This is a genomic window from Pseudomonas sp. SWRI68, from assembly GCF_014269165.1.
Taxonomy (GTDB): domain Bacteria; phylum Pseudomonadota; class Gammaproteobacteria; order Pseudomonadales; family Pseudomonadaceae; genus Aquipseudomonas; species Aquipseudomonas capeferrum.
This window is the reverse complement of the sequence record NZ_JABWRU010000003.1, coordinates 112,227-168,904: the sequence shown is the minus strand read 5'-3', so window position 1 is coordinate 168,904 and position 56,678 is coordinate 112,227. Positions and strand designations below refer to the sequence as shown.

General features: G+C 61.6%; 53 protein-coding genes, 1 other RNA gene and 1 pseudogene (2 of these 55 cut by a window edge). 18 read left to right on the top strand and 37 right to left on the bottom strand.

Features of this window, described 5'->3' with window-relative positions:
• From murG to rsmI, 12 genes are all read right to left on the bottom strand, one after another.
• Positions 1 to 1,028, bottom strand: the 5' portion of a protein-coding gene (gene murG / locus HU770_RS06955) for an undecaprenyldiphospho-muramoylpentapeptide beta-N-acetylglucosaminyltransferase (protein WP_033702834.1). Its footprint begins 52 nt before the window's first position; only the first 1,028 of its 1,080 coding nucleotides appear in the window; it begins with the start codon at positions 1,026 to 1,028; its stop codon lies beyond the left edge, outside the window.
• On the bottom strand, positions 1,018 to 2,229 hold the full coding sequence (gene ftsW, locus HU770_RS06950) for a putative lipid II flippase FtsW (RefSeq protein ID WP_177326488.1): 1,212 nt from the start codon (positions 2,227 to 2,229) through the stop codon (positions 1,018 to 1,020). Before ftsW ends, murG begins: the two co-directional genes overlap by 11 nt.
• A complete protein-coding gene (gene murD / locus HU770_RS06945) occupies positions 2,229 to 3,575 on the bottom strand; it encodes a UDP-N-acetylmuramoyl-L-alanine--D-glutamate ligase (RefSeq protein WP_186659701.1) in 1,347 nt (448 codons plus the stop codon). The genes ftsW and murD overlap by 1 nt, the downstream gene beginning before the upstream one ends.
• A 6-nt stretch (positions 3,576 to 3,581) precedes the next feature.
• Entirely contained in the window at positions 3,582 to 4,664 is a 1,083-nt protein-coding gene (gene mraY, locus HU770_RS06940; protein WP_033702836.1) for a phospho-N-acetylmuramoyl-pentapeptide-transferase, read from the bottom strand.
• A complete protein-coding gene (murF, locus tag HU770_RS06935; protein WP_186663373.1) occupies positions 4,664 to 6,031 on the bottom strand; it encodes a UDP-N-acetylmuramoyl-tripeptide--D-alanyl-D-alanine ligase in 1,368 nt (455 codons plus the stop codon). The genes mraY and murF overlap by 1 nt, the downstream gene beginning before the upstream one ends.
• Entirely contained in the window at positions 6,024 to 7,514 is a 1,491-nt protein-coding gene (locus tag HU770_RS06930; protein ID WP_186659704.1) for a UDP-N-acetylmuramoyl-L-alanyl-D-glutamate--2,6-diaminopimelate ligase, read from the bottom strand. The genes murF and HU770_RS06930 overlap by 8 nt, the downstream gene beginning before the upstream one ends.
• Positions 7,511 to 9,247 carry a penicillin-binding protein 2 gene (locus HU770_RS06925; protein WP_162181164.1) on the bottom strand — a complete coding sequence of 579 codons (1,737 nt, stop codon included), beginning with the start codon at positions 9,245 to 9,247 and terminating at the stop codon, positions 7,511 to 7,513. Before HU770_RS06925 ends, HU770_RS06930 begins: the two co-directional genes overlap by 4 nt.
• Positions 9,247 to 9,540, bottom strand: coding sequence for a cell division protein FtsL (gene ftsL / locus HU770_RS06920; RefSeq protein WP_033702839.1), 294 nt, complete (start codon positions 9,538 to 9,540; stop codon positions 9,247 to 9,249). The genes HU770_RS06925 and ftsL overlap by 1 nt, the downstream gene beginning before the upstream one ends.
• Positions 9,537 to 10,478 (bottom strand): 16S rRNA (cytosine(1402)-N(4))-methyltransferase RsmH, encoded by a 942-nt coding sequence (gene rsmH / locus HU770_RS06915; RefSeq protein ID WP_177326487.1) that lies wholly within the window; start codon positions 10,476 to 10,478, stop codon positions 9,537 to 9,539. Before rsmH ends, ftsL begins: the two co-directional genes overlap by 4 nt.
• A gap of 2 nt (positions 10,479 to 10,480) precedes the next feature.
• Positions 10,481 to 10,936, bottom strand: a complete 456-nt coding sequence (gene mraZ, locus HU770_RS06910; protein ID WP_019439042.1) for a division/cell wall cluster transcriptional repressor MraZ — start codon at positions 10,934 to 10,936, stop codon at positions 10,481 to 10,483.
• A gap of 308 nt (positions 10,937 to 11,244) precedes the next feature.
• An RNA gene (gene rnpB / locus HU770_RS06905) (RNase P RNA component class A) lies at positions 11,245 to 11,618 on the bottom strand.
• 67 nt (positions 11,619 to 11,685) lie between these two features.
• A complete protein-coding gene (gene rsmI / locus HU770_RS06900; protein WP_186663371.1) occupies positions 11,686 to 12,561 on the bottom strand; it encodes a 16S rRNA (cytidine(1402)-2'-O)-methyltransferase in 876 nt (291 codons plus the stop codon).
• Between the two features lie 187 nt (positions 12,562 to 12,748).
• On the opposite strand from rsmI, the gene HU770_RS06895 reads away from it, so the two are divergent.
• The 5 genes from HU770_RS06895 (at position 12,749) to HU770_RS06875 (ending at position 16,512) form a co-directional block, all read left to right on the top strand.
• The gene (locus HU770_RS06895; RefSeq protein ID WP_186659708.1) at positions 12,749 to 14,566 is read left to right on the top strand and encodes a penicillin-binding protein activator; all 1,818 of its coding nucleotides are present in this window, start codon (positions 12,749 to 12,751) and stop codon (positions 14,564 to 14,566) included.
• On the top strand, positions 14,566 to 14,937 hold the full coding sequence (locus HU770_RS06890) for a YraN family protein (RefSeq protein ID WP_033702843.1): 372 nt from the start codon (positions 14,566 to 14,568) through the stop codon (positions 14,935 to 14,937). Before HU770_RS06895 ends, HU770_RS06890 begins: the two co-directional genes overlap by 1 nt.
• An 86-nt stretch (positions 14,938 to 15,023) precedes the next feature.
• Complete coding sequence (locus tag HU770_RS06885; protein ID WP_012274070.1) at positions 15,024 to 15,617, top strand: phosphoheptose isomerase; 594 nt, start codon at positions 15,024 to 15,026, stop codon at positions 15,615 to 15,617.
• Positions 15,614 to 16,192 carry a BON domain-containing protein gene (locus HU770_RS06880; protein WP_186659710.1) on the top strand — a complete coding sequence of 193 codons (579 nt, stop codon included), beginning with the start codon at positions 15,614 to 15,616 and terminating at the stop codon, positions 16,190 to 16,192. Before HU770_RS06885 ends, HU770_RS06880 begins: the two co-directional genes overlap by 4 nt.
• 101 nt (positions 16,193 to 16,293) lie before the next feature.
• Positions 16,294 to 16,512 carry a YgdI/YgdR family lipoprotein gene (locus HU770_RS06875; protein WP_047582670.1) on the top strand — a complete coding sequence of 73 codons (219 nt, stop codon included), beginning with the start codon at positions 16,294 to 16,296 and terminating at the stop codon, positions 16,510 to 16,512.
• Between the two features lie 51 nt (positions 16,513 to 16,563).
• Here HU770_RS06875 and HU770_RS06870 read toward each other — a convergent pair whose 3' ends face one another.
• The 7 genes from HU770_RS06870 to rplM form a co-directional block, all read right to left on the bottom strand.
• Positions 16,564 to 16,995, bottom strand: a complete 432-nt coding sequence (locus HU770_RS06870; protein ID WP_033702846.1) for a ClpXP protease specificity-enhancing factor — start codon at positions 16,993 to 16,995, stop codon at positions 16,564 to 16,566.
• Positions 16,996 to 17,005: 10 nt separating this feature from the next.
• Positions 17,006 to 17,629 (bottom strand): glutathione S-transferase N-terminal domain-containing protein, encoded by a 624-nt coding sequence (locus HU770_RS06865; RefSeq protein ID WP_047582668.1) that lies wholly within the window; start codon positions 17,627 to 17,629, stop codon positions 17,006 to 17,008.
• Between the two features lie 117 nt (positions 17,630 to 17,746).
• Positions 17,747 to 18,526, bottom strand: coding sequence for a cytochrome c1 (locus tag HU770_RS06860; RefSeq protein ID WP_186663369.1), 780 nt, complete (start codon positions 18,524 to 18,526; stop codon positions 17,747 to 17,749).
• Positions 18,526 to 19,737, bottom strand: coding sequence for a cytochrome bc complex cytochrome b subunit (locus HU770_RS06855; protein WP_033702849.1), 1,212 nt, complete (start codon positions 19,735 to 19,737; stop codon positions 18,526 to 18,528). Before HU770_RS06855 ends, HU770_RS06860 begins: the two co-directional genes overlap by 1 nt.
• Positions 19,737 to 20,330 (bottom strand): ubiquinol-cytochrome c reductase iron-sulfur subunit, encoded by a 594-nt coding sequence (petA, locus tag HU770_RS06850; protein ID WP_027593998.1) that lies wholly within the window; start codon positions 20,328 to 20,330, stop codon positions 19,737 to 19,739. Before petA ends, HU770_RS06855 begins: the two co-directional genes overlap by 1 nt.
• Positions 20,331 to 20,592: 262 nt before the next feature.
• Positions 20,593 to 20,985, bottom strand: a complete 393-nt coding sequence (rpsI, locus tag HU770_RS06845; protein ID WP_033702850.1) for a 30S ribosomal protein S9 — start codon at positions 20,983 to 20,985, stop codon at positions 20,593 to 20,595.
• 14 nt (positions 20,986 to 20,999) lie between these two features.
• The gene (gene rplM / locus HU770_RS06840) at positions 21,000 to 21,428 is read right to left on the bottom strand and encodes a 50S ribosomal protein L13 (protein ID WP_008097538.1); all 429 of its coding nucleotides are present in this window, start codon (positions 21,426 to 21,428) and stop codon (positions 21,000 to 21,002) included.
• 257 nt (positions 21,429 to 21,685) lie between these two features.
• Here rplM and HU770_RS06835 point away from each other — a divergent pair, with 257 nt between their 5' ends.
• Positions 21,686 to 22,726: an NADP(H)-dependent aldo-keto reductase gene (locus HU770_RS06835; protein ID WP_186661751.1), complete on the top strand. Its 1,041-nt coding sequence runs from the start codon at positions 21,686 to 21,688 to the stop codon at positions 22,724 to 22,726.
• A gap of 235 nt (positions 22,727 to 22,961) precedes the next feature.
• Positions 22,962 to 23,882 (top strand): GlxA family transcriptional regulator, encoded by a 921-nt coding sequence (locus tag HU770_RS06830; protein WP_077068765.1) that lies wholly within the window; start codon positions 22,962 to 22,964, stop codon positions 23,880 to 23,882.
• A 113-nt stretch (positions 23,883 to 23,995) separates the two neighbouring features.
• Here the strand turns inward: HU770_RS06830 and zapE are convergent, their stop codons facing one another.
• The 3 genes from zapE to HU770_RS06815 form a co-directional block, all read right to left on the bottom strand.
• A complete protein-coding gene (zapE, locus tag HU770_RS06825; protein ID WP_033702852.1) occupies positions 23,996 to 25,090 on the bottom strand; it encodes a cell division protein ZapE in 1,095 nt (364 codons plus the stop codon).
• 124 nt (positions 25,091 to 25,214) lie between these two features.
• Positions 25,215 to 26,564, bottom strand: coding sequence for a tryptophan--tRNA ligase (locus HU770_RS06820; protein WP_186663367.1), 1,350 nt, complete (start codon positions 26,562 to 26,564; stop codon positions 25,215 to 25,217).
• A gap of 25 nt (positions 26,565 to 26,589) precedes the next feature.
• Entirely contained in the window at positions 26,590 to 27,225 is a 636-nt protein-coding gene (locus tag HU770_RS06815) for an alpha/beta fold hydrolase (RefSeq protein WP_186663365.1), read from the bottom strand.
• Positions 27,226 to 27,360: 135 nt separating this feature from the next.
• Here HU770_RS06815 and HU770_RS06810 point away from each other — a divergent pair, with 135 nt between their 5' ends.
• On the top strand, positions 27,361 to 27,798 hold the full coding sequence (locus HU770_RS06810) for a DUF1043 family protein (RefSeq protein WP_027593992.1): 438 nt from the start codon (positions 27,361 to 27,363) through the stop codon (positions 27,796 to 27,798).
• Between the two features lie 288 nt (positions 27,799 to 28,086).
• Here the strand turns inward: HU770_RS06810 and HU770_RS06805 are convergent, their stop codons facing one another.
• Positions 28,087 to 29,292 (bottom strand): methionine gamma-lyase, encoded by a 1,206-nt coding sequence (locus HU770_RS06805; protein WP_033702855.1) that lies wholly within the window; start codon positions 29,290 to 29,292, stop codon positions 28,087 to 28,089.
• Positions 29,293 to 29,419: 127 nt separating this feature from the next.
• Between HU770_RS06805 and HU770_RS06800 the strand changes: the two genes are divergently transcribed.
• Positions 29,420 to 29,899, top strand: coding sequence for an Lrp/AsnC family transcriptional regulator (locus tag HU770_RS06800; RefSeq protein ID WP_027595326.1), 480 nt, complete (start codon positions 29,420 to 29,422; stop codon positions 29,897 to 29,899).
• A 1,929-nt stretch (positions 29,900 to 31,828) separates the two neighbouring features.
• Here the strand turns inward: HU770_RS06800 and HU770_RS06795 are convergent.
• From HU770_RS06795 to HU770_RS06775, 5 genes and pseudogenes are all read right to left on the bottom strand, one after another.
• Entirely contained in the window at positions 31,829 to 32,467 is a 639-nt protein-coding gene (locus HU770_RS06795) for a hypothetical protein (protein ID WP_186658762.1), read from the bottom strand.
• A 148-nt stretch (positions 32,468 to 32,615) separates the two neighbouring features.
• Positions 32,616 to 34,517, bottom strand: coding sequence for a sulfate adenylyltransferase subunit CysN (gene cysN, locus HU770_RS06790; protein ID WP_033702857.1), 1,902 nt, complete (start codon positions 34,515 to 34,517; stop codon positions 32,616 to 32,618).
• Between the two features lie 53 nt (positions 34,518 to 34,570).
• Positions 34,571 to 34,857: pseudogene (locus HU770_RS06785) on the bottom strand (four helix bundle protein).
• Between the two features lie 157 nt (positions 34,858 to 35,014).
• Positions 35,015 to 35,932 (bottom strand): sulfate adenylyltransferase subunit CysD, encoded by a 918-nt coding sequence (cysD, locus tag HU770_RS06780; protein WP_095064192.1) that lies wholly within the window; start codon positions 35,930 to 35,932, stop codon positions 35,015 to 35,017.
• Positions 35,933 to 36,106: 174 nt separating this feature from the next.
• Positions 36,107 to 36,865 (bottom strand): Nif3-like dinuclear metal center hexameric protein, encoded by a 759-nt coding sequence (locus HU770_RS06775; protein ID WP_047582657.1) that lies wholly within the window; start codon positions 36,863 to 36,865, stop codon positions 36,107 to 36,109.
• A 214-nt stretch (positions 36,866 to 37,079) separates the two neighbouring features.
• Here HU770_RS06775 and algW point away from each other — a divergent pair, with 214 nt between their 5' ends.
• Positions 37,080 to 38,240, top strand: a complete 1,161-nt coding sequence (algW, locus tag HU770_RS06770) for a Do family serine endopeptidase AlgW (RefSeq protein WP_033702860.1) — start codon at positions 37,080 to 37,082, stop codon at positions 38,238 to 38,240.
• Between the two features lie 42 nt (positions 38,241 to 38,282).
• Here algW and HU770_RS06765 read toward each other — a convergent pair whose 3' ends face one another.
• The 4 genes from HU770_RS06765 to HU770_RS06750 all read right to left on the bottom strand — a co-directional run bounded on the left by HU770_RS06765 (position 38,283) and on the right by HU770_RS06750 (position 42,440).
• Complete coding sequence (locus HU770_RS06765) at positions 38,283 to 39,047, bottom strand: amino acid ABC transporter ATP-binding protein (protein ID WP_033702861.1); 765 nt, start codon at positions 39,045 to 39,047, stop codon at positions 38,283 to 38,285.
• A 10-nt stretch (positions 39,048 to 39,057) separates the two neighbouring features.
• Positions 39,058 to 40,155, bottom strand: coding sequence for an amino acid ABC transporter permease (locus HU770_RS06760; RefSeq protein ID WP_033702862.1), 1,098 nt, complete (start codon positions 40,153 to 40,155; stop codon positions 39,058 to 39,060).
• A 10-nt stretch (positions 40,156 to 40,165) separates the two neighbouring features.
• On the bottom strand, positions 40,166 to 41,344 hold the full coding sequence (locus HU770_RS06755) for an amino acid ABC transporter permease (protein WP_186663363.1): 1,179 nt from the start codon (positions 41,342 to 41,344) through the stop codon (positions 40,166 to 40,168).
• Positions 41,345 to 41,411: 67 nt separating this feature from the next.
• The gene (locus HU770_RS06750; RefSeq protein WP_186663361.1) at positions 41,412 to 42,440 is read right to left on the bottom strand and encodes an amino acid ABC transporter substrate-binding protein; all 1,029 of its coding nucleotides are present in this window, start codon (positions 42,438 to 42,440) and stop codon (positions 41,412 to 41,414) included.
• Between the two features lie 332 nt (positions 42,441 to 42,772).
• Between HU770_RS06750 and HU770_RS06745 the strand changes: the two genes are divergently transcribed.
• Positions 42,773 to 43,429 (top strand): alpha/beta fold hydrolase, encoded by a 657-nt coding sequence (locus HU770_RS06745; protein WP_186658771.1) that lies wholly within the window; start codon positions 42,773 to 42,775, stop codon positions 43,427 to 43,429.
• A 100-nt stretch (positions 43,430 to 43,529) separates the two neighbouring features.
• Positions 43,530 to 44,999: an ATP-dependent RNA helicase RhlB gene (rhlB, locus tag HU770_RS06740; protein ID WP_186658774.1), complete on the top strand. Its 1,470-nt coding sequence runs from the start codon at positions 43,530 to 43,532 to the stop codon at positions 44,997 to 44,999.
• A gap of 161 nt (positions 45,000 to 45,160) precedes the next feature.
• Here the strand turns inward: rhlB and moaE are convergent, their stop codons facing one another.
• From moaE to HU770_RS06715, 5 genes are all read right to left on the bottom strand, one after another.
• Positions 45,161 to 45,607, bottom strand: a complete 447-nt coding sequence (gene moaE, locus HU770_RS06735; RefSeq protein WP_033702867.1) for a molybdopterin synthase catalytic subunit MoaE — start codon at positions 45,605 to 45,607, stop codon at positions 45,161 to 45,163.
• Between the two features lie 2 nt (positions 45,608 to 45,609).
• The gene (moaD, locus tag HU770_RS06730; RefSeq protein WP_033703011.1) at positions 45,610 to 45,855 is read right to left on the bottom strand and encodes a molybdopterin converting factor subunit 1; all 246 of its coding nucleotides are present in this window, start codon (positions 45,853 to 45,855) and stop codon (positions 45,610 to 45,612) included.
• Entirely contained in the window at positions 45,855 to 46,325 is a 471-nt protein-coding gene (gene moaC, locus HU770_RS06725) for a cyclic pyranopterin monophosphate synthase MoaC (protein ID WP_033702868.1), read from the bottom strand. Before moaC ends, moaD begins: the two co-directional genes overlap by 1 nt.
• Positions 46,326 to 46,506: 181 nt before the next feature.
• Complete coding sequence (locus HU770_RS06720) at positions 46,507 to 47,901, bottom strand: PhoH family protein (protein ID WP_033702869.1); 1,395 nt, start codon at positions 47,899 to 47,901, stop codon at positions 46,507 to 46,509.
• Positions 47,902 to 48,167: 266 nt separating this feature from the next.
• A complete protein-coding gene (locus HU770_RS06715; protein WP_162525110.1) occupies positions 48,168 to 49,304 on the bottom strand; it encodes a polysaccharide deacetylase family protein in 1,137 nt (378 codons plus the stop codon).
• 135 nt (positions 49,305 to 49,439) lie between these two features.
• Between HU770_RS06715 and yaaA the strand changes: the two genes are divergently transcribed.
• From yaaA to HU770_RS06685, 6 genes are all read left to right on the top strand, one after another.
• On the top strand, positions 49,440 to 50,219 hold the full coding sequence (gene yaaA, locus HU770_RS06710; protein ID WP_033702871.1) for a peroxide stress protein YaaA: 780 nt from the start codon (positions 49,440 to 49,442) through the stop codon (positions 50,217 to 50,219).
• An 800-nt stretch (positions 50,220 to 51,019) separates the two neighbouring features.
• Positions 51,020 to 52,336: a UDP-glucose/GDP-mannose dehydrogenase family protein gene (locus tag HU770_RS06705; protein ID WP_095064190.1), complete on the top strand. Its 1,317-nt coding sequence runs from the start codon at positions 51,020 to 51,022 to the stop codon at positions 52,334 to 52,336.
• Between the two features lie 81 nt (positions 52,337 to 52,417).
• Entirely contained in the window at positions 52,418 to 53,899 is a 1,482-nt protein-coding gene (locus tag HU770_RS06700; RefSeq protein WP_177326484.1) for a glycosyltransferase family 2 protein, read from the top strand.
• Positions 53,900 to 53,935: 36 nt separating this feature from the next.
• Positions 53,936 to 55,102 carry an alginate biosynthesis protein Alg44 gene (locus tag HU770_RS06695; protein ID WP_033702874.1) on the top strand — a complete coding sequence of 389 codons (1,167 nt, stop codon included), beginning with the start codon at positions 53,936 to 53,938 and terminating at the stop codon, positions 55,100 to 55,102.
• Positions 55,103 to 55,114: 12 nt separating this feature from the next.
• The gene (gene algK, locus HU770_RS06690) at positions 55,115 to 56,542 is read left to right on the top strand and encodes an alginate biosynthesis TPR repeat lipoprotein AlgK (protein WP_186663359.1); all 1,428 of its coding nucleotides are present in this window, start codon (positions 55,115 to 55,117) and stop codon (positions 56,540 to 56,542) included.
• Positions 56,539 to 56,678, top strand: partial view of an alginate export family protein gene (locus HU770_RS06685; RefSeq protein ID WP_186663357.1) — the 5' end (the start) only. It continues 1,339 nt past the right edge of the window; 140 of the gene's 1,479 nt are visible here — the first part of the coding sequence; its start codon is at positions 56,539 to 56,541; the stop codon falls past the right edge of the window. Before algK ends, HU770_RS06685 begins: the two co-directional genes overlap by 4 nt.

The window sequence follows — 56,678 nt, the reverse complement described above, 5'->3', positions numbered from 1 at the left end:
GGTTTGGCCAGGCGCCGTGCGGTGCCAGCCATGGTATTGAGTTTCTCGGGTTGCATCAGCACCTCGTTCAGGCGTTCAGCGAGCTGCGCTGCGCCAGTTGTCGCTTGTGGCATCAGGAAGGCCGCGCCCTCCCGAGCCAGATATTGGGCGTTGTAGGTCTGGTGGTCGTCGATCGCATGGGGCAACGGCACCAGCATCGAAGGCAGGCCCGCCGCCGCGAGTTCGCTGACGGTCAGGGCACCGGCCCGGCATACCACCATGTCGGCCCAGCCATAGGCTTGGGCCATGTCCGTGATGAAAGGCTCTACCTGAGCCTCGACGCCGACCTCGTGATAACGCTCGGCGGTGATCGGCGCGTGTTGCTTGCCAGCCTGGTGGAACACCTCTGGCCGCAGCGCCGCAGACACTTCGGACAGGGCCTTAGGCAACAATTTGTTCAATGGTTCCGCACCCAGGCTGCCGCCCATTACCAACAGGCGAGCACGGCGCTCGGAAAGGGGCGCACGTTGTGCATCCATGAACAACTCTGTGCGTACCGGATTGCCGGTGGTACGCAGCTTGTCATTGGCCTGGAACGTGCCCGGGAAAGCTTCGCAGACCCGCGCCGAGAGTGGCACCAGCAGCCGATTGGCGGTACCCGCACGGGCGTTCTGCTCGTGGATCACCAGCGGCACACCGCACAGCCGCGCGGCCACACCGCCGGGCCCGGTCACATAGCCGCCGAAGCCCAGCACACACACCGGCTTGAGCTGACGAATGATGCGCCGTGCCTGCAGCACGGCCTTGACCAGGGTGAACGGCGCCTTGAGCAACGACAGCTTGCCCTTGCCGCGCAGGCCGCTGACCTGGATCAGGTGCAACGGCAGACCGGCCTGGGGCACCAGTTCGTTCTCGATGCCTTTCGGCGTGCCCAGCCAGTGCACGCTGTAACCGCGTGCCTGGAACTCGCGAGCGCAGGCCAGGGCCGGGAACACGTGGCCCCCGGTGCCGCCTGCCATGATCAGTACGTTCTTGCCATCAGCGGCCATGACTGGTCTCCTCGGCAAAATCGCTTTCGTTGAATTCGTGTTCCTCGCTGCCCAGGTGCGTGCGGCTCTCCCACTCGATACGCAGCAGCAACCCCACGCAGGCACAGCAGATCACCAGCGAGCTGCCCCCGTAGCTGAGGAACGGCAAGGTCAGGCCCTTGGTCGGCAGCAGGCCGACGTTCACCCCGATGTTGATCAGGAACTGGCCGATCCACAGGAAGGCCAGGCCGAACGCCATGTAGGCGGCAAAGAACTGCTTGGCTTTTTCGGCCCACAGGCCGATGTAAAGAGCACGCACGGTGACGAAGACGAACAGCGCGATGGTGACCAGCGAGCCGACCACGCCGAGCTCTTCGGCCAGCACCGAGAACACGAAGTCGGTGTGCGCCTCGGGCAGGTAGAACTGCTTCTGCACGCTGTTGCCCAAGCCAACGCCCAGCCACTCACCGCGACCAAAGGCAATCAGCGCCTGGGTCAGCTGGTAGCCCGAACCGAACTGGTCGGACCAGGGGTCGGTAAAGGTGATCAGGCGCGCCATTCGATACGGCTGCGCCTGCACCAGGACAAACACCGCGACCACCGCCAGCACCACCATCAGGCTGAAGCGGAACAACCCCACACCGCCGAGAAACAGCATGGCCGCCGCAGCGCCCATCATCACCACGGTGGCGCCGAAGTCTGGCTCCATCAGCAGCAGGCCGGCCATTGGCAGCAGCACGATGAACGGTTTGAAGAAACCCATCCAGCTCTCGCGCACCTCGGTCTGCCGGCGCACCAGGTAGCCGGCCAGGTAGATGACCACGAAGACCTTGGCAATTTCCGAAGGCTGGACGTTGAAGAAGCTGAAGCCGATCCAGCGCATGGAACCGTTCACTTCGCGGCCGATGCCGGGCACCAGCACCAGCACCAGCAAGCCGAAGGCGCCCAGCAGCATCATGAAGCCCATGCGCTGCCAGGTGGCGATCGGTACCAGCATGGTGGCGCCGCAGGCGAACAGGCCGATGGCCACGTACACCAGGTGGCGGAACATGTGGTAAAGCGGGTTGCCCGACTGCACCGCAGCCACTTCCGAAGAGGCCGAGGTGATCATCACCAGGCCCAGGCCCAGCAATGCCAGGCAACCGGCGAGCATCGCGAAGTCGAGGTCGATGCCACGGCCGCTGATCAGCGGCGACGGGTACGGCTTGAAGATGCCCAGGATCATGCCAGCCCTCCCGCCGCTTGGGCGAACAGCCGCCCGCGTTCTTCAAAGTTCTTGAACATGTCGAGGCTGGCGCAGGCTGGCGACAACAGCACCGCATCGCCCGGCTGAGCCAAGGCGGCGCATTGCTCGACGGCCTCATCCAGGGTCTTGACCCGGACCTGCTGCACACCCTCACCCAGTGCTTCGGCCAGGCGCTCGGCATCACGGCCCAGCAGCACCACTGCACGGCAGAAGCGCGCCACCGGTGCACGCAGCGCTGCGAAATCGGCACCTTTGCCGTCGCCGCCGGCAATCAGCACCAGCTTGCCGGTGATGTCCGCGCCCAGGCCCTCGATGGCGGCCAGCGCGGCCCCCACGTTGGTGGCCTTGGAATCGTCGTACCAGTTGACGCCATTGCGCTCGCGAACCCACTGGCAACGATGGGCCAGGCCGCCAAATTCACGCAGGGCTTCGATCATCGGCGCAAACGGCAAGCCGGCCGCATGGCCGAGGGCCAGGGCCGCGAGGGCGTTGCTCTGGTTGTGCGCGCCACGCACTTTCAGTTCGCGAACCGGCATCAGGTTCTGGAATTCGAAGGCCAGGTACTTCTCGCCATCGACCTCGCGCAGGCCAAAGGCCTTGAAGTCGGGCGGGTTCAGACCAAAGCTCCAGCACGGCCGGCCTTCCACCGGCAATGGCCGGCTCAGGGCGTCCTGGCGGTTCACCACCACCTGGTGGGCGCCCCGGAAGATCCGGTGCTTGGCCAGGTGATAGGCCGGCAGGCCGCTGTAGCGGTCCATGTGGTCTTCGCTGACGTTCAGCACGGTGGCCACTTCGGCATTGAGCTGGTCAGTGGTTTCCAGCTGGAAGCTGGACAGCTCCAGCACATACAGCTCCACCTCATCCCCGAGCAAGTCGAGGGCCGGCGTACCGAGGTTGCCGCCCACGGCCACACGCTTGCCCGCCTTGGCAGCCATTTCCCCGACCAGGGTGGTGACGGTGCTTTTGGCGTTGGAGCCGCTGATGGCGATGATCGGCGCCTTGGCATGGCGGGCGAACAGCTCGATGTCACCCGACAGGGCCACACCGCGCGCCGCAGCCTGCTGCAGCGCCGGGGTGGACAATGCCAGGCCCGGGCTCACGTACAGTTCGTTGGCGCGGCAGAGGAAGTCCACGTCCAGCTCGCCACAGCGCACTTCCACCTGCGGGTAATCACGGCGCAGGGTGTCCAGTTCCGGCGGTTGCTCGCGGGTGTCGGCGACCGCAAAGGCAATGCCCCGGCTCGCCAGGAAGCGAACCAGGGACATGCCGCTCTTGCCGAGACCGACAACGATGCGGAATTGGTCGGAAGCGATCAGTGACACGCTCATCTACCTCAGTTTCAGGGTTGCAAGGCCGACCAGCACCAGAATCACGGTGATGATCCAGAAACGGACGATCACCCGTGGCTCAGGCCAGCCCTTGAGTTCAAAGTGGTGGTGAATCGGCGCCATGCGGAACACGCGCTTGCCGGTCAACTTGAAGGAGGCGACCTGGATCACCACCGACAGGGTTTCCATGACGAATACGCCACCCATGATGAACAGTACGATTTCCTGGCGGACGATCACCGCGATAGTGCCCAGTGCGGCGCCCAGCGCCAGGGCACCGACGTCGCCCATGAAGACCTGGGCCGGGTAAGTGTTGAACCACAGGAAGCCCAGGCCCGCACCGATCAGCGCGCCGCAGAACACGATCAGCTCGCCCGAACCCGGCACATACGGGATCAGCAGGTATTCGGCGAACTTCACGTTGCCCGACAGGTAGCAGAAGATGCCCAGGGCACCGCCCACCATGACCGTTGGCATGATGGCCAGGCCGTCGAGGCCGTCGGTGAGGTTGACCGCGTTGCTCGAACCGACGATCACGAAGTAGGTCAGGACGACGAAGCCGATGCCCAGCGGAATGGTGACATCCTTGATGAACGGCACGATCAGCGTGGTCTCGACGCTGGTCGGGGCGGTCTTGTAAAGGAAGATCGCCGCAGCCAGGCCGAACACCGACTGCCAGAAGTACTTCCAGCGGCTAGGCAAGCCACGGGAGTTCTTCTCGATCACCTTGCGGTAGTCGTCGACCCAACCGATGGCGCCAAACGCCAGGGTGACGATCAGCACGACCCACACGTAGCGGTTGGACAGGTCGGCCCACAGCAGGGTGCTGATCGCGATGGCCGACAGGATCAGCGCGCCGCCCATGGTCGGGGTGCCGGATTTGGACAAGTGCGATTGCGGGCCGTCATTACGGACGGCCTGACCGATCTGGCGAATCTGCAGGGTACGGATCATCCACGGGCCCAGCCACAGCGCCAGCGACAACGCAGTCAGTACACCGAGAATCCCGCGCAGGGACAGGTACTGGAAGACCGCGAAGCCTTTATGGAACTGTTGCAGATACTCAGCCAACAGCAGCAGCATTAATGTTTCTCCCCGCTGGCACCGCACAATGCCGCCACGACGTTTTCCATCGCAGCGCTGCGCGAGCCCTTGATCAAGATAGTGGTGTCACTGGCATTTTCGGCGCGAACCGCGTCGATCAGCTCAGCTTGAGTAGCGAAATGACGGCCATTGGCGCCGAACGCCTTGACCGCGTGTGTCATGTTGGAACCCACAGCGTACAGGGCATCGACCTTGCCACGCGCATAGTCACCCACCTGACGGTGGCCTTCCTCCGCCCATTGACCCAATTCGCCGATATCCCCAAGCACCAGGACGGTGCGTCCGGAAAAGCCGGCGAGTATATCAATGGCCGCGCACATCGAGGTGGGATTTGCGTTGTAACTGTCGTCGATTACCCGCACACCGTTCGGCGCGATCTGCGCCACGGTGCGGCCCTTGACCGGTTGCACGGCATTCAGGCCAGCGGCAATGCCGCTCAGGCTCAGACCGACGGCGTGGGCAGCCGCCGCCGCGGCCAATGCGTTGCTGACGTTGTGCTCGCCCAGGACGTTGAGTTGCACCGCAACCGAGTCCCCGGCGCCATGCAGCGTGAAGGACGGACAGCCACGCGCATCGCGGTCGATGCCAGTGGCGTAGAAGTCGGCGCGGCCATCGTTGCGGGCGAAACTGATGACCCTGTGCGCACCGGCACGCGCCTTCCAGATGGCAAAAGCCTTGTCGTCCAGATTGAGGATGGCCGTGCCGCCCTCGCCCAGGCCTTCGAGGATCTCGCCCTTGGCCTCGACGATTTTCTCCGGGCCGCCGAACTCGCCGACATGGGCAGTACCGGCGTTATTGATGACCACCACGTGCGGCTGGGTCAGGCCGACGGTGTAGCGGATCTCGCCAATGCGCGAAGCGCCCAGCTCGATCACCGCAGCGCTGTGCTCCGGGGCGATTTCCAGCAGGGTCAGCGGGGCACCGAGGTCGTTGTTCAGGTTGCCACGGGTGGCATGCACCAGGCCACGGGTACGCAGGATGCTGGCCAGCATCTCCTTGACCGTGGTCTTGCCGCTGGAACCGGTGATGGCCACGACCGGCTTGTCGAACGCGGCGCGATTCAAGGCCCCCAGTTGCCCCAGCGCGACACGGCAGTCCTTGACCAGCAGCTGTGGCAGGTCGACATCGGCCACTTCACGCTCGACCAGCGCCGCTACGGCACCTTTTTCCTTTACATCGGCCAGGTAATCGTGGCCATCGAAACGCGGGCCTGCCAGGGCGACGAACAGTTGCCCGGCACTGACGCTGCGGCTGTCGATGCTGACGCCGCCGAAGCTGGCGTCGGCACCCACCACGCGAGCACTCAGTGCCGCGGTCAGCTGACTGAGTGTCATGGGCTTAAGCATGTGGAGCCTCCCAGGCTGCAAGTGCCTTCTCGGCTTCGACCAGATCGGAGAAATCGTGGCGCTCGCCACGGATCTCCTGGTAATCCTCATGGCCCTTGCCGGCCAGGACGATAACGTCATCGGCGGCGGCAGTGGCGATCAAGTGGGCAATGGCTTCGCCGCGGCCAGCGACGAACTCGACGTGCTCCGGCTTGGCAAAGCCAGGGCGGATATCGTCGAAGATCCGCAGCGGGTCTTCGCTGCGCGGGTTGTCATCGGTGACCAGCACGCGGTCAGCCAGGCGCTCGGCCACTTCGGCCATCAGCGGGCGCTTGCCACGGTCACGGTCGCCACCGCAGCCGAACAGGCACAGCAACTTGCCGTGTGCGTGCGGGCGCAGGGCCTCGAGTACTTTTTCCAAGGCATCCGGCGTGTGGGCGTAGTCGACCACCACCAGCGGTTTGTCGCCGCCGCCCAGGCGCTGCATGCGGCCAACCGGCCCTTGCAACTGGGGGGTGACCTTGAGGATTTCGTCCAGCGAATAATCCAGTGCCAGCAGCGTTGCCACTGCCGCGAGCATGTTGCTCAGGTTGAAACGGCCAAGCAGTTGGCTGCGCAAGGTGCGCTCACCCTGGGCGCTCACGAGGATTGCGCGCACGCCATCGTCATCGAACGTGGCTTCACGGCAATACAACGAAGCCTCCGGATTCTCCAGGCTATAGCTGAGCAGCCGGGTCTCGATATGATCGGTACTCGGACGACGGGCATAGGCCGCCGCCAGGCGGCGACCAAAGTCGTCATCTAGGTTGACCACCTGGCAACGCAGGCTGCGCCAGGCGAACAGCTTGGCCTTGGCGGCCTCATAGGCCTCCATGCTGCCGTGGTAATCCAGGTGATCGCGGGACAGGTTGGTCATTACCGCGATATCGAACTCCAGCGCAGCGACACGCCCCTGCTCCAAGGCATGCGAGGACACCTCCATCGCCACGGCCTTGGCGCCGCCCTTTTTCAGGTCGTACAGCGTCGACTGCACCGCGATCGGGTCTGGCGTGGTCAGGCGGCCGCTCTGCAGCTCACCATAGAAACCGGTACCCAACGTGCCGATCAGGCCGCAACGCTGGCCCAGCACATCAAGCGCCTGGGCCACCAGTTGCGTGACACTGGTCTTGCCGTTGGTGCCGGTCACCCCGACCAGGTTCAACTGACGGCTTGGCTCGCCATAAAAGCGACCGGCGATATCCGACAGCTGGGCGATCAGCCCCTTGACCGGAATCAGCGGCATCTCGGTGATCGGCAACACGGTCGCGCCCTGCTCTTCATAGGCTACCGCGGCGGCGCCACGGGCCAGTGCGTCGGCGATATGGTCACGGCCATCGACCTTGGCACCCGGCACAGCCAGGAACAGATCACCCGGGCGCACGGCACGGCTATCCAGGGTCAGCTCGCGGATCAGCGGATCGCGGCTGGCGTGGGCGAAAAGCTTGCTCAGTGGCATTGTCATCATCCACGCCCTCCCTTGGCGTCTGCTGCATTGACTTGTGGTTGTGCGGTTGCTGGCGGCGGCAGGTTGTCTGGCGGCACGTTCATCAAACGCAAGGTGCCCGACATGACCTTGCTGAACACAGGCGCCGATACCAGGCCACCGAAGTAGCCGCCCTTGCTCGGTTCATCGATGACCACGACGATCGCGTAACGCGGGTCGCTCATCGGGCCGAAGCCTGCGAACAGCGAGCGGTAGGCGTTCTCGGTGTAGCCCTTGGAGCCAACGGTCGCCTTACGCGCCGTACCCGACTTGCCACCCACGTGATAGAACGGCACCTGGGCACGGAACACCCCGCGCGGCGCCTCGATCACTTGCTGCAGCATGCCCTGGACGGTTTCGGCAGTTTCTTTCGGAATCGCCTGAACGGCCTCGGGTGCCTTGTCCACCTTGAGGATCGACAGCGGCACCATCTTGCCGTCGTTGGCCAGCGCCGCGTAGGCATGCACCAATTGCAACGCAGTCACCGATACGCCATAGCCGTAGGACAGGGTCGCGGTCTCGGCCTTGCGCCACTCACGGTGGTTAGGCAGGTTGCCCACCCGCTCGCCCGGGAAGCCCAGGCCAGTGTATTGCCCCAGGCCGACCTGGGACATGACCCGGTAGATGGCCTCGCCGCCGATATCGAAGGCGATCTTGCTCATGCCGACGTTACTGGAGTTGATCAGGATGCCGGTCAGGTCGAGGATCGGGCCCTCGCTGCGGGAAACGTCCTTGATCGTGTAGCGACCGATCTGCAGGCTGCCCGGGTAGACCTCGACCTTGTCGGTGATCTTCCAGCGCCCGCTCTGCAGCGCCGCGCTCATGGAAATCGGCTTCACGGTCGAGCCGGGTTCGAACACGTCGATGATCGCCCGGTTGCGCATCGCGGCAGGGAACATGCTGCGGCGGTTGTTCGGGTTGTAGGTCGGCTGGTTGACCATGGCCAGCACTTCGCCAGTCTTGACGTCCATGATCACCAGGCTGCCGGCCTTGGCTTCCTGTTCGGCGATGGCGTTGCGCAGCTCACGGGTGGCCAGGTATTGCAGGCGCAGGTCTATCGACAACGCCAAGGTCTTACCGGCCTTGGCGTTTTTGGTTACCTGAATGTCCTTGATCAGCCGGCCACGCCGGTCCTTGATCACCTGTCGCTTGCCGGGCACGCCGGCCAGCCATTCGTCATAGGCCAGCTCTACCCCTTCACGCCCGTGGTCATCGAGGTCGGTGAAGCCGACCATGTGCGCGGTGACATCACCGGCGGGATAGAAGCGGCGGAACTCTTCCAGGCCATAGACACCCGGCACTTTCAGGTCGAGCACATGCTGGCCCTGCTCCGGGGTCAGGCCGCGGACCAGGTAGATGAATTCTTTGCTGGCCTGCTGGGTCAGGCGCTCGGTCAGTTGCTGGGGGTTCTGCCCAAGGGCGGCTGCCAGTTGCGGCCAGCGTTCTTTGGACGCCTGCATTTCCTTGGGGTTGGCCCACAAGGTGGTAACCGGGGTGCTGACCGCCAGCGGCTCACCGTTGCGGTCAGTGATCAGGCCACGGTGCGCCGGGATGGGAATATGGCGCAGGCTGCGCGCATCGCCCTGCCCCTTGAGGAAGTCACGGTCGACCACCTGCAGGTCGATGATGCGCCAGCAGATGGCACCGACCATCAACGCCAGCAAGCCGATCACCACCCGGAAGCGCCAGGGGTAGAGTGCGCCTTCGAGCTTCATCATGGCGCCACCATCCGCACTTCGTCGGCTGCGGGCACGCGCATTTTCAGCTGCTCGGACGCCAGGCTCTCGATGCGGCTGGACGCCGTCCAGGTGCTCTGCTCAAGGATCAGACGCCCCCACTCGGCCTGCGCCTTGTCGCGCTCGCTCAACTCGCCGTACAGGGTGTTGAGCAACTGACGGTTCCAGTGGGCGCTGTAAGACACGGCGATGGCCGAAACCAGAACACCGACGAACAGCAGAAGCATCAGGAAGCTTCCGCCTGGCAATGGCTTGGCAAACAGCCTGCTCACCGCAGCTTCTCCGCCACCCGCATCACGGCGCTGCGCGACCGCGGGTTGGCCTTGAGCTCGGCCTCGGAAGCGAACTGCGCCTTGCCGATGAGCTTGATCTTGGGTTCGAAGGCCTTGTGCTGTACCGGCAGGTTGCGCGGCAGGTTGTCTGCCTCGCCCTTGACCAGCTTGCGCATGAACAGCTTGACGATGCGGTCTTCGAGCGAGTGGAAGCTGATGACGACCAGGCGGCCGCCAACTTCCAGCGACTCGAGCGCCGCGTCAAGGCCGGTTTCGAGGTCACCCAGTTCGTTGTTGACGTGGATGCGCAGGCCCTGGAAGGCGCGGGTGGCGGGGTTCTTGCCCTTCTCCCAGGCCGGGTTGGCGACCTTGAGCACTTCGGCAAGGTCGGCGGTACGGGTGAACGGCTGCTTTTCGCGACGTTCCACCACGGCACGCGCCATACGCCCGGAAAAACGCTCCTCGCCGTATTCCTTGAACACGCGGGCGATTTCCTCGACCGGCGCGCTGGCGATGAACTCGGCGGCGCTGACCCCGATACCGGGGTTCATGCGCATGTCCAGCGGGCCGTCATTGAGGAAGCTGAAGCCACGCTCTGGGTCATCCAACTGCGGCGAAGATACCCCCAGGTCGAGCAGCACACCGCTGACCTTGCCGGCCATGCCGCGCTCAGCCACTTCCGCGCCGAGCTCGGCAAAGCTGCGCTGCACAATGACAAAGCGGCCGTCTTCGGCCGCCAGCGCTTGCCCTGTGGCAATCGCTTGTGGGTCTTTGTCGAAGCCCAGCAGCCGCCCTTGCGGCCCAAGCTTGCTGAGAATCAGACGGCTGTGTCCGCCCCGGCCGAAGGTACCGTCCAGATAGCAACCGTCGGCGCGCAGGGCCAATGCCTCGACAGCTTCGTCGAGCAGGACGGTAATGTGGTTGAAGCCGCTATCTATGGTCACAGGATCAGGTCACGCAATTCGTCGGGCATGGCGCCCGGTTGTTGAATAGCTGCAAGGTCGGCTGCCGAAACCGTGTTCCAGGCATCTTCATCCCACAGCTGGAATTTGTTCAGTTGCCCCACCAGCATCGCCTTCTTGTCGAGCTTGGCGTACTCACGCAAACGGGGCGGAACCAGGAAGCGCCCACTGCCATCGAGCTCCAGGTCAACCGCATTGCCGATCAGCAAACGCTGCAGGCGGCGGTTTTCCTCACGCAATGACGGCAAGGCACGCAACTTGGCTTCTATCTGTTCCCACTCATCGAGGGGGTAAACACACAAGCAGGGGTCTACAGCGTCGATGGTCACGATCAGCTGGCCATTGCAACGCGAATCGAGCTCGTCGCGGTACCGGCTCGGCATGGCGAGACGGCCTTTGGCATCGAGGCTGACGGCGTTGGCTCCGCGGAACACGGCTGCGATTCCCCACAATGGTAGCTTTTTTGTGCCAGAAAACCCACTTCATCCCACTTTCTGCCACTTGCGCACACTATAGGAATCCGCCCGCCGCACCGTCAAGGCACGTTCATAAGGAAAAGCCTTACAGGACCGAGATTTAGCGCGATAAAGGAATGTGGAAGGACTTCAGGGAGGAAAAAAACACGAGAAAAATCAAACCCACGCAAGCGAATGGAGTTCGAAGTTAAAGTGATTTATTAAGAGTAAGATTTTTTCGGTATTACCAGAGTGCGCCTGCTATCGATTCAAGCAGGGAGGGAGAGGTGGAGAGTCGATCTGTAAGCCGGGTTTTGTCGAGGACAGTCATTCCTCTACGACGGCCATCACTGGACGCCTCTAGCAACCTACCCGGTTCCGACGCGGGCCACGCCTAATGGAACCCTATTTGGTCTTGCTCCGAGTGGGGTTTACCTAGCCACGAACTGTTGCCAGCCGTGCGGTGCGCTCTTACCGCACCTTTTCACCCTTACCGGCACCGAAGTGCTTAGGCGGTTATTTTCTGTGGCACTTTCCGTAGGCTCGCGCCTCCCAGGCGTTACCTGGCACTCTGCCCTATGGAGCCCGGACTTTCCTCCCCCTGCTGTTTCGCAACAAAAGCTGCGGAACAAAAACAGGCAGCGACTGTCCGATCGACTCTCCGCCGACAAGATTAACGGTACACGCGGTCAAGAACAAGCGATACCGCAAACTATATCAAATGGCCACTACTCTGCTTTCTGTTTTTCCAGGGCAAGTTGATACAACAGGTTCTTGCGTACACCGGTAATTTCCGCCGCAAGTGCCGCCGCCCGTTTGAGCGGCAACTCCGCCAACAGCAAGTCCAGCACCCGCTGCGCTTCGGTACTGATCGCCTGCTCGCCCTCGGGCGCGCTCCAGCCACCGACCAGCACCACGCATTCCCCGCGCTGCTGATTGCTGTCGCCCGCGACAAACGCCCGCAGCTCGGCCAACGGCAAGCCCTTGAGGGTCTCGAAGGTTTTGGTCAGCTCGCGCGCCAGCAGCGCCGGGCGCTCGCCACCGAACACCGCCTCCATGTCCTCCAGGCACTCGAGGATACGGTGAGGGGCCTCGTAGAAGATCAGCGTGCGTGGCTCTTCCTTGACCTGCTCCAGCCGCGCACGGCGCCCCGCCATCTTGGCTGGCAAAAAGCCTTCGAAGATGAAACGGTCAGAGGGCAGGCCCGCCGCCGACAGCGCGGCAATCAGCGCGCATGCACCCGGTACCGGCACCACACTCACCCCCGCCGCCCGCGCCTGACGCACCAGGTGGTAGCCAGGGTCGGAAATCAACGGTGTGCCGGCGTCGGAAACCAGCGCGACATTGTCGCCGGCCAACAACCGGGTCAGGAACCGACCGCCCTCGTCGCGCTCGTTGTGCTCATGGCACGCCGCCAGCGGCGTGTCGATACCGAAATGCTGCAGCAGACGGATCGAGTGGCGCGTGTCCTCGGCCGCGATCAGGGCGACATCCGCCAGCACCTTCAGCGCCCTGGCGCTCATGTCGTCGAGGTTGCCGATGGGCGTTGCGACCACATACAGCGTACCCACGGTGGATTTCGAAGCCCCTGCCACATCAGTCACTGCGCACACCTGTCTTTCGGATCAAAGGCGCCATTGTAGCCCGACCGCCCGTAACAGGGCGCAAAGAACTTCGCAGGCGTTCATCGGCCAGCGACCTATAGTGAAGGATCAGCATCAGCAAGATCGCGCCCCGGCCAGTGCTTGGGTACAATTGCCGGCCAACTTGATCGAGTAACAGGACCTTTACATGATCGCTTGCCTGCGGCTGCTCTCAGCCCTCTGCCTCGCTACCCTGCTGGCAGCCTGCGCCAGCTCGCCCTCATCCAGCCTGGGCGAGCTGCCACGCACCCCGGACGCCAGCATCGAGCAACTGCTCGAAAAGGCCGCCTCCAGCAAGTCTGCGGAAGATGCCGCCCTGCTGCGCCTGAGCGCCGCAGACCTGGCGTACAAGCAGAAGGACTACCCGCGCGCCGCACGCATTCTCGAGCAGGTCCCGATGGACACGCTCAAGCCCGCACAGCAAGTGTTCGCCAGCACCCTTGGCGCCGAGCTGGCCATGAGCCGCAACCAGCCCAAGGCGGCCCTCACCGCCCTGTCGCACCCTAGCCTGCAGCGTGTCGCCGAGCTGCCGGCAGAACAGCAGGTACGCACCTACAGCGTCCACGCCGCCGCCCTCGAAGCCGACGGCCAGGCCCTGGCCGCAGCCCAGCAGCGCGTGCTGCTTGCCCCGCTGCTCAGCGGCCAGGCCGCCAGCGCCAACAACGACTCGATCTGGGCGCTGGTCGCCGCGCTGCCGTCAGAACAGCTGCAGCAGCCAGCCAACGACCCGGTACTCGCCGGCTGGACCAGCCTGGCCCTGGCCGTGAAAACCGCCGGCACCCTGGAGCAACAGCAAGCCGCCATCGACACCTGGCGCCAGCAGCACCCGGACCACCCTGCCGCCCAGCAACTGCCGGTGGCGCTGGCCAAGCTCAAGGAGCTGGCCAGCCAGCCATTGACCAAGATTGCCCTGCTGCTGCCCCAGGAAGGCCCATTGGCGGGCGTCGCACGCGCACTGCGTGATGGCTTCATGGCCGCCCACTTCCAGGCTCAGCAGTCTGGCCAGCCGGCCCCCGCCGTGCAGGTATACGACAGCTCCCGCATCACCTCGGTTGACGACTTCTACCGCCAGGCCCAGGCCGATGGCGTGCAACTGGTAGTCGGCCCACTGGAAAAACCCCTGGTGAAAAAGCTCGCTGCCAATGCGCAACTGCCAATCACCACGCTTGCCCTGAACTACGCAGACGCCGGCCAGACAGCCCCGCCGCAGCTCTTCCAGTTCGGCCTCGCTGCCGAGGATGAAGCCCGCGAAGTCTCACGTCGCGCCCGCGCCGACGGCATGGTCCGCGCCGTCGCGCTGGTACCGAGCGGCGAGTGGGGTGACCGTGTGCTCGCCGCCTTCCGCAAAGACTGGGAAAGCAACGGCGGCACCCTGCTCGCCGCCGAACGCATCGCGCAGCCCGTCGCCCTGGCCCAGCAGATTGCCGACCTGTTCCAGCTGCGCCAGAGCGAAGGCCGCGCCAAGAGCCTGCAGAGCACCGTGGGCGGCAACATCGCCGCGCAGCCATCGCGCCGTCAGGACATCGACTTCATCTTCCTCGCCTCGACGCCGCAACAGGCCCAGCAGATCAAGCCGACCCTGAACTTCCAGTACGCCGGCGACGTACCGGTCTATGCCACCTCGAACCTGTACAGCGCCAGCGGTGACGTCAACCAGTACAACGACATGAACGGCATCCGCTTCTGCGAAACACCGTGGCTGCTCGACACCAGCAACAGCCTGCGCCAGCAGGTGGTGCAGCAATGGCCGCAAGCCGCCGGCAGCCTCGGCCGCCTGTACGCCATGGGCGTGGATGCCTACAGCCTGGCACCGCGCCTGGGCCAACTGAAAGCCCTGCCGGACAACCGCGTACAAGGGCTTTCGGGCAGCCTCAGCATGAACGCCAACCAGCGTATCGAGCGCCAGCTGCCTTGGGCCGAGTTCTCTGGCGGCCAGGTCAAGCGCCTGCCAGACACCGCCCGTTGATGCCAGACGCATCGCCCTCCCAGGCCGGTCAGGCAGCCGAAAACCAAGCCCTTGAGTTCCTTCAAGGGCAAGGCCTCAGGCTGCTGACGCGCAATTGGCGATGCAAAGGCGGTGAGCTTGATCTGGTCATGCTCGACGCCGATACAGTAGTATTCGTCGAAGTCCGCTACCGGTTGCACGCGAGCTTCGGTGGCGCCCTCGGCAGCATCGACGGGCGCAAGCAGAAACGGCTGGTGCTGGCTGCCAGCCTTTTCCTGCAAAAGGAGCCGCGCTGGGCCGCACAACCCTGCCGCTTCGACGTTGTCGCCCTGCAGGGCAGCCACCATGCAGGCAGACCGCTTCAATGGCTGAAAAACGCCTTCGAATGCTGAACCCACTTCGTATTTTTTGCTCTATGTTTCGCGGGCTGGTCTTTGTTGCGCGCCGCGCCGGCCACCGCCCCACTTAAGGTCACCAGATGGACATGCAATCCCGAATTCGCCGGCTGTTCCAGGCCAGCATCGATACCAAGCAACAGGCAATGGACATCCTGGCACCGCACATCGAGCAGGCCAGCCTGGTCATGGTCAATGCGCTTCTCAACGAGGGCAAGATGCTCGCTTGCGGCAACGGCGGCTCGGCCGGCGATGCCCAGCACTTCTCGTCGGAGCTGCTCAACCGCTTCGAGCGCGAGCGCCCGAGCCTGCCGGCCATAGCACTGACCACCGACAGCTCGACGCTGACCTCGATCGCCAATGACTACAGCTACAACGAAGTCTTTTCCAAGCAGATCCGCGCCCTGGGCCAGCCCGGCGATGTGCTGCTGGCGATTTCCACCAGCGGCAACTCGGCCAACGTGATTCAAGCGATCCAGGCCGCACATGATCGCGAAATGATTGTCGTAGCATTGACCGGGCGTGACGGCGGCGGCATGGCTTCGCTGCTGCTGCCCGAGGACGTGGAAATCCGCGTGCCTTCGACGGTCACCGCACGTATCCAGGAAGTCCACCTGCTGGCGATCCACTGCCTGTGCGATCTGATCGACAGCCAATTGTTCGGGAGTGAAGAATGACCCCTATGCGCCTCGGCCTGATGGCCCTGACCCTGTGCCTGAGCGTCACCGGCTGCAGCTCGGTGCTGACCTCGACCCGTAACTCGCCGATCGAGGACGATCGCGGCACGCGCACCATCGGCAGCAAGATCGATGACTCGCTGATCGAAACCAAGGCTGCGGTCAATATTTCCAAAGCCAGCCCAGACCTCGACAAGGGCTCGCACATCGTTGTCAGCAGCTACAACGGCATCGTCCTGCTTGCCGGCCAGACCCCTCGCGCCGAGCTCAAGAGCCTGGCCGAGCAAACGGCTGGCCAGGTGCAGCGCGTGAAGAAGGTGCACAACGAACTGCAGGTGATGCAGCCCTCCTCCATCCTGGCGCGCAACAACGACGCCTGGCTGACCACCAAGATCAAGACGCAGATGCTGACTGACAACGCCGTGCCAAGCTCGCGCATCAAGGTGATTACCGAGAACGGTATCGTCTACCTGCTCGGCCTGGTGACCCAACAGGAGGCCAATGCTGCCACCGGCGTGGTACAGGGCGTGTCGGGCGTGCAGAAGATCGTCAAACTGTTCGAGTACATCGACTGATTGACGGGCTGCCTGAACCGACCTCTTCGCGGTTGACCCGCGAAGGGCCGGCACAGGCAGCAACGTTGCTCCAATCCTTCCAGATACCCAGGAAACACCGCATGAAAAAGCTTTTGCTGCCTGCCCTGCTGTTTGGCACCTTCGCCACCCTGGCTGGCTGCTCCACCCCAAGCCTGATCACCCTCAACGACGGCCGTGAAATGCAGGCTGTCGACGCTCCGAAGTTCGAAAAGGACTCCGGTTTCTACGAGTTCCAGCAACTCGACGGCAAACGCACCCGCATCAACAAAGACCAGGTACGCACCATCAGCGACCTGTAATCGCAGGCGCGCTGCAAATAAAAAGGCGATCCGGTTGGATCGCCTTTTTTGTTACTTGACCACTTTCAGGCTTGGCCGCCCCGTCGGGCGCGGCGGCTGGCCACCGCCTTCTGGCGGGCCATCATCATCCGGCTCGACATCGTCGTCTTCAAGCTCCTCGCCTTCCATCAGCGACGGCTCCAACTCGAAGACCATGCCCTGGCCGTTCTCACGGGCGTAGATACCGAGGATCGCGCCAATCGGCACGTACAGCGTGTGGGCAACACCACCGAAGCGGCCTTCGAAGCTCACTGCCTCGTTATCCATGTGCAGGCTGCGCACGGCACTGGGCGAGATATTCAGGACAATCTGACCATCACTGGCAAAACCTTGAGGCACCTGGACTGCCGGATACTCGGCATTGACCAGCATATGGGGCGTGCAATCGTTGTCGACGATCCACTCATACAGTGCTCGAACCAGATAGGGGCGACTGGAGTTCATCAACAGCTCCTTAAAGCTTGCGCATTTCACGTTCAACGGAGGACAGGCTCGCCAGGAAAGGCTCGCGGGCGAACTGTCGCTCCATGTAATCCAGCAGCGGCTTGGCTTGCCGCGGCAATTCGATACCCATTACCGGCAAACGCCAGAGTATGGGCAATAGACAACAGTCGACCAGGCTTTGCTCATCACTCATGAAGCAGGCGAACTCACCGAACAGCGGCGAGACCCCCGTCAGACTCTCACGCAACGCCTTGCGCGCTTCGGCGCGGGCAGCATCGCTGTTGCGCACGTCGAGCACCGTATCGGCCAGGGCACACCAGTCACGCTGGATGCGATGCATGAGCAGGCGGCTGTTGCCACGCGCCACAGGGTACACCGGCATCAAGGGCGGATGCGGATAACGCTCTTCGAGGTACTCCATCACCACGGTCGACTCATACAACGCCAGGTCGCGGTCGACCAGGGTCGGCACGCTCGCATAGGGGTTAACCTCGACCAGCTTGGGCGGCAGGCGGCCAGGGTCGACGTCGATGATCTGCACACTGATGCCTTTCTCGGCAAGCACGAGGCGTACCCGATGAGAATAGTGATCAGTGGGGTCGGAATAGCAGGCTAACCTGTTGGTTGCGCCCATGTAGCGCCTCCTCGTACGGGATGCTCGTAACACTCAAAATGAAAACGCGCCCGGGGCACCCTGGCAAACCTGCCAGAGCCCCCCGGGCGCGTTCAACTACCAGAAATTACTGCGTGATCAGTGCACGTCCTTCCAGTATTCACGCTTGAGCAAATAGGCGAATACGAAGAAGAAAGCCAGGTACAGCAACACGTAGGTACCGATGCGCTGGCTTTCCAGTTTGACCGGGTTGGCCGAATAGGCCAGGAAGGTCACCAGGTTCTTGACCTTCTCGTCGAACTGCTCGGTCGTCAGGGTACCGGAATTCGGCGTGATGGTCAGCTGGTCACACGCTTCATGGGTCAGCGGGCTGCCCGTCAGCGGGTCAAACTGCTTCTTGCCATCGACTACGCTCTGTACCTGCTTGCAGCCAACCACCTGGTTGCCCTGTAGGCCAACCAGCACGTTGGGCATGCCAACGTTAGGGAACACCTTGTTGTTCACCCCATAAGGGCGCGACGGGTCCTCATAGAAGCTGCGCAGGTAAGTGTACAGCCAGTCTGTGCCACGCACCCGGGCAACCAGGGTCAGGTCGGGCGGCGCAGCGCCGAACCAGGTCTTGGCGTCGTTGGGGCGCATGCCGATCTGCATGTGGTCGCCGATCTTGGCACCGGTGAAGACCAGATTCTCGAGCATCAGCTCGTGCGGGATACCCAGGTCGTCGGCCACCCGCTCGTAGCGCTGGAACTTGGCACTGTGGCAACCCATGCAATAGTTGGCAAAGGTACGCGCGCCATCCTGCATGGCTGCCTTGTCGGTCAGGTCGATGTCGACCTTGTCCAGCTCCAGGCCTTGTTCTGCGGCGAAGGAAAAGGCAGGCATAACGGCCAGCAAAAATACTGCAATCAACTTTTTCATCAGCCAGTCACCCTTTCCGGAACCGGTTTGGTCTTCTCGAGCCTTGTGTAGAACGGCATCAGCAGGAAGTAGGCGAAGTACAACACCGTGCACACCTGCGACAGCAAGGTGCGGCCAGGCGTCGGCGCCAGCACGCCCAACACACCGAGGATGACGAAGGACACGCAGAACACCAGCAGGAAGAGCTTGCTGATCCAGCCCTTGTAGCGCATGGAGCGCACCGGGCTGCGGTCGAGCCAAGGCAGCACGAACAACACGGCGATCGCGGCCCCCATGGCGATTACGCCCATCAGTTTGTCAGGCACCGCACGCAAGATCGCGTAGAACGGCGTGAAGTACCACACCGGTGCGATGTGCTCCGGCGTCTTGAACGCGTTCGCCTGCTCGAAGTTCGGTTTTTCCAGGAAGTAACCGCCCATTTCCGGGAAGAAGAACACCACGGCACAGAACACGAAGAGGAACACCACCACGCCGACAATGTCCTTGACGGTGTAGTACGGGTGGAACGGGATACCGTCCAGCGGAATACCGTTTTCGTCCTTTTTCTTCTTGATGTCGACGCCATCGGGGTTGTTCGAACCCACTTCGTGCAAGGCCAGGATGTGCAGCACCACCAGGCCAAGGATGACGATCGGCAGGGCAACCACATGCAGGGCGAAGAAGCGGTTCAGGGTGATGCCGGAGATCAGGTAGTCACCGCGAATCCACTGGGTGAGGTCATCGCCGATCACCGGGATGGCGCCGAACAGCGAGATGATCACCTGGGCCCCCCAGTACGACATCTGCCCCCACGGCAGCAGATAACCCATGAAGGCCTCTGCCATCAGCGCCAGGTAGATCAGCATGCCGAACAGCCAGACCAGCTCACGCGGCTTCTGATAGGAGCCATAGAGCAGGCCGCGGAACATGTGCAGGTAGACCACGATGAAGAACGCCGAAGCACCGGTGGAGTGCAGGTAGCGCAGGATCCAGCCATATTCGACGTCACGCATGATGTACTCGACCGAGGCGAAGGCCTCTTCCGCCGAGGGCGTGAAGCTCATGGTCAGCCACACACCGGTCACGATCTGATTGACCAGCACCAGCAACGCCAGGGAGCCGAAGAAATACAGGAAGTTGAAGTTCTTGGGCGCGTAATACTTGCTCAGGTGGTCTTCCCACATCTTGGTGGCGGGGAAGCGCGCATCAATCCAGTCCATGAACTTGCTCATCATGCGTTCTCCTGATCGACGCCGATGACAATGATGTCGTCCGACTCATAAGAGTGCGGGGGCACTGGCAGGTTGAGAGGCGCCGGCTGCGACTTGTAGACACGGCCAGCCAGGTCGTAGTGTGAACCGTGGCAAGGGCAGAAATAGCCACCCACCCATTTCGGACCGAGGTCGGCGGGCGCCACTTCCGGACGGAACGTCGGCGAGCAACCCAGGTGGGTACACAGGCCGACGAGAATGAGTATTTCCGGTTTGATCGAGCGAACCTGCGGGTCGACGTAGGTCGGCTGCACCGAGGCCTTCGACTCGGGGTCGGACAGGTCTGCGGTGATTTTCTTGAGGTTCCCGAGAATTTCTTCCGTTCGCCGTACGATGAACACAGGCTGGCCACGCCACTCGGCCACCATCTGCTGCCCGGCCTCGACCTTGGCAATATTGACCTTCACCGGTGCACCTGCGGCTTTCGCCTTGGCACTGGGAAACCATGACCCCACGAACGGTACCGCAGCCCCCACTGCCCCCGCTGCCCCGACCACAGAGGTCGCGGCTACGAGGAAGCGGCGCCGGCCTGCGTTGACGCCGTCATTACTCATTCAGTCCTCTCCCATCAGCTTGCTTGGCCTGTTGAATCAGGCCTGTACTTAGGTAATGTCTGTGGCACTAAAAATTGGCCGCCATGGTAAGAAACAAATCCACACACTGACAAGGTGATTACCCGCTTACGGGCTACAACCCTCGCTTTGCTTGATCTGCGTCTATGCGGTAAGCCGTCACGGACATGCTGACAGGTTAGTTCAAGACATAAAAAAAGCCCGGTTCCAAAGGAACCGGGCTTTTTCGACTGCCGAAGCGGTATTAACGCTTGGAGTACTGAGGACGCTTACGCGCTTTACGCAGACCCACTTTCTTACGCTCAACTTCACGAGCGTCGCGGGTGACGTAGCCAGCACGACGCAGAGCGGCACGCAGGGTTTCGTCGTATTGCATCAGAGCGCGGGTGATACCGTGACGGATCGCACCGGCTTGACCACTGACACCACCACCAGCAACGGTGACGTAGATGTCGAACTTCTCAACAGTCTCGGTCAGTTCCAGCGGCTGGCGAACAACCATGCGAGCGGTTTCGCGGCCGAAGAACACGTCCAGAGAACGGTTGTTGATGGAGATGTTACCAGTACCCGGACGCAGGAAAACGCGAGCGGTTGCGGTCTTGCGACGGCCAGTGCCGTAATTTTGAGTCGCCGACATAATGAACTATCCCGTTAGATCTTCAGTTCTTGAGGCTGCTGAGCAGTGTGTGGGTGAGCAGCACCCGCGTACACTTTCAGCTTACGGTACATGTCGCGACCCAGCGGGTTCTTCGGCAGCATGCCTTTGACCGCGGTTTCGATAACACGCTCAGGGGCCTTGGCGATCAACTTCTCGAAGTTGATTTCCTTGATACCGCCTGGGAAGCCGGAGTGGGAGTAGTACATTTTGTCGGAAGACTTGGCGCCAGTCACACGGATTTGCTCGGCGTTGATGACGACGATGTAGTCGCCGGTGTCAACGTGAGGGGTGTATTCTGGTTTGTGTTTGCCACGCAGACGGCTAGCGATTTCGGTAGCCAGACGACCCAGGGTCTGGCCAGCGGCGTCGACTACGAACCACTCGCGCTTTACTGTTTCCGGTTTAGCAGTAAAAGTTTTCATTCTCTAAAGCCTCAGAGGCCGCCCAGCGAAAAATAGACGGCGAATCTTACTGGATAGTGCACAGCTTGCCAAGGGCAAGCGCGCAGCCGAACACAGACGCTTTTGGGGGCTCGGGTCGGGCACGCCCATGTTCGACGGGGTTCTTCCTGCGTGGTGGTGCATCACTCCCTCCACACGGAGAGGGTCCGAATTATCCAGATTGCGCGAAAAATTTCAACCTGCTTTTATGGGCTTCTTTGCCAAGGAGAGACTTCCCGATGGAATACCGCCAGCTCGGTCGTACCGATCTCAACGTCAGCGCCCTGTGCCTGGGCACCATGACCTGGGGTGAGCAGAACGTTCAGGACCAGGCCTTTGAACAGATCGCCATGGCCAAGGCCGCCGGGGTCAACTTCATCGACACCGCCGAGATGTACCCGGTGCCGCCCCGCCCCGAGACCTACGCCGCCACCGAGCGCATCATCGGCAACTGGTTCCGCCAGCATGGCGATCGCGACGACTGGATCCTGGCCAGTAAGGTCGCCGGGCCCGGCAACGGCATCAGCCACATCCGCGATGGCCAACTCAAGCACAACCGCCAGCACATCGTTGCGGCACTGGACGAGAGTCTCAAGCGCCTGCAGACCGATCGCATCGACCTGTACCAGTTGCACTGGCCCGAGCGCAGCACCAACTTCTTCGGCAAGCTGGGCTACCAGCACCTGAGCACAGACCTGTTCACCCCACTGGAAGAAACCCTCGAAGTGCTCGACGAGCAGGTGCGCGCGGGCAAGATCCGCCACATCGGGCTGTCCAACGAAACGCCGTGGGGCACCATGAAGTTTCTGCACCTGGCAGAAACCCGCGGCTGGCCGCGCGCGGTGTCGATCCAGAACCCGTACAACCTGCTCAACCGCAGCTTCGAGGTCGGCCTTGCGGAAATCGCGATCCGCGAGCAGTGCGGGCTGCTGGCCTACTCGCCGCTGGCATTCGGCATGCTCTCGGGCAAGTACGAGAACGGGGCCAGGCCAGAGAACGGCCGCCTGACCTTGTTCAGCCGCTTCGCCCGCTACTCCAACCCACAGACCGTGGCGGCCTGCAGCCGCTATGTGCAACTGGCCCAGGCGCATGGCCTGGACCCGGCGCAGATGGCCTTGGCCTTCGTCACACGGCAACCCTTCGTGACCAGCAATATCATCGGCGCGACCGACCTGGCGCAGTTGCAGAGCAACCTCAAGAGCCTGGAACTGAACCTGGGCGATGAACTGCTGGCGGCGATCGAAGCGATTCATCAGGACCAGCCCAACCCGGCGCCTTGATCAACGCGACAAGCAGCGAGCTTCAAGCTGCAAGACAGAGCGGGTGTGTACTGGCCTGTTTTTCTTGGAGCTTGTCGCTTGAAGCTTGCAGCTGGACAAAAAACATAAGACGATTCAGCCGGTGATTGACCACTCTACCCTATAAGAACAATGACAAATGATGTTTACCCAACCCACCGCTTCACTGCGGCGCGTCAGCATCCTGGCCATTGACAAGGTGTTCGCTTCGACCTTGATGCAAGCCAAGGATTTCTTCCACCTCGCCAGCCTGCGTTACAGCAAGCAGCTGGGCCTGGGCTTGCAGCCCATGTTCGAAATTGGCCTGGTGAGCCCGGACGGCCAGCCCGTGGACAGCTTCAGCAATGTCCAACTGCCGGTCGACGGCGGCCTGAACGATGCCGATATCATCATCCTCCCGGCGTTCTGGGACGATTTCGACAACCTCATGCAGCGTTATCCACAGGTACTGCCGTGGTTGCGCGAACAACATGCCCGCGGCGCCGTGCTGTGCGCCGAAGCCAGCGGTGTGTTCTGGTTGGCCGAGTCCGGCCTGCTCGATGGCAAGGAAGCGACAACCTACTGGCGCTTTTTCGCCAACTTCGCCGAGCGCTTTCCGAACATACGGCTGAACCAGGACAAGCACCTGACAGATGCCGACAACATCTACTGCGCCGGCGGTGCCACCTCGGCCTGCGACCTGTATATCTATCTGATCGAGCGCTTCTGCGGGGCCAACGTGGCCCGTGCCGTGGCCCGCGATATCCTCTACGAAGTGCAGCGCAACTACACCCCGGGGCGCATGGGCTTTGGTGGGCAGAAGCTGCACCAGGACCTGATCATCCTGCAGATCCAGCATTGGCTGGAAGAGCACTTCGCCGACAAGTTCCGCTTCGAAGACGTTGCCCGCAACCATGGCATGAGCATTCGCAACTTCATGCGCCGCTTCCAGGGTGCGACGGGCGACAAGCCGCTGCATTACCTGCAACGGTTACGCATCGAGACGGCCAAGGGGTTGTTGTCGAGCACGCGCAAGAGCATCAAGACCATCAGCTACGAGGTCGGCTACGACGATGCCAGCTTCTTTGCCCGTTTGTTCCGCCAGCATACCGAACTGTCGCCGAACCAGTACCGGCAGCAGTTCATGCAGGAAGCCTGAAAGGCTTCCTGAGCGGCAAGCTACAAGCTTCAAGCGGCAAGAAAAAGCCAGAGCAACATGCGGTTTGCCCTGGCTTTTTCTTGCCGCTTGAACCCCGAAGCTTGCCGCTGCCTTTAGGGCTTATGCGCGCGCGACAGGAACTCGTGTGACTGCATTTCCAGCAACCGGCTCAAGGTACGCTGGAACTCGAAGCTCAGCCGGCCACCGGTGTACAGGTCCTTCAGCTCCACCTCGGCCGAGATGATCAGCTTGACGTTACGGTCGTAGAATTCGTCGACCATGTTGATGAACCGACGGGCGATGTCATCGGTGGCAACGCCCATCTGCTCGACATTGCTCAGCAGAACGGCATGGAAGATCTTGCCCAGCTCGATGTAGTCGTTCTGGCTGCGCGGCCCGTCGCACAGGGCACGGAAGTCGAACCAGGCGACGTCGTCGCAGGTGCGCAGGGCATTGATCGGGCGGTTCTCGATCATCAGCACGTCGTTCTCGACGGCCTGGGTGCACTCCGGCGTCAACGCCTTGAAGCTTGCACGCATGCTCTGGTGCGCGGCGTCATCGAGCGGGAAGTGGAACAGTTCGGCCTGCTCCAGGTGACGCAGGCGGTAGTCGACGCCGCTGTCGACGTTCACCACGTCGGTGTACTGCTTGATCATGGCGATGGCCGGCAGGAAGCGCGCACGCTGCAGGCCGTCCTTGTACAGGCCGTCCGGCACGATGTTGGAGGTCGCCACCAAGGACACGCCGTTCTTGAACAGCTCTTCCATCAGGGTGCCGAGGATCATCGCATCGGTAATGTCGGAGACGAAGAATTCGTCGAAGCAGATCACCCTGGCTTCGTCGCTGAAGCGCTTGGCAATGAGGGTCAGCGGGTTCTTCTCGCCCTTGAGGGTTTTCATCTCCTCGTGCACACGCTTCATGAAGCGGTGGAAGTGCGTGCGCATCTTCTGCTTGAACGGCAGCGCCTCGTAGAAGGTGTCGACCAGGTAGGTCTTGCCACGGCCCACGCCGCCCCAGAAGTACAGGCCCTTGACCGGCGTCTGCTCCTTCTTGCCGAACAACTTGCCGAACATGCCCGGCTTGTTGTTCTGCGCCTGGACCAGGTCGTCGTAGAGGCGCTGCAGGTGACGCACCGCAGTCTCCTGCGCCGCATCATGGAAGAAGTCGGGACGTTTCAGATCTGCTTGATATCGTTCTAGGGGCGTCATGATTTCGTTAGCGAGGCAACAAAAAACGGGCCGTCACTGTAGCGACAGACCCGCTTGATGGCAATCATACATACAGCCATTGTCTCTCAGGCCGCACGCTCAACCGCTCCTTCAGTCGAATGCTTCAGTCCTGCTGCGGCGCCAGCGCCTCGTGCAGGCTTTGAACGGCAGCATCACGGGCTTCGGCGCTTGCGAACTGCGGCCCGTCGGCAACCTGCTCGCCGTTCAGCCACAGGCTGAAGCTCAGGCCTTCGACACGCACATCGGCCTCGCCGCCTTGCTGCAATTGCTTGCTCACAGCGCCCGCACTCTTGCCGTCGGCGAAGCTGCGCGACAGCAGCAGTTGCTCGCCATCGGCGGCCAGCAGGCGGAAACGGAAGCTGCCGTCCTCATCGCGGAAGCTGACGAAACGCGCGCTCTTGGCTGCCTTTTTCTTGACTTCGCTGCCGGCCTGCACGCTGCTGCGGAACGAGCGCAGGCCAACGGCCTCGCGCAGTTGCTCGAGGAACGGCGTGGCGGTCTTGCGGGCCTTGGCGGCGCCGGCCAGGAGGATGTCTTCCAGGTCCGAGGGGCGCGAAATCAGTTGGTGGTAGTGATCACGCTTCTCGGCCAGTTGCCCGTCCAGCAGCTGGAACAGGCGCTGCTTGGCTTCACCCCAACCCAGGCCCTGCAGCAGCGCTTCGCGGAACTCGGCGCATTGTGCCGGCGTCGAGAACGCCTGGAACAAGGTGAACAGGTGGGCGTTGTCCGGGTCTTTCGCTTCGCCAGGTGCACGCGAGTCGGTGACGATGCGCGAGATGGCGTCTTTCATGTCCTTGGCGCTGGTGAACAACGGGATGGTGTTGTCGTAGCTCTTGGACATCTTGCGACCATCCAGGCCCGGCAGGGTCGCCACGCTCTCCTCGATCACCGCCTCAGGCAGGGCGAAGAAGTCTTTGCCCTGGCCGAACAGGTGGTTGAAGCGCTGGCCGATGTCACGCGCCATTTCCACGTGCTGGATCTGGTCACGGCCAACCGGCACCTTGTGGGCGTTGAACATCAGGATGTCGGCGGCCATCAGCACCGGGTAGCTGTACAGGCCCATGGTCACGCCGGCATCCGGGTCTTCGCCGGTTTCCAGGTTCTTGTCCACCGAGGCCTTGTAGGCATGCGCCCGGTTGAGCAGGCCCTTGGCCGCGACACAGGTCAGCAGCCAGGTCAACTCGGGGATTTCGGGGATATCGGACTGGCGGTAGAAGGTCACCTTGTCCGGATCGAGGCCACCGGCCAGCCAGGTCGCGGCGATTTCCAGGCGCGAGCGCTGGATGCGCTGCGGGTCGTCGCACTTGATGAGGGCGTGGTAGTCGGCCAGGAAGTAGAACGAATCGGCACCGGGTTGCTGGCTGGCGCGGATCGCCGGGCGGATGGCGCCGGCGTAATTGCCCAGATGCGGGGTGCCGGTGGTGGTGATACCGGTAAGGATGCGCGTGGTCATGGGTGTTCGCTTATTCAGGCTTGGCTCAATTCGAAAGGCGCGGCAGCAGCAGATCCTTCAGATCGGTCAGCTTGCCATGGAAGAAGTGTCCGCATTCTGCCACTTTCAGCAGCTCGTGGGGGCGCGACAGGGCGTCAGACCATTCGTAAACCAACTGCGGCTCGACGACTTCGTCGCTGTCAGGCTGTACCAGCGTGATCGGGCAGCGCTGCGGCAGCGGGAATTCACTCGTCAGGCGCATCACCGCCGGGGCGATCATGAACAAATGCTGCAGCACAACGCCTGCGCTTTCCAGGCGCCCTGCCAGGCTGGTGGCGACAAAGCCACCGAACGAGAAGCCCATCAGCACCACGGGCAGCCCTGGGTGCTTGGCCTGCAGCCAAGCTGCGGCGGCCTCGGCGTCGGCCACCTCGCCAGCGCCCATGTCGTGGCTGCCGGCACTCTGACCCACGCCACGGTAGTTGAAGCGCAGGGTCACGTAACCGGCGTCACGCGCCGTGCGTTGCAGGGTCGAAACCACCTTGTTGAGCATGGTGCCGCCCTGGACCGGGTTGGGGTGGCAGATCAGCACCGCGCCGCGGGCGTCGGCCACATCCAGGTACAAGGCTTCCAACTGGCCGCAAGGGCCGTCGATGAACAAAGGGGTTTCGCGGACAAGCAAGGCACTACTCCGTGACCTCGGGAAGGGTCGATTCGTCTAGGTGAGGAATTCTGTTCTGATTTGCGATCGATCGCGGTATACAGCGCAGGTCTGAGCCGTTAACGTAAAGCAAAGCCGTTTATAGAGGAAGGACTCGTGGAACTCTCGCTCCTTGTTTGGTTGTTGCCGACCCTGGCCCTGGTCATCGGCGTGGTGGTTGGTTTCGTCGTGGCCCGCCTGCTGCCCAATGCCGCGCCTAGCAGCACGCAACGTCAGCTGGACGATATCCAGCAGCGTTTCGACAGCTACCAGAACGAAGTGGTCACCCACTTCAACAGCACCGCCGTACTGGTCAAGAAACTGACCCAGAGCTACCAGGATGTCCAGGATCACCTGGCCGATGGCGCCAACACCCTGGCCCTCGACGACGTGACCCGCCAACGCCTGCTGGCCGCCCTGCACTCCGAAGCGGCCCAGGGCCCTCGTGACCGGCTTACCCCGCCGAAGGACACGGCCGAAGTGCCACGCGACTACGCGCCAAAAACGCCGAACTCGCCGGGCATGCTCGATGAGAGCTACGGGCTCAAGCGTTGATGCGCTGAAATGAAACAAGGCCTCGCGAGAGGCCTTTTTCTTGCGTCCAATCTTTGACTAACAACGACGAAAAACCCTGCCGAGGCAGGTTTTTTCATTTCAGCTCAAGGCTTGCGCCACGGCTGACCGTCCTCATCGTCGTCACCACCGCCACGGCGAATGTCCAGCCTGTAGTTCACTGTTGTCTTCATGGAGATACTCCTTCAAAGATGCGCTGGCCAGATGACCAACGCAGTGAGGATGCTCTTGAGCTGAAGACCAAGGCACAGGGCACAGCTTCCGCCGCCCTCATGCCGCCTGGGTACAGACACGAAGCGCCTGCTCGACATCAGCGATCAGGTCTTCTATATCCTCCAACCCTACCGACAACCGCACCAACCCTTCCGAAATGCCATGGTGCGCACGCTCCTTCGGCGTATAGCTGGAATGGGTCATGCTCGCCGGGTGCTGTGCCAACGACTCGGCATCGCCCAGGCTCACCGCCCGCGCGAACAGCTGCAAGGCATTCATGAACCGCCGCCCCGCTTCGATCCCGCCCTTGAGCTCGAACGCAATCATGCCGCCCGGCAGGCGCATCTGGCGCTGGGCCAGCGCGTGCTGGGCAAACGATGGCAGCCCTGGGTAGTGAATAAGCTCGACCTGCGGCTGGCTCGCGATAAACTCCGCCACTTGCTGGGCGTTGGCGCAATGGCGGTCCATGCGCAGGGCCAGGGTCTTGATCCCGCGCATCAACAGCGACGCATCGTGCGGCGACAGCACTGCACCGGTCATGTCTTTCAGCCCTTCCAGGCGTATCCGGTCGATCAGTGCCTTGCGCCCGACCACCAGGCCGGCCGTGATATCCCCATGGCCGCTGAGGTACTTGGTCGCCGAATGCACCACCAGGTCGGCGCCCATTTCCAGCGGCCGCTGCAAATAAGGGGTGCAGTAAGTGTTGTCGACCACGATATGCAAGTCATGCCCGCGCGCAGCATCGGCCACCGCTGCGATATCGACCAGTTGCATGTTGGGGTTGGCCGGGGTTTCGAAGTAGATCATCCGTGTTTTGCTGGTAATTGCCGCCTTGAGTGCCTTGATATCGTTGAGGTCGACGTGATGGATCTTCACCCCGAACTCGCCGATGCCATGGTGCAGGAAGGCGAACGTACAGCCATACAGCGTACGCCCGACGATCAGCTCATCGCCCGGCCGTAGCAGGGTCCATATCGTCGAAGTGATGGCCCCCATGCCCGACGCCAACGCCAGCCCCGCCTCGCCCCCCTCCAGTGATGCCATGCGCTGTTCCAGCAAAGCCAGCGTCGGGTTGGAGATGCGGCTGTAGAAGTGCCCCGCCTCTTCCCCGGCAAAGCAGGCAGCGCCGTATTCGACGGTGGGGAAGGCATAGGTGGCGGTCTGGTACACCGGCGGCACCAATGCGCCACCGTGTGACTGCGGGTCATAGCCATGGTGGATGGCCCGCGTGGAAAAACCGGTGTTGTTATGGGAGTCGCGCATGGCAACAGCCTCTTGTGGTTTGTTATAAGCTTATGCCACCGAGCTGCCTGAATTTTTCCAAAATAGCCCACGCAAACGCGCACTTTTTGGAACAAAAACAACAATTATCCGATCAGGAGGGCAAAACATGCCTTCGAGCCTCGACCGCACCGACCGCGCCCTGCTTGCCGCCCTGCAGGACAACGCCCGCCTAACCGTTTCCGAACTTGCCGACCAGGTGGCGCTGACCACCTCGCCCTGTTGGCGACGGGTCAAGCTGCTGGAAGATAACGGTTACATCACCGGGTATCAGGCCATTCTTTCCCCCAAGTCGCTGGGGTTTGGGGTGACCGCCTTTGTCAGCATCATGATGGATTCGCATACCAAGGACATGGCGCTGGCGTTTGAAAAACGGTTGATGGAGATACCGGAGATTGTGGCGTGCCATAACATTTCGGGACGGTATGACTTCCTGCTGGAAATACTGGCGCGGGACCTTGAGTCGTTTGGGGAATTTACCCGGGAAGTGCTGCAGCGGTTGCCGGGGGTGAAGGAGATTTATTCGAGTTTTTCTTATAAAGCGGTGAAGGAAAGGCGGGTAATTCCAGTCTCAGAAAAACACATATAAGTTGGACTAGCCCGTTGCTCATCCAAATAACAAGGATTGCGTATTGCTCGTAAGAAGATCGGGCGAAGGCGACAAAGTCCCTGCCTTCGGTTTTTAGGTAGCGCCTGCTTTACCGAACAACAAGCATCTTAGCCAGTGAACTTCCGTATCACCCCATTAAAAAATCGAGCTTATTTACCTCACCTCCAACCGCTGCGGTCGGTTTGCAGACACACTCTATACCCTAAAATAAAAACGGCCACATCGTTCTCAGCACCACAAAATTATACCTCCAAGCTTATTGAGCTTGGAGGCCTAAATCCCTCGAAGCGCGACTATATATCATGGATAGTCATGTGGAATCTTGATGAGAGGTGAAGGGATGGGAGGATAAACCTCTGGGTATATTTTGACCCTTCGAGGCAGCCGTCCCGGTACATACCCATGGCGCGCCCATCTCACCTCCCCATTGCGGCCATCAAAAATCAAAATATTTCCCGTATCAGTCAACGCGAGATAGTTATTTTCCCAGTAGGATTTATCCAGTGTCTCTGTGGACTGAGCGGACCATATCCGCTCTCGGACAGGATCATATAAAAAACCGGAATTACTGACAACGAACTGGAGTGGCTCGCGCGCTCGCTGCCGGAATGTGGAGCTATACGGCTGACTCTCGTCTGCGATCCAGATTACGGTCCCCCATCTTCCAAGACCAGATTTCCGTCACTTCTGAGACGAAGAATAAACCGTCCGTTCTCTGACTTTATAAACTGTCCCGCCTGCATGGCTTGATTAGGAGGGAGCAATACCCCACCCGAACCAAGGAACGGCTGATAGCTTATTTTTCGATACTTACCTCTTCCCATTACACACCTCAGGTCTATTGACACACATGGCCCGCTTATTAAGCGATCCACGACCATGATGGCTATATAACGAGCACAATAACACGTAGAACTGCTCCCCCACTAAAGCTGGAAAAAACCCCTACAAACTAAAGCGAAATCCCCTTCACCTATTAGCCCAGATCAATCTTGAAAAACCAGCCATAATTCAAGCTCAGAAAGACATCCACGAGGACCCAAAAAGACCAGCCCATACTGAAACACTTAATTTCCCCACCAAAATAACAACTTTCGCGCACGCAAATATACGCCATGAAAAAGCTAGCCATCATGATTCTAATTGTTCTTAACGGATGCACCCACGAGATGCCTATATTATTCCCTGACAAACAAGACATCCATTTCAAATGCGACATGGACCCGTACAAGCAGGGTTGCGAGCGCCAGATGGATTACCAAGAGCACTTTCGATGGATGAATAACATAAAAAAGAAAAACAGTCAGGATGATGACTTGGAGCACGTACCATAAAAGAGTAGCGCGCAGCCAACGATAAACCAGGATTTAAAGCAGCGTGAATATAACACCCCACTCCTGCGGGGTGTTACTTCTTATAACCCATTATAGACGAAGCTCAGCAGGTGGCCACGCACTGCCTATGTCGCCGACCAACAAGCATTCAGCCAGATTAACTTTGGCCTTCACCCTCCTGCCCCCAAACGGCATATGAAGCGTATAAATGACCCCCAACATTTACGATTACAGAAATTTCCTACAGCTCAACAGAAAAGCGGCTAAAACACTCGCAGATCCCCAATGGAAAAAGTTGCGCTAGGATAAAAACCGAAAAAACAGCCAGGCATGCATGTACCAAAGCGGGGTTGATGGGCTGCTTTATCAGTCAGCGGTTTATACCGTCACCGGCTCCATGCAGGGGTGCAATCTCGTCTTGAACACAGGTCGCTCAACCCAGGTGGAAGCACTGAGCTATCAACCTCTCATGCAGGCGCTGCTGTCTAACGGTGAAACGGCCGTTGAATTCCTGGACAGCCTAGGTGTAGTGCTGGAGTAAACGTACAAGAAGCCTTGTAGACAGCCCCGGCTTTCACTGCCCCGCCGTCAAGGCATTCACATAGTCACGCGTGATGATCCTCAGGGCCACACTGTCATCCAACAATTCGAACCGTGGCACTTCATTGCTTGGCTCCCCTGGGTCTGAGTAATCCATTTTGCCGACCAGGTGCTGAACCAGAAAATTCATGGCTTCAAGGTCGGCAGGGTCTACCTCTAGCGCTTTGATCAGCCTTGCAACAACTGCCCGTGGCTTGTTATTGGCAAACTGAAACGTTGGGTAGAATTTTCTGCGGTTATCGGAATTTGTGTACGCAAGCAGGTTTCCAGCTTTTGTCTTCTGGCTCAGTGCCTGCTTTGTAATGCCCAGTATTTCGCAGGCCGCCTTGGCGTCCAGTAACTCGCAACGACCGTCGACCCGCTCGAACGCACGCGCGTTCATCCTGGACACGGCTTCCTGGTTGCGCGTTGCGATACTGCGTTTAGTCTCAACCTCTACCTTGGCAAGCGCCGCGAATGCTTTTTCGTCCGTAAGGGCCACAGCTTTCAGCACCACCGCTTCCGAAGCACGAGCAAGGTGCTCCTCAAAGCGCTCACGCAATGCGGCCTTCGCAGCTTCGATACGACCGATTTCCGGATGGAGTACTTCATGTGTGGTTGTCCCCTGTACCAACAGACTAGACCGGCCCTTGAAGAGCTATCAACTTGTCAACTTGTCAACTTGTCTATCCGTCAAGTCGCTAACTGATCGCCGTGCGTGTGCTTTAATCACAGCCATAAAAAAACCCGCCGAAGCGGGTTTTTTCATGCAGCTTCAGCGCTTAGATCGCGCCGCGCTGACGCAGCACATCCAGCACCTGCTTCACGCCTTCATCGACGCTGGTAGCCTGGGTATCAATCACCAGGTCAGCATCCAGCGGTACATCGAACGGGAAGCTCTCGCCCGGGATGTTGTCGCCACCGGCCGCATACAGGCCCTGCGGGTCGCGCTCGCGGCAGGCGATAGGCGAGGCCTGGACGTAAACGGTCACCAGGCGCTCCTTGCCGATCAGCGCCTTGGCCTGTTCGCGGCCTTCGGCATCCGGGGCAACGAACGCAGCCAGGGTCAGCATGCCGGCTTCGTTGAACTGGCGCGCCACATGGGCGGCACGGCGCCAGTTTTCGGTACGGCCGGCGCGGTCCTGTGGCAGGCCCTTGTTCAGGTCGTGGCGCAGGTTCTGGCCATCGAGCACGTAAACAGCACGGCCCATGTCGAACAGCTTGCGCTCCACGGCATAAGCCAAGGTGCTCTTGCCAGCGCCGGACAAGCCGCTGAACAGCACGGTGGCCGGCTGCTGGCCGAAGCGCAGGGCGCGCTCTTCGGTGGAAACGTGGGCCTGCTTGCCGTGCTGGCCGGTGCTGCCGTGTGGCAGTACTGGCGGCGCGATGATCATGCCGGCGCCGACGGTGCCATTGGTCAGGCGGTCGATGACGATGAACGCACCGGTGGTGCGGTTGCTGTCATAGCCGTCCAGCGCGATGGCGCTGTCCAGGGACACCTTGACCCGACCGATCTCGTTCAGTTGCAGCGCACTGGCAGCGTCTTTTTCGAGGGTATTTACATCGACCTTGTGGGTGATGCTGGCGATCGAGCCCGGCACATAGCTGGTGGCGCGCTTGATGTCGTATTTCTTGCCCGGGAGCATCGGCTCTTCAGCCATCCACACCAGCATCGCGTCAAACTGGTCGGTTACCGGCGGCACGTTGTCGGCATGCACCAGCAGGTCGCCACGGGAGATATCGATCTCGTCTTCCATGGTCAGGGTCACGGCCTGGCCTGGGCCGGCGTTTTCAAGCTCACCTTCGTAGGTGACGATGGACTTGACCCGGCTGCTCTTGCCCGACGGCAGCACGACGATTTCGTCACCCTTGTGCACCACGCCGCTGGCAAGGGTGCCGGCGAAGCCGCGGAAGTTCAGGTTAGGGCGGTTGACGTACTGCACCGGGAAGCGCAAGTCGGTGAAGTTGCGGTCGGCCGCGACTTCCACGGTCTCGAGGATTTCCATCAGCGCAGGGCCGGTGTACCACGGCGAACGCTCGCTGCGGTTGACCACGTTGTCGCCCTTGAGCGCCGACATCGGCACGAAGTGCAGGCTGCTCGGCGTCAGGTTGATGGCATCGGCAAACTTCAGGTAGTCGGCCTTGATTTCTTCGAAGACGCCCTCGTCGAAACCTTTGAGGTCCATCTTGTTGACCGCGACGACGATGTGCTTGATGCCCAGCAACGAGGCGATGTAGCTGTGGCGACGGGTCTGGGTCTGCACGCCATAGCGGGCATCGACCAGGATGATCGCCAGGTCACAGGTGGACGCACCGGTGGCCATGTTACGGGTGTACTGCTCGTGGCCCGGGGTGTCGGCAATGATGAACTTGCGCTTGGCGGTGGAGAAGTAGCGGTAGGCGACATCGATGGTGATGCCCTGCTCGCGCTCGGCCTGCAGGCCGTCGACCAGCAGCGCCAGGTCGACTTCTTCGCCGGTGGTGCCGGACTTCTTCGAATCACGGGTGATGGCTTCGAGGTGGTCCTCGTAGATCATCTTCGAGTCGTGCAGCAGGCGCCCGATCAGGGTGCTCTTGCCGTCGTCGACGTTGCCGCAGGTCAGGAAACGCAGCAGTTCCTTGCGCTCGTGCTGGGCCAGGTAGGCGAGGATGTCCTCGCTGATCAGATCAGATTGGTGACTCATTGCATTCAAGCTCCAAGCTGTAAGCTTCAAGCAGCAAGCTTGTCGGCGTACAGCTAGTTAGAAATTTTGTTGATCAACCCTGCAAGCATTCTGGAGAGCTCACGGGTTTCAGTAATCCAGTCGTTGGCCAATTCAGAAGGCAAGTAACCCATTTCACCGGCAATTATCAGTTGCGCCCGCACTCTGCGCAGGAAGCTTTCGCCACGCTTAGGAACCACGTCTTCTCCCGCGACCCTCTGCGCTCCATCCCTTCGGTAATGTTGGAAGGGACTGAAACCGCTGCACGGGTGATCTGAGATCTGAATCCAAAATCCCGGCAGTCGGCAAATGCCTGATACATCACAACGGCTTAGTTTTTACTTCTCTGCCAAACCAGCAACTTCTCAAAATCCACTGCAGACACTCCCTGTGCGCCCGCAGTGCAGGCGGCAGTCCACAAAAATCAGAAGCTACTCGTTCTGCTTCTGTCTTGCAGCTTGCCGCTTGTAACTTGAAGCTTAGAAATAGCCTTGGCGTTTCTTGTCTTCCATGGAGCCGGCGCCATCGTGGTCGATGACACGGCCCTGGCGCTCGGACGTACGGGTCAGGAGCATTTCCTGAATGATGTCCGTCAGGGTCTCGGCTTCCGACTCGACAGCGCCCGTCAACGGGTAGCAACCGAGGGTACGGAAACGCACCTTCTTCTTGACGATGCGGGCTTTCTCTTCCTCGGAGAGGTGCTCGAGAATGCGCGCGTCGTCGATCATGATCAGGGTGCCATTCTTCTCGATCACTTCACGCTCGGCGGCGAAGTACAGCGGCACGATCGGGATGCCTTCGAGGTAGATGTACTGCCAGATGTCCAGCTCGGTCCAGTTCGACAGCGGGAAGACGCGGATCGACTCGCCCTTGTTGACCTTGCCGTTGTACACGTTCCACAGCTCGGGGCGCTGGTTTTTCGGGTCCCAGCGGTGCTTGCTGTCACGGAACGAGTAGACGCGCTCCTTGGCCCGGGACTTTTCTTCGTCACGGCGGGCACCACCGAAGGCGGCGTCGAAACCATGCTTGTCCAGCGCCTGCTTGAGGCCCTGGGTTTTCATGATGTCGGTGTGCTTGGAGCTGCCATGGGTGAAGGGGTTGATGCCCTGCGCCACACCCTCGGGGTTGACGTGGGTGATCAGTTCCAGGCCCATTTCCTCGACCATCTTGTCGCGGAAGCTGTACATCTCCTGGAATTTCCACTGGGTGTCGACGTGCATCACCGGGAACGGCAGCTTGCCCGGGAAGAAGGCCTTGCGCGCCAGGTGCAGCATCACGGCGGAATCCTTGCCGATCGAGTACAGCATCACCGGGTTGTCGAACTCGGCGGCCACCTCGCGGATGATGTGGATGCTCTCCGCCTCCAGCTGTTTCAAGTGCGTCAGTTTGTCGACCATGGCTACTCACGAAAAACGATCTTATGGACGGCCTGCGGGCCGTGTTCGAGCGAGCCACTTTATCACAGCGGCTGCTTCTATTTAGGAGGCGGGCTAGATCGAAACAATCTAACGATATGACTGGGGGTTTGGGGGAAATGGGGCCGCTTTGCGGCCCTTCGCGGGCAAGACCGCTTAGATAGGGTTGGGGCAATCGATGAACAGGTGTTCTACGGCAAACCGCCGTGCCAGGTAATCGCCGAGTGCCTGTACGCCATAGCGCTCGGTGGCATGGTGCCCGGCGGCAATGAAGCTGATGCCGTTTTCGCGGGCACTGTGGTAGGTCTGCTCCGACGCTTCGCCACTGATGAACAGGTCGACACCGGCGGCAATCGCGGTATCGATATAGCCCTGCCCGCCCCCCGTGCACCAACCGACCCGGCGAATCATCTGCTCGCCTTCGACCAGCAACGGCTCGCGCCCCATCACCTCTTGCACCCGTCGGGCAAAATCGCGCGCCGTGATCGGTTCGGCCAGCGAACCGACCAACCCGACCACTTTTGGGTTTTCAGGGTCCAGTGGCCCCTCCACGGTAATGTCCAGCTGGCGCGCCAACTGCACGTTGTTGCCCACCTCCGGGTGCACGTCCAGCGGCAGGTGAAACGCCAGCAGGCTGATGTCGTGCTTGAGCAGGGTCTTCAGGCGCCGCTGCTTGATACCCGTGATGCAAGGGTTCTCGCCCTTCCAGAAGTAACCATGGTGAACCAGCACCAAGTCAGCCTCGGCCTCGACGGCGGCATCCAGCAACGCCTGGCTGGCTGTGACGCCGCTGACGATGCGGCTGACCTGCGGGCGGCCCTCGACCTGCAGCCCGTTGGGGCAATAATCCTGGATCTTCGCGCTGCCCAGGTAGCGCTCGGCTTCCTCGACCAGGGTGTTCAGAGCGACGGCCATGAAAATCTCCTCGAAATCTGCGTTTTTGCCGGGTTCAACACCCGTATACTGGCCGCCATTATGAGCCGTCGCCGGCCTTGGGGAAACCGGCGGCAGCCGCATGAGGGCAGGCCAGACAAGCCATCGCCGATCAGCGGTTTCAGGTGTATGATCGCGCGCGCTCGCGCCCCGTGGCGCGGCTACTTGGCTCCCGCCCTACTCCCAGGATTCGTTCATGTTCAAGGCTCTGCGTTACTTTGGCTGGCCCCTGCTCACCGGTGTGCTGATCGCCATGCTGATCATCCAGCGCTTCCCGCAATGGGTCGGCCTGCCAAGCCAGGACGTCAACCTGCAGCAGGCACCGCAGACCTCGCGGATCATGCAGGGCCCGGTGTCGTACGCCGACGCCGTGACCCTGGCCGCGCCGGCGGTGGTCAACCTGTACACTACCAAGGTGGTGAACAAGAGCGCCCACCCGCTGTTCGAAGACCCGCAGTTCCGCCGTTTCTTCGGCGACAACCTGCCCAAGCAGAAGCGCTGGGAATCGAGCCTGGGTTCGGCGGTGATCATGAGCCCCGAGGGCTACCTGCTGACCAACAACCACGTCACCAGTGGCGCCGACCAGATCGTGGTGGCGCTCAAGGATGGCCGCGAGACCTTGGCCCGGGTGATCGGCAGCGACCCGGAAACCGACCTTGCGGTGCTGAAGATCGACCTCAAAAGCCTGCCGGCCATCACTATCGGCCGCTCCGACAACATCCACATCGGCGACGTGTCGCTGGCCATCGGCAACCCCTTTGGCGTCGGCCAGACCGTGACCATGGGTATCATCAGCGCCACCGGCCGCAACCAGCTGGGCCTGAACAACTACGAAGACTTCATCCAGACCGACGCGGCGATCAACCCCGGCAACTCCGGTGGCGCACTGGTCGATGCCAACGGCAACCTGATCGGCATCAACACGGCCATTTTCTCCAAATCCGGTGGCTCCCAGGGCATCGGCTTCGCCATCCCGGTGAAACTGGCATTGGAGGTGATGAAGTCGATCGTCGAGCACGGCCAGGTGATTCGTGGCTGGCTGGGCATCGAAGTGCAGCCGCTGAGCCAGGAGCTGGCCGAATCGTTCGGCATGCAGGACCGGCCGGGCATCGTTGTGGCGGGGATCTTCCGCGAAGGGCCGGCGCAAAAAGCCGGTTTGCAGTTGGGTGACGTGATCATGAGCATCAACGGCGAGCCGGCCGGTGACGGGCGCAAGTCGATGAACCAGGTGGCGCGGATCAAGCCCAATGAGAAGATCACCATCGAGGTGATGCGCAACGGGCAGCAACTGAAGCTGATTGCCGAGGTGGGGCTGCGGCCGCCGCCTGCGCCGGCTGCCAATCCGGAAGAGAAGTAAAGCTGCATGGAGCCGCCCCGGTGGGGCGGCCCCCTGGTTTCATCAATGCAGGATCTGGCTCAGGAACAACTTGGTCCGGTCACTGCGCGGCCGGTCGAAGAACTCATCCGGGGCCGCCTGCTCCACGATTTCCCCCTTGTCCATGAAGATCACCCGGTTCGCCACGGTGCGGGCAAAGCCCATCTCGTGGGTCACGCACAGCATGGTCATGCCATCCTCGGCCAGGCCCACCATGGTATCGAGCACTTCCTTGACCATCTCCGGGTCCAGCGCCGAAGTCGGCTCGTCGAACAGCATGATCTTCGGCTTCATGCACAGCGCCCGGGCAATCGCCACGCGCTGCTGCTGCCCGCCAGACAACTGCCCCGGGTACTTGTGCGCCTGCTCCGGAATACGCACCCGCTCCAGATAATGCATGGCGATTTCCTCGGCCTTGCGCCGTGGCATCTTGCGCACCCACATCGGCGCCAGCGTGCAGTTCTCCAGGATGCTCAGGTGCGGGAACAGGTTGAAGTGCTGGAACACCATGCCCACCTCACGGCGGATCGCCTCGATCTGCTTGAGGTCGTTGGTCAGCTCGACGCCATCGACGACGATGCGCCCCTGCTGATGTTCCTCCAGGCGGTTGAGGCAACGAATGGTCGTCGACTTGCCCGACCCGGACGGCCCGCACAGGACGATGCGCTCGCCTTGGCGCACATTCAGGTTGATGTCCTTGAGCACGTGGAACTGGCCGTACCATTTGTTCACACCCTGCATCTGGATGATGCCTTCGGGGCCAGCAGGCTGCTTGATCGCTTCACTCATTTCGAAACTCCTAACGCTTGTGGCCAGTGTCCAGCTTGCGCTCCAGATGCATGGAGTAGCGGGACATACCGAAACAGAAAATCCAGAACACCAGGGCGGCAAACACATAACCCTCGGTCGCCATGCCCAGCCAGGCCGGGTCGGCCGCGGCCTGCTTGACGCTGTTGAGCAGGTCGAACAGGCCGATGATGATCACCAGGCTGGTGTCCTTGAACAGGGCGATGAAGGTGTTGACGATGCCGGGGATCACCAGCTTCAGTGCCTGGGGCAAAATCACCAGCCCCATCGCACGCCAGTAGCCCAGGCCCATGGCCGCAGCCGCTTCGTATTGCCCCTTGGGGATGGCCTGCAGGCCGCCACGCACCACCTCGGCGATGTACGCCGACTGGAACAGGATCACGCCGATCATCGCCCGCAGCAGCTTGTCGAAGCTCATGCCCTCAGGCAGGAACAGCGGCAGCATCACCGACGACATGAACAGCACGGTGATCAACGGTACGCCGCGCCAGAACTCGATGAAGGTCACGCACACCACCTTCACCGCCGGCATCCTGGAGCGCCGCCCCAATGCCAGCAAAATGCCCAGCGGCAACGCACCGACGATACCCACCGTGGCGATCACCAGGGTCAGCATCAGCCCGCCCCACTGGCTGGTCGGCACGCTTTCCAGGCCCAGGTAGCCGCCATGCAGCAGCGTGTAGGCAAGGACCGGGTACAGCACCAGGAAGCCCAGGCCATACACGGCCTTGCGCGGGAAGCGCTTGATGAACAGCGGCGCGGCGCCAAGTACCGCCAGCCACACGGTCAGGTCTACGCGCCAGCGCAGTTCCGCCGGGTAGTAGCCGTACATGAACTGGCCGAAGCGCTGCTGGATGAACACCCAGCAGGCGCCCTCCTTGGTGCAATCGGCGCGGGTCGTGCCGACCCAGTTGGCGTCGATCAACGCCCACTGCACCAGCGGCGGCACGATCAGCCACACCAGGTACACGGCGAACAACGTCAGCAGGGTGTTGAGCCAGCTGGAGAACAGGTTGGCCCGCATCCATGCGAGCACGCCGACGGTTTTTACCGGTGGCGGCATGTCAGGTTTGAAAACATGAGCATTCACGGGCGTATCCTCACCGCTCGATCAGCGCAATGCGCTTGTTGTACCAGTTCATCAGCAGCGAAATGCTGATGCTGATGGCGAGATAGACACTCATGGTGATGGCAATCACCTCGATGGCCTGGCCGGTCTGATTAAGCACGGTACCGGCGAACAGCGAGACCATCTCCGGGTAGCCGATACCGGCCGCCAGCGACGAGTTCTTCGCCAGGTTCAGGTACTGGCTGGTCAGTGGCGGAATGATCACCCGCAGTGCCTGGGGGATGATCACCTTGCGCAGGGTCGGGCCCTCGCGCAGGCCAAGCGAACGCGCAGCTTCGGTCTGGCCATGGCTGACCGAACGGATGCCCGAGCGCACGATTTCGGCGATGAACGCCGCGGTATAGATGGTTAGCGCCAGGGTCAGGGCCAGCAGTTCGGGAATCAGCACCCAGCCGCCAACGAAGTTGAAACCCTTGAGCTGCGGCACTTCCCAGTGCACCGGGCTGCCAAACAGCAATACGCACAGACCAGGGATGACGACCAGCAGCGCCAGCCCTGCCCAGAACTTGTGGAACGGCTTGCCGGTCTCGTTGAAGCGTTTGTTGGCATAGCGCACCATCGCCACCGTGGCCACGATCGCCAGCCCCAGGGCAACGGCAAACGGCCAGAAGCCCTCGGCCATCGAGGCACCGGGCATGTTCAGCCCGCGGTTGCTGATGAAGAACATGTCGTCGAAGTTGATGCTGCCCCGCGGTCCTGGCAGGGTCAGAAACACCGCGAAGTACCAGAACAGGATCTGCAACAACGGCGGGATGTTGCGGAAGGTCTCCACATACACGGTCGCCAGCTTGTTGATCATCCAGTTGGGTGACAGCCGCGCCACGCCGATGATGAACCCCAGGATCGTCGCCAGGATGACGCCGATGAAGGTGACCAGCAGGGTGTTGAGCAGGCCGATGACGAACACCCGCGCGTAGCTGTCGGATTCCACATAAGGGATCAGGTGCTGGGCGATGCCGAAGCCGGCACTGCGGTCGAGGAAGTCGAAGCCGGAGGTAATGCCCCGGTGCTGCAGGTTGGTTTGCGTGTTGTGAAACAGGTACCAGCCCAGGCCCACCACGAACAGGATCGTGAGTACCTGGAACAGCCACGCGCGCACACGTGGATCACTCAGGGATAGCCCCTTTTGTGCGCCGATTCGATTTTGCATGAAGTGCCCCGGAAAGTAGGGATTCGAACAGCCTGCGACGGCGGAATGCCGCCGCAGGGTGCAACCATCAGCGCACAGGTGGCGCGTACTGGATGCCGCCGTTGTTCCACAGGGCGTTCATGCCACGGTCGATCTTCAGGTCGGTGCTCTGGCCCAGGTTCTTCTCGAACACTTCGCCATAGTTGCCGACTTGCTTGACGATCTGGACTACCCAGTCTTTGGGCAGCTTGAGGTCTTTGCCGTACTCGCCGTCAGCGCCGAGCAGGCGGGCGTTGTCCGGGTTCTTGGTGGACTTGGCCTCGGCTTCGACGGTTTTCGAAGTGATACCAGCCTCTTCGGCATTGATCATGGCGAACAGGGTCCACTTGACGATGCTGAACCACTCTTCGTCGCCCTTGCGCACCACCGGGCCCAGCGGTTCCTTGGAGATGGTTTCCGGCAGCACCACGTAGTCGGTCGGCGCGGCCAGCTTGGAGCGCTGGGCGAACAGCTGCGACTTGTCCGAGGTCAGCACGTCGCAACGGCCCGATTCCAGCGACTTGGCGCTTTCGTCGGAGGTGTCGAAGGTGATCGGGGTGTACTTGAGGTTATTGGCGCGGAAGTAGTCGGACACGTTCAGTTCGGTGGTGGTACCGGCCTGGATGCAGATGGTCGCGCCGTCGAGCTCCTTGGCGCTGGATACACCCAGCTTCTTGTTGACCAGGAAACCGACGCCGTCATAGTAGGTGACACCGGCAAACACCAGGCCCATGCCGGCATCGCGCGAGCTGGTCCAGGTAGTGTTGCGCGACAGCACGTCGACTTCGCCGGACTGCAGTGCGGTGAAGCGTTCCTTGGCGTTGAGCTGGCTGAACTTGACCTTGGTCGCATCGCCGAACACGGCGGCGGCCACGGCGCGGCAGACATCGGCGTCGATACCGACGATCTTGCCTTGCGCATCAGGTACCGAGAAGCCTGGAAGACCGTCGCTCACGCCACACTGGACGAAACCCTTCTTCTTTACCGCATCAAGCGTGGCGCCGGCCTGGGCGGTAGTCACGGCGCCCAGCGCAGCGGCAGCGGTCAGGACTGCCAGGGTGGTTTTCAACATCTTCATTCACAACCTCCAAATCGCTCTTGTTGTACCGAGCCGGAATTGCACCGCACCCTTTTGAGGCGTATCCGACCCGTGTTGGCTTGTTATTGGGTCAATTGGCGCAATGGGCTGTTCTATGACAGCCTTCGCTTGCAAAGGGTGTTACCGTCACGGCCTGACCCTTGCATCGTATGTTTCGTAGCAAAGGGCGTACCACAGTTGGCGGCTAAAGCGTTTAAGCGCACGTCAAGTAGGCAAAGTTGTATCGTTGCGACATTATTTTTCCGACAATCATTTGCAGCGCCTTCTTTTTAAGCACGCCATAACAAGACCCGCACATTTTCGGAGCAGTCATGACCAACCCGCTGATTCTCGAACCGCAGAAAACCGCCGACGCCTGTGTGATCTGGTTGCACGGCCTGGGCGCCGACCGTTACGACTTCCTACCGGTTGCCGAATTCATGCAGGAACGACTGCTCAGCACCCGCTTCATCATGCCCCAGGCCCCCACCCGCCCCGTGACCATCAACGGCGGCTATGCCATGCCCAGCTGGTACGACATCAAGGCCATGACCCCGGCACGTGCCATCGACGAGGCGCAGCTGGAGGAATCGGCCGAGCAGGTCATCGCCCTGATCAAGGCAGAACAGGCCAAGGGCATCAACCTGACGCGGATTTTCCTGGCCGGCTTCTCCCAGGGCGGCGCGGTGGTACTGCACACGGCTTATATAAAGTGGCAAGAAGCCCTGGGCGGCGTGATCGCCCTGTCCACCTATGCCCCGACCTTCTCCGACGCCCATGAACTGAGCGCCTGCCAGCAACGCACCCCGGCCCTGTGCCTGCATGGTGTGCATGACCCAGTGGTGATCCCCTCGATGGGCCGCACCGCGTTCGAGTACCTCAATACCTGGGGTGTCGCCGCCCGCTGGCACGAGTACCCGATGGAACACGAAGTGGTGGTCGAAGAGCTGGGCGACATCCATGACTGGTTGAGCAAGCAGCTGCAATAAGCCTGATCGCCTGTAGTTGTGGGTGTATTCCGCTACGCCGCGTCGGGATCTTGCTTTACACTGCCCGGCGTACATTCCTTAACCAGTTGATGAGACGATCGTGCTCAAGGCACTCAAAAAAATATTCGGCAAAGGAGACGCCGCGCCCCAGGCCGTCGATCCCGCTGCCAGCGTGAAAACGCCCGAGCCTGCGCCCGCTGCTGTGGCTCAGCCCCAGCCTCAGCCAGCGCCCCAGCCGGCCCCACAACGCGCCGACGCCAGCCAACAGGCCCAAGCGCCTGCCGCTGCCGACAACCCGGCCAAGGACAAACCGCGTCGCGAGCGCAAGCCCAAGCCAAAGCCACAGGCCAGCCTGTGGAAGCTGGAAGACTTCGTGGTCGAGCCGCAGGAAGGTAAAACCCGCTTCCACGACTTCAAGCTGTCCAACGAAGTGATGCACGCGATCCACGACCTGGGCTTCCCCTACTGCACGCCGATCCAGGCGCAGGTATTGGGTTACACCCTGCGTGGCCAGGACGCGATCGGCCGCGCTCAGACCGGCACCGGCAAGACCGCAGCGTTTTTGATCTCGATCATTTCCCAGCTGCAGCAGACGCCGCCGCCCAAGGAGCGCTACATGGGCGAACCGCGCGCGCTGATCATCGCGCCGACCCGCGAACTGGTGGTGCAGATTGCCAAGGACGCCGCCGCCCTGACCAAATACACCGGCCTGAACGTCATGAGTTTTGTCGGCGGCATGGACTTCGACAAGCAGCTCAAGGCCCTGGAAGCACGCCATTGCGACATTCTGGTTGCCACCCCGGGCCGCCTGCTGGACTTCAATCAGCGCGGTGAAGTGCACCTGGACATGGTCGAGGTGATGGTACTGGACGAAGCCGACCGCATGCTCGACATGGGCTTTATCCCCCAGGTGCGCCAGATCATTCGCCAGACCCCGCCGAAAAGCGAACGCCAGACCCTGCTGTTCTCCGCCACCTTCACCGAAGACGTGATGAACCTGGCCAAACAGTGGACCACCGACCCGGCCATCGTCGAGATCGAACCGGAAAACGTGGCCAGCGAAACCGTCGAGCAGCACGTGTACGCGGTGGCTGGCAGCGACAAGTACAAGCTGCTGTACAACCTGGTGACCCAGAACAAGTGGGAACGGGTGATGGTGTTTGCCAACCGCAAGGACGAGGTGCGGCGCATCGAAGAAAAGCTGGTGCGCGATGGCATCAACGCTGCGCAACTGTCGGGCGATGTGCCACAGCACAAGCGCATTCGCACCCTGGAAAGCTTCCGCGAAGGCCGGATTACCGTGCTGGTGGCCACTGACGTGGCGGGCCGTGGTATTCACATCGATGGCATCAGCCACGTGATCAACTTCACCCTGCCTGAAGATGCCGATGACTACGTGCACCGCATCGGCCGTACTGGCCGTGCCGGGACCAGTGGTGTGTCGATCAGCTTTGCCGGTGAGGACGATTCCTACCAGTTGCCGGCGATCGAAGAACTGCTGGGGCGCAAGATCAAGTGCGAGATGCCGCCAGATGAGCTGTTGACGCCGGTACCACGCAAGCACCACTGATTGCCCGAATGCTGACGCCGCCCTTGTAGGAGCGGCCTTGTGTCGCGATAGGGCCGCGCAGCGGCCCCAGCAATCTCTGCACCAAAGCTGAAATTTTGGGGCCGCTGCGCGGCCCTATCGCGACACAAGGCCGCTCCTACAGGGAATCGGCGCAACCTTGCCTACCAGCGCCCCGCCGCTTCCTGGTCACTCTGCTTGCCTTCCACCCAGCGCGGCCCTTCCTGGGTGTTTTCCTTCTTCCAGAACGGCGCCCGGGTCTTCAAGTAGTCCATGATGAAGTTGCAGGCATCGAACGCCGCCTGCCGATGGGCACTGGCCACGCCGACAAAAACGATCGGCTCACCGGGCTCGAGCGCACCAATGCGGTGCAACACGTCGACCTTGAGCAACGGCCAGCGCTGCTCGGCCTCGACCACGATCTTGGCCAAGGCCTTCTCGGTCATCCCCGGATAGTGTTCCAGGAACATCCCCGCTACGTCCCGACCATCGTTGAAGTCCCGCACATAGCCGACGAACCCCACCACCGCGCCCACGCCGACATTCGCGGCGTGCATGGCATTGACCTCGAAACCTGGGTCAAACGCTTCTGGCTGCACTCGCACCGTCATGTTCAGCCTCCGGTCACCGGCGGGAAGAACGCCACTTCATCGCCCTCCGCCAGCGGCTCATCAAGTTTGCACAGCTCTTCGTTGCGCGCGCACATCAGGTTCTGCTCAGCCAGCAACGCATACTGCTCGCCTTTGGCCACCAGCGCCTTGCGCACATCGTCGACTACCGCGAAGTCGCCTTCCAGGCGCTCGGCGTCGAGCCCGAGCAACTCCCGGTAACGGGCGAAATACATCACCTTGACCTTGATCATGCGCCCACCTTGTAGTGGCCGCTCTTGCCGCCGAGTTTTTCCAGCAGGCGCACCTGCTCAATCACCATGCCTTTGTCCACGGCCTTGCACATGTCGTAGATCGTCAGCGCGGCAACGCTGGCAGCGGTCAGTGCTTCCATCTCGACACCGGTCTGCCCGGCCAGCTTGCAGCGGGCTACGATACGCACCGCGTCCTGGCCTTCGGCGCTGAGCTCGACCTTGACGCTGGTCAGCATCAGCGGATGGCACAGCGGAATCAGGTCGCTGGTCTTCTTCGCCGCCTGGATGCCGGCGATGCGCGCCACGGCGAACACATCGCCCTTGGGGTGCTCGCCATCGACGATCATCTGCAAGGTCTGCGGCAACATGCGCACCCGCGCCTCGGCAATGGCCTCGCGCTCGGTCACGGCCTTTTCAGTGACGTCGACCATGTTGGCCCGCCCCTGGGAATCAAGATGTGTCAGCACTGCTCTGCTCCTGTGAAGGGAACAAAGAGTGTAAACCCGTGGGTCAGGTTTGAGCAGCGGAATGTACTGTCAGTGGTAGCCTCTTCGCGGGGCAAGCCCGCTTCCACAGGTTCACCACTCGATTCCAGATCAGTGAAGGCCCCGCTAAGAGGCCGGGCGGCACGCCGCCCGGCTCGAAGGGTTACAGATGCGACTCGGCGTACTCGGCCAGCACCGACCGCGGCACACCCTGCAGGGTGATGTGCACGCCATGGGGGAAGTCCTTGAAGCGCTCGGTCAGGTAGGTCAGGCCCGAGCTGGTCGCGGACAGGTAGGGGGTGTCGATCTGCGCCAGGTTGCCAAGGCAGACCACCTTGGAACCGGAGCCGGCACGGGTGATGATGGTTTTCATCTGGTGCGGCGTGAGGTTCTGGCATTCATCGATCAGGATCAGGCTCTGCTGGAAGCTGCGACCGCGAATGTAGTTCAGCGACTTGAACTGCAGTGGCACCCGTTCAAGGATGTACTCGACGCTGCCGTGGGTGCTCTCGTCATCCATGTGCAAGGCTTCGAGGTTGTCGGTGATGGCGCCCAGCCAAGGCTCCATCTTCTCCGCTTCGGTGCCCGGCAAGAAGCCGATCTCCTGGTCCAGCCCCTGCACGCTGCGGGTGGCGATGATGCGCCGGTAGCGCTTGCTGACCATGGTCTGTTCAATGGCCGCCGCCAGGGCCAGGATGGTTTTGCCGGAGCCGGCGGCGCCGGTCAGGTTGACCAGGTGGATATCCGGGTCGAGCAGGGCGAACAGCGCCAGGCTCTGATGGATGTCTCGCGGCTTCAGGCCCCAGGCTTCCTGGTGCAACAGGGGTTCCTGATGCAGGTCGAGCAGCAACAGTTCATCGCTGCGGATGCCCTTGATCCAGCCGACGAAACCTTGCTCATCGATGATGAATTCGTTGACGTGCACGGCCGGCAGGTTGTCGATCAGCTGTACCCGATGCCAGGTGCGGCCCCGCTCCTGACGGGTGTCGACCTTGCTGACCCGGTCCCAGAACGAGCCGGTGACCGAGTGATAGCCCTTGGACAACAGCGACACGTCATCGACCAGCTGGTCGGTGCTGTAGTCCTCGGCCGCGATGCCACAGGCGCGCGCCTTCAGGCGCATGTTGATGTCTTTGGTGACCAGCACCACGTCAAGGTCGGTGCGCTTGGCCCGCAGTTCCAGCAACTGGTTGATGATGATGTTGTCGTTGAGGTTTTCCGGCAGCAGCCGGTTCGGTTCGTTGCGCGGGCTCATCAGGATCGACAAGAAGCCTTTGGGCCCACTCTTGCCACGCTGGATCGGTACCCCCTGTTCGACATCGCTGGGCGAGGCGTCACCCAGGGTCTGGTCGATCAGGCGGATGGCCTGGCGACATTCGGCGGCGATGGTCTGCTTGCCGGTCTTGAGCTTGTCGAGTTCCTCCAGCACCGTCATCGGCAGGGCGACGTGGTGCTCCTCGAAGTTGAGCAATGCGTTGGGGTCGTGAATCAGGACGTTGGTATCGAGCACATACAGGATTGGCTTGCTGGAGGAAGGGTTGCGTCCTTGGTCATCCATACTCGGTCACCTTATATCGAAGCCACACGGCGCGGTCTGCTGCGCCGCAGAGTGACTGCCGGTCTTCCCGTATCCGCGTTGCTACGGGCGGGAAGCGAACCTGACACGGTGGATGACGCCACCTGTGCTGCAGGGATCGGCTGTCTGGTTTCTTCATACCGCATAAACCATGACTAGAAAAAGTTTTTTTACGTGTCGGTGAAGTTTATTTTTCCGAATGGCAATCAGGGGTTGGCGAGGGGGCAAGGCGGGTCTACAGTCAAATATTAGTCCCCCTGTCGAGCCTGGCCGTAGGCGTGGCAATCCTCCCAACCGATGCCGCTCTGCGCGGTATTTTGCAGCAACCATTGCACCGCCGGCTGGGCCTTGGGCAGGCTGTCATGGAACTGGATCACGCCCTTGCGCCACAGCAGCATCAAGGTCAGCACCCGTTGCGCCGAGGCCTCCGCGCTCAGCGCGCCATCATCCTGGGCATCGATATCCCATAACGACACGCGCAACTGCTGGCTGGCCATGAAGGCTTCGCCATCGGCCCGACGCTGGCCATAAGGCGGGCGGAACAGCGGCACGTACTGCTCGGGCAGGTCAGCCTGCACCCGTGCCTGGCTGCGCCGCAGCGAGTCCTGCCAAGCCGTCCACTGCGCATGGGAGCGATATTCCCACCCCTGGATACCTACGCATTGCCCACGATAGAGCTGGCGCAGTGCATTCGCCGCACCGGCATCGCGGCGCTGCTGCAGGCGGTTGCCAAGCACAAAGAACGTGCCCTCGAGCTTCTGCCTGCGCAGGTAGGCGGCGAGCGTGTCGGTATTACCCCCATCAGGGCCGGGGCCGCCGACGAAGGTCAGCAAGAACATGCGATCGTTGAGCTCATCGCCATTGCGTTCACGGCTGGACAGGCGCTCGACCTCGCTGCTGGTTTGCCCCAGCAGCGCTGCCTTGCGCAGCTGCTCGTCCAGGTAACGGACATGGAACTGGTGGCTAGGCTCGACCCAACCGGTGTAGAACGTGCCGACATCAGCGGCAAACGTGGCCGCCTGGGTGCGCAATTCTGCCATCGAAGTAACCGGGTAGCAGAACGAGGCATCTTGCGCGCAGCTGCGCTGGGCCTGTTGATAACCCTGCCACAAGCGCTGCCACATGCGCGCCCGCACCAGGCGCACCTTCTGCAGGTTGACCTGCCGCAGGCCCAACCGCGCCGCCAGTGCGCCATCATCGAGCAGCTCGCTCTCGTGCAGCACCTGGGCGAACGACAGGATCTCCGCGCGCGACGCGACATCGAACAGCGCCGGGCTGTCCAGCTGCTCGGGCCACAGGCTGCGGTCCAGGCTCACCTGGGGCGAAGGGGCGGCCTGCACGGCCAGGCTCAACAGCGCGGCCAGCAGGGCCGATGCAATGCGCACGGTGGGAAGCTCCGCAACAGCAAAACGCGCACTATAGCGCCTGGCATGCCGATGGTCTGTGACTATCGTCGGCATAGTTTGGACTTGCCTGCCCCAGCCCGTAGAATCGCGCCAACGATTCCAGGAGCCGACCCGATGCTGACGGTGATTTCCCCCGCCAAGACCCTCGATTACGACACCCCGCCGGTGACCGAACGTTTCACCCTGCCCCAGTACCTGGACGACTCCCAGGAACTGATCGTGCAACTGCGCGAGCTGTCGCCCGCCCAGATCAGCGAACTGATGCACCTGTCCGACAAGCTCGCCGGCCTCAATGCCGCCCGCTTCGGCAGTTGGACCCCTGACTTCACCCCGGCCAACGCCAAGCAGGCGCTGCTGGCGTTCAAAGGCGATGTGTACACCGGCCTCGATGCGCAAAGCCTTGGCGAAGATGACTTCAGCTATGCCCAGGGCCACCTGCGCATGCTCTCTGGCCTGTATGGCCTGTTACGCCCGCTCGACCTGATGCAGCCTTATCGGCTGGAAATGGGCACCAAGCTGGCCAACGCCCGCGGCAAGGACCTGTATGCCTTCTGGGGCACGCGCATCAGCGAATGGCTGAACCAGGCCCTGGCCGACCAGGGTGACGACGTGTTGCTGAACCTGGCCAGCAACGAGTACTTCAGTGCGGTGAAACGCAGCGCTTTGAAGGCGCGGGTGATCAACGTCGACTTCAAGGACTTCAAGAACGGCCAGTACAAGATCATCAGTTTCTATGCCAAGAAAGCCCGGGGCATGATGAGCCGCTTCGTGATCGAGCAGCGCATCAACGACCCGGAGCAGCTCAAAGCGTTTGATGTGCAGGGCTACTACTACAGTGCCGAGCAGTCCAAGCCTGATCACCTGGTGTTCCTGCGCGACCACCCTGCCGAGTGATTTGATGAGGGCCTCTTCGCGGGCTTGTTCGCGACGAGGCCACCTGCAACACCCCTCCCCAGCCCTGCAACAGGGCAGGCTTCATATCGCCACCAAGCCATGTTTATGACGCCAAAAAACCAACGAACCCACCTTTATCGCCAAACGCCATAAGACCGTTCGTACCTTTTCTGACGAATTTTGAAAAATATTTTTCGATACTGGCATAAAAACATCCCCCCTCAGTCTCGCCCTTTATATACCGGGACGAAACTGCCCGGTGCTATCAGAATGAAACTATTTGCCACTGAAGAATTATTTAGAAATCTTTCATCGGTGCAGAATCCACCCAGGAACTTCTGCTACGCCCAATCGCTCATAGTGCCGTAACGATTTTCCTGCCTACGGGCTGTGAGAAATGACTTACAGATGACAACGGCAGGTATCCACTACCGGCCCCGGCAACTTCGACAGGAATAACGGGCTCCCCCCGACAGCCCTGTCCAAGCAGGAGAGACGCGCCCTTACAATTCGTCCTAGTGGTTGATTTCAAAGGATTTATCCACTTGAAAGAACAAGCACAGCAGTGCGCCAAGTAGCGCATTGCAATAAAGACGGCTGAAGACCAAGGCACGTTTTTTAATAATGGCTTTTGACTGCCAAGTTTGAGCGCATAACTTTTCGCGCTCCGGATTAATTTTGCCTGCGCTCGGCGAAGTGTGCATTCGCCATGGACCCGTGCGCCCGGAAACTGATGTTGATCAACCTGGCCCGGCTCTTCCTGAAGAGCTGGCGTGATAAACACACATGAGGTGATAGCGATGCGTATCAGCATCTTTGGTTTGGGTTATGTAGGTGCGGTCTGTGCAGGCTGCCTGACGGCGCGAGGCCATGAAGTGATTGGCGTGGACGTGTCCAGCACCAAGATCGACCTGATCAACCAGGGCAAGTCGCCCATCGTCGAACCTGGCCTGGAAGCACTGCTGCAACAAGGCATCGCCAATGGCCGCCTGCGCGGCACCACCGACTTCGCCGAGGCCATCCGCGCCAGCGATGTGTCGATGATCTGCGTCGGTACGCCGAGCAAGAAGAACGGCGACCTGGGCCTTGAGTACATCGAATCGGTGTGCCGCGAAATCGGCTACGTACTGCGCGACACAACCCGCCGCCACACCATCGTGGTACGCAGCACCGTGCTGCCAGGTACCGTCAAGAACGTGGTGATCCCGATTCTGGAAGATTGCTCGGGCAAAAAAGCCGGGGTCGACTTCGGCGTTGCGGTAAACCCTGAGTTCCTCCGCGAGAGCACCGCGATCAAAGACTACGACCAGCCACCGATGACCGTCATCGGCGAACTGGACAGCGCCAGCGGCGACGTACTGCAAAGCCTGTACGAAGAGCTCGACGCACCGATCATCCGCAAGCCGATCGAAGTGGCCGAGATGATCAAGTACACCTGCAACGTGTGGCACGCCACCAAGGTCACCTTCGCCAACGAAATCGGCAACATCGCCAAGGCCGTAGGTGTCGATGGCCGCGACGTGATGGACGTGGTCTGCCAGGACAAGGTGCTGAACCTGTCCCAGTACTACATGCGCCCAGGCTTTGCCTTCGGCGGCTCGTGCCTGCCCAAGGACGTACGCGCCCTCACCTACCGCGCCGCCAGCCTCGACGTGCGAGCGCCACTGCTCGATTCGCTGATGCTCAGCAACGAGTCGCAAGTGCAAAACGCCTTCGAGCTGATCGAAGCCCACGACAAGCGCAAGGTCGCCCTGCTCGGCCTGAGCTTCAAGGCCGGCACCGACGACCTGCGCGAAAGCCCGCTGGTGGAGCTGGCCGAGCGCCTGATCGGCAAGGGCTACCAGTTGGACATCTACGACGAGAACGTCCAGTACGCCCGTGTCCACGGCGCCAACAAAGACTACATCGAGTCGAAGATCCCCCACGTATCAAAGCTGCTCAACGCCGACTTCCAGCAGGTCATCGACAACGCCGACATCATCGTCCTGGGCAACCGTGACGAGCAGTTCCGCGCCCTGGCCCAGCAGGCACCCGCTGGCAAGCAGGTGATTGACCTGGTCGGCTTCATGAACAACGCCACCTGCAGCACCAGCCGTACCGAAGGCATCTGCTGGTAACACCCCTGGCCGGGCAGCGCGGGTACTCCTTACCCACCAAGCGCTGCCCTTCCTTCCCTGATTTCGCGACGGATGCTGAACATGCAAAGGCTCCAGACAGTGCTGTTGCAGTGCGCCGGATGGCTGCTCTACATGAGCCTGCTCATGCTGATCGCCCTGGCCCTGCCCGCCGATATCTTCGACTCGCAGTCGAAGCACTTCATCTTCCTGGTCGGCGCAGTCGGCATCTGGCGCTACTCCATGGGCGCCACCCATTTCATCCGCGGCATGATCTTCCTCTACGCCGTCTACCCGTACCTGCGCCGCAAGGTGCAGAAACTGGGCAAGGCCGCGGACCCGTCCCATGTGTACCTGATGGTCACCAGTTTTCGTATCGATGCGCTGACCACCGCACAGGTGTACAGCTCGGTGATCCGCGAAGCCATCAACTGCGGCTTCCCCACCACCGTGGTCTGCTCGCTGGTGGAGATGTCGGACGAACTGCTGGTGAAAAGCCTATGGGCCAAATACAACCCGCCAGAGCACGTCAAGCTGGACATCGTGCGCATCGCCGGCACCGGCAAGCGTGACGGCCTGGCCTATGGTTTTCGCGCCATCTCGCGGATGCTCCCGGACGAAAACGCCGTGGTGGCCGTGATCGATGGCGACACCGTGCTGGCCGATGGCGTGGTGTGCAAGACCGTGCCCTGGTTCAAGCTCTACCCCAATGTCGGTGGCCTGACCACCAACGAATTCTGCGAAGTGCGCGGCGGCTACATCATGAGCGAGTGGCACAAGCTGCGCTTCGCCCAGCGCCACATCAACATGTGCTCGATGGCCCTGTCCAAGCGCGTGCTGACCATGACCGGGCGCATGTCGATGTTCCGCGCAAGCGTGGTGACCAACCCCGAGTTCATCGCCGACGTCGAAAGCGACTCGCTGATGCACTGGCGCCTGGGCCGCTTCAAGTTCCTCACCGGTGATGACAAGTCCAGCTGGTTCAGCCTGATGCGCCTTGGCTACGACACCTTCTACGTGCCGGATGCCGCGATCAACACGGTCGAGCACCCGCCGGAAAAAAGCTTCCTCAAGGCCAGCCGCAAGCTGATGTACCGCTGGTACGGCAACAACCTGCGGCAGAACTCGCGCGCGCTGGGCCTGGGCCTGCAGCGCCTGGGGCTGTTCACCAGCATCGTCCTGTTCGACCAGCGCGTGTCGATGTGGACCAGCCTCCTGGGCCTGACCGTGGCGGTGATCGCCAGCCTCAAGTTCGGCCTCGGCTTCTTGCTGGTGTACCTGCTGTGGATCGGCATCACCCGCCTGATCCTGACCGTGATGCTGCTGTGCTCGGGGCACAAGGTCGGGCCGGCCTATCCGCTGATTCTTTATTACAACCAGATCGTCGGCGCGATGATGAAGATCTACGTGTTCTTCCGCCTCGACAAGCAGTCCTGGACCCGCCAGCCCACTGCCCTCAAGCGTGACCTCGCCAGCTTTCAACAATGGTTCAACACCTGGTCCTCGCGGACCATGACCTTCTCGGCGGCCAGCATCTTCGTTGCTGTGCTGTTCATGGTCGTGTGAGCCCAACCGGATCGGATCTAACAGGAACAAACCACCATGAATACCGCCGTGAACGTCAACGTCGTGCATGAGTCCGAAGCCCAGCGCCAACACGCCCGGGTGCGCATTCCAGCCAAGCTGCGCTTCCTGGATACCCAGCGCCAAACCCACGAAGTGAAGGTCGATGACCTGTCCGCCGGTGGCCTGAGCTTCCACAGCAAACAGCCACTGTCGGTGGGCGATGTGCTGCGCGGGCGTCTGCAGTTCGTGGTCGACAACCTGGGCCTGTCGATCGACATCGAGTTCCAGGTGCGCTCCTTCAACCCGAGCAATGGCCGTACCGGCGCGCAGTTCCAGAACCTCGAACCGCGCGACATCGCCACCCTGCGCCACATCATCACCAGCCATCTGTCGGGCGAACTGATCAGCATCGGCGATGTGCTCAGCACGCTGCAGCGCGACAACTTCACCAAGGCGCGCAAACAGAAGGATGGCGGCAGCGGCCTGACCGCTTTCGGCCGCCTCAAGGCGGTCGGCGTGACCCTGGGTGTGTTCGTGGTCGGTGTGGCCGCCTTCGGCTTCGTGGCCAAGTCGCTGTACGGCATGTACTTCGTCAGCCACGCCGAAGCCGGCGTGGTCGCGGTGCCCACCACCAGCGTCACCATGCCCCGCGACGGCACCGTGAACAGCCTGGTCGAAAGCGGTGGCCTGGTGGTCAAGGGCGCGCCGCTGGCAAGCTTCAGCACCAGCATGCTGGACATGCTCAAGGGCCACCTGGACGACTCGCAACTGGAGCCGGCCAAGGTCGAGGAGCTGTTCGGCAAGCAACTCTCCGGCACCCTCACCAGCCCCTGCGATTGCGTGGTTGCCCGGCAACTGGTGGACGACGGCCAGTACGCCGCCAAGGGCCAGCCGATCTTCCAGTTGATCCCTCGCACCAGCAACCCGATGGTCGAGGCCCGCTTCAGCTACCGCCAGTTCGACGAGGTCAAGCCAGGTACCCGGGTCAACTTCCAGGTGGCCGGCGAAGACGAAGTGCGCACTGGCCAGATCGTCAGCAGCGCCAGCCTCGACAACGAGAACCTGGCCGCCGACATCCGCGTGCAAATCAAGCCTGACAGCGGCCTGCCGGCCGAACTGGCCGGGCGCCCGGCCTCGGTCAGCAGCGACCGTGGCCCGTCGCTCAACTGGCTGATCGACAAAGCCGCGGCCCGTGGGCTGTAAGAGGATCCAGCGATGATTCCCCATAAGAAAAGCGCAAGCCTGGGCCTCTGTGCCCTGGCCACGGCCATCGCCCTGGCCGGCTGTGCCGGCCTGCCCGACCAGCGTCTGGCCAACGAAGCCCTCAAGCGCGGCGACACCGCCCTGGCTGAACGCAACTACAAGGCCCTGGCCGACCTGGGCTACAGCGACGCGCAAGTGGGCCTGGCCGACATCAAGGTGGCCACCCGTGACCCGGCGCAAATCCAGCAAGCCGAGGCCACCTACCGCGCTGCGGCCGCCACCTCGCCACGGGCCCAGGCGCGCCTTGGCCGCCTGCTGGTGGCCAAGCCCGACAGCACCCAGGCAGAACGCGAAGAGGCCGAAAGCCTGCTCAAGCACGCCGCCCAACAGGGTGAAAGCAACACCCTGATCCCGCTGGTGATGCTTTACCTGCAATACCCGCAGAGCTTCCCCAACGTCAACGCGCAGCAGCAGATCGACCAGTGGCGCGCGGCCGGCAACCCCGAGGCGGGCCTGGCCCAGGTGCTGCTGTATCGCACCCAGGGCACCTACGACCAGCACCTGGGCGAGGTCGAGCGGATCTGCAAGGCCGCCCTGAACACCACCGACATCTGCTACGTCGAACTGGCCACCGTGTACCAGAAGCGCGGCCAGGCCGACCAGCAAGCCGCACTGCTGGGCCAGCTGAAGTCCGCCTATGCCCGTGGCGCCGTCCCGGCCACCCGGGTCGACAGCGTCGCCCGCGTGCTGGCCGACCGCAGCCTCGGCCAGACCGACGAAAAGACCGCCAAGGACCTGCTCGAACATGTGGCCCCGGCCAACCCGGCCTCGTGGGTCAGCCTGGCGCAACTGGTCTACGACTTCCCCGAACTGGGCGATACCGACCAGCTCATGGCCTACATCGACAAAGGCCGCGAAGCCGAACAGCCGCGCGCCGAACTGTTGCTGGGCCGCCTCTACTACGAAGGCAAGACACTGCCGGCCGATGCTGCAAAGGCCGAACAGCACCTGCAGGCCGCCGCCGACGCTGGCGAAATCAGCGCCCATTACTACCTGGGCCAGCTGTACCGCCGCGGCTACCTGGGCAATGTCGAGCCGCAGAAAGCCGTCGACCACCTGCTGACCGCCGCCCGTGGCGGCCAGAACAGCGCCGACTATGCCTTGGCCCAGCTGTTCAGCGAAGGCCATGGCATCCGCAGCGAGCCGACCAACGCCTGGGTATTCGCCCAGCTGTCGCAGCTAAACCCGACGCCACAGTCCAGCGAGCTGCTGCAGCAACTCGACCAGCAACTCTCGCCTGACCAGCGCAGCCAGGCCCAACGCCTGCTGGCGCAGGAGAAGCAGGCACGCGGCAGCATGAGCCAAGGCGCCAACAGCACCCTGGCCCTCGAAGCCTTGCAAGACGACGAAAAAGAAGTAGACGGTGAGGACTCGCTATGACGCTCAATCCCTTCGTGAAAGCCGGCATTGGCCTGAGCTTCGCCCTGCTGTGGTCCTGCCCGACCCTGGCCGACATGACCGCCGAGAAAAACTTCGGCCTGGACGTGAAAATCACCGGTCAATCGGAAGATGACCG

What these genes read in the sequence shown, in the direction of transcription:
- mraY (WP_033702836.1), bottom strand. Translation starts at nt 4,664, where the DNA reads ATGCTGCTGCTGTTGGCTGAGTATCTGCAACAGTTCCATAAAGGCTTC.
- murF (WP_186663373.1), bottom strand. Translation starts at nt 6,031, where the DNA reads ATGCTTAAGCCCATGACACTCAGTCAGCTGACCGCGGCACTGAGTGCT.
- HU770_RS06930 (WP_186659704.1), bottom strand. Translation starts at nt 7,514, where the DNA reads ATGATGACAATGCCACTGAGCAAGCTTTTCGCCCACGCCAGCCGCGAT.
- HU770_RS06925 (WP_162181164.1), bottom strand. Translation starts at nt 9,247, where the DNA reads ATGAAGCTCGAAGGCGCACTCTACCCCTGGCGCTTCCGGGTGGTGATC.
- HU770_RS06895 (WP_186659708.1), top strand. Translation starts at nt 12,749, where the DNA reads ATGATCGCTTGCCTGCGGCTGCTCTCAGCCCTCTGCCTCGCTACCCTG.
- HU770_RS06890 (WP_033702843.1), top strand. Translation starts at nt 14,566, where the DNA reads ATGCCAGACGCATCGCCCTCCCAGGCCGGTCAGGCAGCCGAAAACCAA.
- HU770_RS06885 (WP_012274070.1), top strand. Translation starts at nt 15,024, where the DNA reads ATGGACATGCAATCCCGAATTCGCCGGCTGTTCCAGGCCAGCATCGAT.
- HU770_RS06880 (WP_186659710.1), top strand. Translation starts at nt 15,614, where the DNA reads ATGACCCCTATGCGCCTCGGCCTGATGGCCCTGACCCTGTGCCTGAGC.
- HU770_RS06875 (WP_047582670.1), top strand. Translation starts at nt 16,294, where the DNA reads ATGAAAAAGCTTTTGCTGCCTGCCCTGCTGTTTGGCACCTTCGCCACC.
- HU770_RS06870 (WP_033702846.1), bottom strand. Translation starts at nt 16,995, where the DNA reads ATGAACTCCAGTCGCCCCTATCTGGTTCGAGCACTGTATGAGTGGATC.
- HU770_RS06865 (WP_047582668.1), bottom strand. Translation starts at nt 17,629, where the DNA reads ATGGGCGCAACCAACAGGTTAGCCTGCTATTCCGACCCCACTGATCAC.
- HU770_RS06860 (WP_186663369.1), bottom strand. Translation starts at nt 18,526, where the DNA reads ATGAAAAAGTTGATTGCAGTATTTTTGCTGGCCGTTATGCCTGCCTTT.
- HU770_RS06855 (WP_033702849.1), bottom strand. Translation starts at nt 19,737, where the DNA reads ATGAGCAAGTTCATGGACTGGATTGATGCGCGCTTCCCCGCCACCAAG.
- petA (WP_027593998.1), bottom strand. Translation starts at nt 20,330, where the DNA reads ATGAGTAATGACGGCGTCAACGCAGGCCGGCGCCGCTTCCTCGTAGCC.
- rpsI (WP_033702850.1), bottom strand. Translation starts at nt 20,985, where the DNA reads ATGTCGGCGACTCAAAATTACGGCACTGGCCGTCGCAAGACCGCAACC.
- rplM (WP_008097538.1), bottom strand. Translation starts at nt 21,428, where the DNA reads ATGAAAACTTTTACTGCTAAACCGGAAACAGTAAAGCGCGAGTGGTTC.
- HU770_RS06835 (WP_186661751.1), top strand. Translation starts at nt 21,686, where the DNA reads ATGGAATACCGCCAGCTCGGTCGTACCGATCTCAACGTCAGCGCCCTG.
- HU770_RS06830 (WP_077068765.1), top strand. Translation starts at nt 22,962, where the DNA reads ATGCAAGCCAAGGATTTCTTCCACCTCGCCAGCCTGCGTTACAGCAAG.
- zapE (WP_033702852.1), bottom strand. Translation starts at nt 25,090, where the DNA reads ATGACGCCCCTAGAACGATATCAAGCAGATCTGAAACGTCCCGACTTC.
- HU770_RS06820 (WP_186663367.1), bottom strand. Translation starts at nt 26,564, where the DNA reads ATGACCACGCGCATCCTTACCGGTATCACCACCACCGGCACCCCGCAT.
- HU770_RS06805 (WP_033702855.1), bottom strand. Translation starts at nt 29,292, where the DNA reads ATGCGCGACTCCCATAACAACACCGGTTTTTCCACGCGGGCCATCCAC.
- HU770_RS06800 (WP_027595326.1), top strand. Translation starts at nt 29,420, where the DNA reads ATGCCTTCGAGCCTCGACCGCACCGACCGCGCCCTGCTTGCCGCCCTG.
- cysN (WP_033702857.1), bottom strand. Translation starts at nt 34,517, where the DNA reads ATGAGTCACCAATCTGATCTGATCAGCGAGGACATCCTCGCCTACCTG.
- cysD (WP_095064192.1), bottom strand. Translation starts at nt 35,932, where the DNA reads ATGGTCGACAAACTGACGCACTTGAAACAGCTGGAGGCGGAGAGCATC.
- HU770_RS06775 (WP_047582657.1), bottom strand. Translation starts at nt 36,865, where the DNA reads ATGGCCGTCGCTCTGAACACCCTGGTCGAGGAAGCCGAGCGCTACCTG.
- algW (WP_033702860.1), top strand. Translation starts at nt 37,080, where the DNA reads ATGTTCAAGGCTCTGCGTTACTTTGGCTGGCCCCTGCTCACCGGTGTG.
- HU770_RS06765 (WP_033702861.1), bottom strand. Translation starts at nt 39,047, where the DNA reads ATGAGTGAAGCGATCAAGCAGCCTGCTGGCCCCGAAGGCATCATCCAG.
- HU770_RS06755 (WP_186663363.1), bottom strand. Translation starts at nt 41,344, where the DNA reads ATGCAAAATCGAATCGGCGCACAAAAGGGGCTATCCCTGAGTGATCCA.
- HU770_RS06750 (WP_186663361.1), bottom strand. Translation starts at nt 42,440, where the DNA reads ATGAAGATGTTGAAAACCACCCTGGCAGTCCTGACCGCTGCCGCTGCG.
- HU770_RS06745 (WP_186658771.1), top strand. Translation starts at nt 42,773, where the DNA reads ATGACCAACCCGCTGATTCTCGAACCGCAGAAAACCGCCGACGCCTGT.
- moaE (WP_033702867.1), bottom strand. Translation starts at nt 45,607, where the DNA reads ATGACGGTGCGAGTGCAGCCAGAAGCGTTTGACCCAGGTTTCGAGGTC.
- HU770_RS06720 (WP_033702869.1), bottom strand. Translation starts at nt 47,901, where the DNA reads ATGGATGACCAAGGACGCAACCCTTCCTCCAGCAAGCCAATCCTGTAT.
- yaaA (WP_033702871.1), top strand. Translation starts at nt 49,440, where the DNA reads ATGCTGACGGTGATTTCCCCCGCCAAGACCCTCGATTACGACACCCCG.
- HU770_RS06705 (WP_095064190.1), top strand. Translation starts at nt 51,020, where the DNA reads ATGCGTATCAGCATCTTTGGTTTGGGTTATGTAGGTGCGGTCTGTGCA.
- HU770_RS06700 (WP_177326484.1), top strand. Translation starts at nt 52,418, where the DNA reads ATGCAAAGGCTCCAGACAGTGCTGTTGCAGTGCGCCGGATGGCTGCTC.
- HU770_RS06695 (WP_033702874.1), top strand. Translation starts at nt 53,936, where the DNA reads ATGAATACCGCCGTGAACGTCAACGTCGTGCATGAGTCCGAAGCCCAG.
- algK (WP_186663359.1), top strand. Translation starts at nt 55,115, where the DNA reads ATGATTCCCCATAAGAAAAGCGCAAGCCTGGGCCTCTGTGCCCTGGCC.